Raw genomic sequence first — 57,671 nt, 5'->3', positions numbered from 1 at the left:
CGAAATTCAACAGGTCAGCTTCTTCGTCCGTGTCGGAGCCGTCCACTTCGTACACCGTGTATTCGTCCTCCGGCTTTAGTCTCAATGGCCGGTGGCGGAACAGGCTTTCCAAGCGGAAGGCGTTTTTCTTTTTATCAAATTCGGCTGTGTACTTGTAATTCGGGTGCTTTTTCAAGTCATACTTCGGGGACAGGAAGGGCGGGAGCCCCCTAAGCTGCAAGATACATTTATCCCCGGGCATGGTGGTGATCTCGCTGGTGGTCATCAGTTCCCGGCCAAGCCGCTGCATATTCTGGCTGTAACTTTCAGACTGTCCACGGCTTCGGCCCTCGGTCTGCATAGAGATGGTGGCCTTGCCCAGCCAGTTTTCCGAAATATCCTTTAGGGTGGAAGCCTCCCGGCCTCCGAGGAATACGATACTGTCCATGTTGCCCATGATGGTTTCGGAATGGTCTTTGTACAATGCCTTGCACTGGCTCATTGCCTGATAAAAAAGCGTCAGGCTGATCTCACGGGAGCGGATGACGGCCACGATCTTTTCCAGCCCCGGCACCTGCCCGGTGTTGGCAGCCTCGTCCCACAGCACCCGCACATGATAGGGCAGACGCCCGCCATAGGTGTTGTCAGCCCGTTCACACAGAAGGTTGAACATCTGCGAAAAAGCGAGGGCAACCAAAAAGTTGTAGGTGGTGTCCGTGTCGCTGATAAGAAAGAACAGCGCTGATTTTTCATCCCCCAGCTTATCCAGCTCCAGTTCGTCATAAGACATGATCTCCCGAAGTTGGGGAATATCAAAGGGAGCCAGTCTTGCACCGCAGGAAATCAAAATGCTTTTGGCTGTCTTGCCGCTGGCGAGCTTGTATTTCTTATACTGCCTCACGGCGAAGTGCTGGGGGCTGCGGTGTTCCAGCCCGTCAAACATATAGTCCACCGCGTTTTTGAAGGTTTCGTCATCCTCCCGGACTTCCATGCTGTTTATCATTTCCACCAGCGTATTCATGTTGCGTTCTTCCTCCGGCCCCTCAAAGACGATGTAGGACACAAGGGCGCAGTACAAGAGGGTTTCTGCTTTTGTCCAGAACTCGTCGCCCTCCTTGCCGTCGCCTTTGGTGTTGGTGATCAGAGCAGTAACGAATTTCAAAACATCGCTTTCTGTCTTGATATAGGCCAGCGGATTGTAGTGCATGGATTTTGAAAAGTCGATACTGTTGAACACCCGCACCCTGTATTTCTCCCGTTGCAGAAACCGCCCGCACTGGTCGAGAGTGCCGCCCTTCGGGTCTACCACCACATACGAGGAATGGGCTTGAAGGAGCTGCGGGGTCAGCCAGAACCTTGTCTTTCCCGAGCCAGACGAGCCGATGACACAGGCGTTTAGGTTCCGGGCATTGGCGGGTATCTTCGGACGGGTGTTCATGGTAAGGAACTCCGTCCCGGTCAGAATGACATTGTTCTGAAATTTAGGGTCAACAAATGGCTTTATATCTTCCTTTGTTCCAAAGCGGGCGGTGCCGTACTCCGCATCCCGCCGGAATTTTTTCGCCTGCCTGATCTTTGACTGTATCAGCAGATACATCCCAGCCGCACCGGCAAGGCCCACCAGCAGGTCAATACCTCCCAGCCCCGGCCAGTAGGTTTCAAAGGCTTTGGGGAAGGTATCAAGCATCCCCATGAGCTTTGTCCCGAAGTCTGTGCCGGGGGCGATCCGGTAGGCCGTCCCGATTTTGGAGAAAAACCAGAACACAAAGAGGTACGGCAGGTTTGGGAGCACATATTTTCTGATCTTGTCACTCAACGTCCGTCCTTCACCGCCTCTCTGGTCCGCTGCTTTTCCTTTGCCTGCGTCCTGATTTGCTCCGTGAATTTCCGAAGCTGACCGAGGATGGAAGCCTTGTCCTGCTCTTTGTTCAGCACCTTTGCGCTGTACTTCTGGAAGGCCGCCGTGATAGCGTCCGCCTGATTGGCTTTGAAAAACAGCAGGTAATGACCGGGGCTCACTTTATGGAAAGCGTAGTCCACATGGAACTCCTTCGCGATCCGGTCAAAATCCTTTGGAGCTCCCACATAGGGCATGGCACTTTTGCCGCCATAGTGGTTCATCAGCTTTTTCACGCTCTGGCGTCCCTGCGGGGTCAGCGCCTTCTGGTGGTGCTTTTGCAGCGCCCGAACCACCTTGCCAAGAGCGGCAGCCAGCACTTTTCCTGTGAGCTTCGTTGTCCTGATCGAAAGGGCAACCGTTTTTTGGTTTACTTCTTCCTGCATAAAACCTCCTTTCCGTCGGGGTTCCCGCTATCCGGGAGGCCCCCGTACAATCTCGGGGAACAGAAAACCTCGGGCCAATGTGGCCCGAGGCTTACCGCTCGGCATCTCTGCCGGACGGAGCTTTCTTTTCCGGCTCCGTCTGGACTTTTTCGTCCTGTTCCCGCATGGTCTGCAAGATAGAGGGCTTCTTTTGAAGCTGGGAGGGCTTTTCGCCGGACAGCGGCTTGATACATTCCAGACGGTCAGCCGCCCGGATGGCGTTGTCCGTGAGCTGCCTCTGCCATGCGCCCACGCTGGGAGCCCAACGAAAGCCGCTGCTTTTCAGCTCGGCCCGGGTGTCCGCGTCAGGCTTTCCGTCAAAGAACACCTGCAAGCGGTTGTCCTCCCGGTTCATTTCCACACGACCCCCATCGAACTCCCAGCCGGAAAATTCCTGCTGTGCCTGTTTGGAAAGCTGTTCGATACGGGCCTTTACCCGGCGGATCTCCGCATTGTTGTTGGTTAGCTGGTAACTTTCAAAGGGCCTCGGGTCGCTTCGCCAACTTGACGCCATGCTTGCTTTCAGCTTTTCAATCTGGTCCGGCGACAGCAGCGCACAGCCGTCCAGCTTGCCATGCTTGCGGTAATAGGCGTTGACCTCCTTCATAATGAGCTGGGAGCGTTCCAGCCCGTCCAGCTTCTTCTGGAGCTTTTCAATCGCTGCCGGGTCATCGGCGCTGATCCCGCCCATGCCGGTGCTGCGTATCTTATCCAGCAGCCCTTGAATATGCCGCCATTCCTCCATGTTGCTGTCCCGCGCCCGGTTCTGTTTTTCCTTCTTTCCCACCGGGAAATTGGAAGGCCCGGCGATCAGCACAGAGGGAACCCTCGCGTCAATGGCAAAGCCTTGGTTCATGTTTTCGGCCAGCTTGCGGGCGTAGGTGTCTAACAGATGGTCGATCTTCTCATGGTACATGGGGTCCACCCGGGATTTCTGCTTTTCCGCTATGGCGGCGGCCTTGTCCACCATTGCCCGGTATTCCGCCGTTGCGCTCCCTTCCTTGTAGTCGGAAAAGCTGTTCATTTCTTTTGCCCGGCGGGCGGCTCCTTCATTGATAGGGTAATAGTTGATGGTATGCACCTCCTTTATGCTTCGGGCCATGCTGGCCCGAAGTCTTACCGTTCTTCATGAGAAGGCCCCGCCTTGTCCTTTTTCGGAGCGGGTGGGGCTTCTTGAAACCGTTTGAGTGTAGCGAGAATGGAGTGGACAGGCTCGGCCTTTTCAGGATAGGCAAATATCCGGTGTTCCGGCGGAATGTCCTGCGGCCCGTGGTAATACTCCTTGAAGCCCTCCGGGACTGCCGACACATACCCACCGGGAGCGAATACGCCGCCCTCGTTGATACGCACATCCCGTCCGTAGGCTTCATAATCGAAGTAGTTCTGAATGTGCTCCGGTATCTCGATGGTCCCAAGCTCGTCGGCGTAAAGACGGCCCAGCCCTTCATCATCGGAAATATCCGGGTAAAAGCGGTAAAGGTCAAGGTTCTGCGTCAGGTTTATCAAATCCTTCACGCTCCTTGTGTGGTTTTCCAAGACAAGAGCGGCTTCAAAGGTTTCCAGTCCGCCCTTATCCCGTACTTCCAGCAGGGCGTGGCCCAGCTCGTTCAGCTCGTCGATGTTCTCACATTCGTAGAGATGATCATAGAGCCCCAGCACATCACTGTCAAAGCTGGTAAAGAACACTTCGCTGTACCGCTTCCCGTCTATCCCGATTTTGGCAAGGGCGGCCTGCAACTCCTGTGTCGTCATGGGGAAATGTACCGTTGTCCCTACCTCAATCCCCATTAAGGGGTATAGGGCTGTATTGGTTATATAGGCTTCAAACATGGACTCATTCCTCCTTTCCGGCCCGGTCAGCCAGCACCTCATAAATCCCGGCCATAATGTAATCGGCGCAAGGGAGGGCAATCGCGTTTCCCAGTGCCTTGTAGCGTTGCAGAGGCCGGATCTCCACGCCGTCCGCCCCGTACTTTGTCCAGCCCTCTGGCAGCCCCATCAGCCGTTCGCTTTCCGTTTCCGTCAGAAAACGGATACAGCCGCCCTTCGGGTCGCCCTCATACCAGAAGGCAAAGGGCGTTACATCACTGGCTAAAAGAGTGGGAAAAGGGTCAGTTGGTAATCCGAAGCTGTTTCGGAAGGCCGTTTCTTCCTGCCTTTTTGCCGCTCCCCGCATACGGAAGCACTGAAAGGGGTGGATGACTGGTATCTGCCGCCCTGTTTCAAAAGAAGCTGTTCGATCTCCTTCGGCGGCGGCCCACCCGCCCTCTCCGCAAGGCGGAGGAAGTGGGAGCATTGGACGGGGCTTAAATAGTATGTCTGCGGCACGTCTGCCTCCAAAATCCGCCACGACGAAAATCCGCTGCCTTCGTGCCAGCCTTCGGGAGCCTGCCCAATACTGGGCGTCCATGAGTCGCCAGCACACATCAGGCGTTCCCCCTCGCACCATTCCGGCGTTTCCCCATCTTCCCGAAGGAGGCATTGGAACTTCGGTGTCCGAGAAGGCGGATAAGACGGTTCTAAAGTCCATCCGGTCATTTGTAGAAAACGCTCCCATGACGTTTTCCCAAACAGCGATAGCTGGATATAGGTTATCAGTAGCATCCCTCATTTCCTGTATGATACGAAACGCCTGATAGAACAGGCTTGATTTTGCCCCGGCAAGGCCGGAGCGGTTGCCGATCAGAGAAAGGTTCTGACAGGGGGAACCGAAGGTAATTACATGAACCGGCGGGATTTTCCCGCCGTCCACCTTCGTAATATCCCCCAAATGCACCATGTCGGGAAAGTGCCTTTTGGTTATGGAGATGGGCGCTTTTTCAATCTCACTGGCCCATACCGGACGGATACCGCACCGGGAAGCAGCCAGAGGGAACACGCCAATCCCGTCGAAAAGGCTTCCCAGCTTAATGTCCGGCATGGCCCGGGGTGCCGTGTCCCTTCACGGCAAGCACCCCTTCCAGTGTGGTCGCCGCAATGCCCAGCCGCCCGGCAACCGCAATATCATTTTTTACATCCTCGTCCACAGCGCTGCCGCAGACAATCAGGGTGTGGGAGCGCCGCAGCATATCCCGGCGCATATCAATCCCAGCCTTGTGTTCCTCGGGAACGCTGTCATTCAAAAACAGCGGCAGATACAAGAGCGGGCAGATCGGGGAAAAGCCCGCCTCATAAGCAAGACGGCAGTAGTGGGCCGCCAGCTCCATATCAACATCCGGCTCGCCGCTCCATGCGGCGGTCAGGTACGCTAAAGGTCGTTTCATTGGTTGAGCCTCCATTTCTGTTTTGGTTTAGGGAAAAGCAAGGTATCGCCCAACCCCTCCGCCCCTTCCCCCGGGAAGGGGAACGGCTCTGGAGAATTTATATCCCCGTCGCTTGACCGGGAAAAAGCATAACCGGGAGAAATCCGTCAAGGGTGCCTCTGGCACCGCCTGCGGCGGCGCTGCCCTTGACTGATTTTCCCGGCTATGCTACGGAATAACTGGCGACGGGGAATAATTTATATCTCCAGAGCTTCGGGGCGCGGGGCAGAGCCCCGCAATCCTCGGGCCATGCTGACCCGAAGTTTGGGCTTACTTTTCCTGTTCGGTTTTCTTCTCCGGCTTTTCATGTTCCTTCTGCTGACCCTTCCAGTCGTCCAGCAGCTTGATGATCTGGTCCTTCATTTCCCTCGGCGTAGTTTCCTTGCCGAAATACTTGCTCAGTTCCGCACCTGTCAAAATCACTTTGTCTACCTCCTTTTTGTCCTCCATCATAATGCCGTCGATCACATCCCCGTTGAGCAGCTTCTTTTCGTCCAGCTCACGCATACGCTTTGCCTGCGCCTGTGAAGGCGAGGACTGCTGGCTGTCAATGGCGACGGCGATATAGTTCTGGTTCTTCTTGCCGATATAGGAAAGCTCCACCGCCGTAGTAAAGCCCAGCTTTTTTTCATCCATCAGCTTCATCAGGTCGGGAACCAGCTCATTGAGCCGGATATACCGCTGCACCTGCTTGACCGCCATCTTATTGCGCTCGGCTACAATTTCGTTGGAGCGTTTTCCTGCGTCCTTCGGGTCAATCTGGCCCGAAGTGCGGGAGCCCTGGTGCTTGATGGCCTCAAGCTGCATTTTCAAGGCTTTGGCCCGCTCACTGGGGAGGATTTCTTCACGCTGGTTGAGATTGTCCTCGACCATCTGCGTGATGGCTTCATCGTCCGTCAGATTGCGAACAATACAGGGCATATCCGCATATCCGGCAAGCTCGCTGGCCTTCTGGCGGCGGTGGCCGGACACGATCTCATAGCCGCCATCCTCACGGGGACGGACGATAGCAGGCTGGGTAACGCCCTTGTCCTTGACGCTGGACACCATAGCCCGCATTTCTTCATCGTCTCGGACTTCAAAGGGATGGTTCTTGAAGGCGTGGAGCTCGTTCAGCTTGATATAGACGATCTGCTCCTTGCCCCGGCGTGGTGCATCCTTCGGCTTCTCGGGTCCCTTCGGAGCGGAAGCGGCCTGTACCGTTGGAGCTGCTTTTTTCTCCGGTTCCTTTTTGACCGCCTTTTCCGGTTTCTGTGCGGGGGTTTTGGGCTTCGGGGCTGCGGTCTTGTCCTTATCTGCTTTCGGGGGACGGCCCCGGCGCTTTGGCTGTTCCGGCTCTTTGGGTTTTTCCTCCGCTTTCTTCGGAGCCTCCGGCTGCTTTTCCGGTTTTTCCGTTTTTGCCGGGTCAGGCTTTTCCACGCCGGGAGCTGCCGCCCGTTCCTCGGCTTTCTTTTCCTTCATAATTTCAGTGAAGTTATAGACGGAAACCTGCGGGTTCTTTACCTCCGGTTCCGTCTTTTTTTCCGGCTCCGGGGAAACGGAAACCTTCTCCGGCTCTTTTGGGGGAGTAGGCGGTGTTTCTTTGCCCGGTCCGGTATCCGTTACCGGCTGTTCCGGCGTTTTTGTGGTTTTATCATCTGCCATAAGCATTTACCTCCTGTTTTTTGGCATGAAAAAAGGGGCTCAACTTTTCAGTCAAGCCCCCATGGGAAGTTCCTCCTTTCTCCGCCATGATACAAAAATACCGCCCGTAGTCTCATTTGGGCGGTACTTTGTGTAAGATTGGCAGTCCATTATTAAGTTTTTTATTATGTTCCCTTTGTACACCGTTGCAACGGAATATTTTTACCTTGCGGTTCCGGTTTCCCTGCCTTAAAATACGTCCTTCCTGCTGTTCAATGTCAGTCGGTCATTTTTTGCGGACAGTTCATACATGCTATCCTTTTCTGTTCTCTGCTCCTGCGTTTGCTCTCGTTTGATTTCTCCCTCCGTATCTTCTTGGCACAAGCAGGACAATACCTTGATGCACCAGAGCCCGGGACATATTCAACGCCGCACACCGTACAATTTTTAGCGGGCATTGCTGCCCACCGTTTTGTAGGTATGATATGTAATTCATCGACAAAGCCGATGAATTTATAGTAAATCTTGATTTCCTGCTTCACTGTTCCGTCTGCCATCTTCTCACGCTCCGAAACAAGTATCTTGTCTATGAGTGCGTTTATAACTGTTGCATCCAGTTCTTTTAAGCCTTGATAATTTCGGATAAGGGCGAGGAAGTCACGGATTCCCCGTGATTTCTCGTAGCTTTCATTAAGAGTTTCCGTCACCTCTTTCAGCCTTGCTTCAATTTCAAGCTGCTCTTTCTGGTATTTCCCCGACATCATCTCAAAATTCCGCTCGGTAATACGCTCCATGACCTTATCCTCGTAGAGAGAGGAAAACAGCCTGTCCAGTTCCGCAAGGCGTTTGTTCAGCTTCTTACGTTCTTTCTCTAATGCTTTCGCCCTGCTCTGGTCTGTTTCCGTGAGCCGCTTTTCTATGGCCCTGACCGCCTTTTCATCATTCACTGCCATATCCGCAAAACAGTTGATGTCGGCAAGAACGGCATTGAATAAATCCCTTGCTTCTATATTGTGGGCACTACACTCGCTTCTTCCGTTTCTTGCATAATTATTACATGAATACTGTACACAGTCGATAATCTCTGGGCGTTTCCTCCTGTGTACGTTCATTGCCCGCAGAGCACATCCGCAGTCCACACACTTGATAACGCCTGCAAAAATATTTACAAATCCTCCCTTGTTCTGTGGAAGCCTACGACTTGTAATAAGCTGTTGGACAATATCAAATTCCTCCTGCGTGACTATTCCCTCATGGGTATTGGGTATCACTTCCCATTCTTCGGGCAGCTTAGAGGGGCGTTTCTTGCTTTTCATATTGGCGGCAATCCGTTTGTAGCCTACAAGATTTCCCGCATATATCGGGCTTCTTAAAATGCTCCTCACGCTGTTCCCACTCCAAATATAGCGTTTGTCCTCGTTCCCCTCAAAATGACGTTCAAAGCCTGTTTCGCCACGCTCCGCCGCATAAGCGGCAGGGCGTAGGATATGCTGTTTATTAAGATGTCTGCAAATTTTGGCAACTCCATTCCCTTTTAATGCAAGGTCGAATATCTCTTTTACAACATGTGCCACTTTATCATCTATCAGCAGATGGTTGTGGTCGGCAGGGTCTTTGATATAGCCATAAGGGGCGGTAGTTCCCATGAATTTCCCCTGTTGAAACCTCGCCCGATATGCCGATTTTATCTTAACAGATATGTCAGCGGCATACATTTCGTTTAAAATGTTGCGGAAAGGCGTGATGTCCATAGCAGATTTATTCAAGGTATCTACGCCGTCATTGACCGCTATATACCTCACGTTATGCTCTGGGAAGAAAACTTCCAGATATAACCCACAATCAAGATAGTTTCTCCCCAGACGGGATAAATCTTTCGTAATCACGCAGTTTATCAGACCGCTTTCAATGTCTTTTATCATATTCTGGAAACTTGGTCTTTGGAAATTTGTACCAGAATAACCATCGTCCACATACGTTTTTGCTATGTGCCATCCCTGCTTTTTCACATAATCCATGAGGATGGATTTCTGTGTCGCAATGCTCGCACTCTCGTTATCCGTACCATCGTCTTTAGATAAGCGGCAATAAATGCCGACTAAATAGATTTTCTTTTCTTCTTTGATTCCTGCCATACTGTAAAACCTCCGTATCTGTCCTATCTGTTTTCATGTCCCATTGCGTACATTCTAAGCGGACAGCCCCTCATTGTCGAAGGTGTCGCCCTCGGCAATCTTCTTCCGAATATCCTCGGAGATAATCGGGACAAACGCTTCTGTAACGGTCTGTGTGCCGACATATTCACGGCTGATTATCATCTGCACTGGTGCTTTTGGCACGATACGCTTTCTCTTTTTATCTGCTTTCTTATCCTCGCCCATACTTAAATCTTCCTTTCCAGACAGGGCAGGGAAGAGTTTGGAAATGTCCCCGCCCTGCCAATCAGATACCATTAATCCTCGCTGTTTAATTCTTTCTGTAATGCTTTAAGGAGTGCCGCCGCTTCATCAGCGTTCAGCGTGATTCCCTTGCCGCACTTTTCACGGTTCGGGGAAAAGCTGCGGATGTCATACTTCGGCTCTTTCCCATTCCATGAAATGAGATTGATTTCCTTTGTGTAGCCACTGTCGCCCGTAGACAATACTGCGATTTCCTTTACGATTTCATACTGGATTTCTCTCATTCTCCATACCTCAACTCTCTGTATTTACTTCCCGAAAAAAGAAGATTAGCGGCTGTCACGGTTGCGTTTCCTCTGCAACTCACGCTCCAAAAGTTTGATGATGGTTTCCTCCATCTGCTTCGGCGTTGTGTTCTTCGGAAAGTATTTTTTCAGCTTGCTTGTGTTGATTTTCAAGGTTTCTTTCTGGTTGCCCTTTTCCTCCGTCATAATCGCAAATATCGTATCCATGTCAAGCCGCCCGCTCTGGCTTAACTGTTTCATCCGCTGTGCCTGTGAGAGTGAGGGCGTTGCTTCTTCGCTCTCCATCGTGGCAAAGAGGTTTTCCTGCTCGTCTTTCTTCAAGAAGGACAGTTCCACCGCAGGCGTGAGGGCGATTTTCCCCTCGTCCACCATCTGCAAAATCGGCGGTATCAGTTCCGTCAGGCGGATAAAACGCTGCACGGTCATCCTGCCCACGCCGAAGCCCTGTGCCACCTTGTCGTCCGTCCGCAACTTCGTCACAACTTGTGACGAGGTTAAGTCTGTGCGGAAACCCTGCCGCTTCATGGCTTCGGATTTCATCTTGTAAGCAAACGCCCGCTCCGATGGCAGGATATTCTCACGCTGCAAATTGCTGTCTACAAGGGTGATGATGGCTCGGTCACGGTCTAAGGGCAGGACAAACGCAGGCACGGTATTTATCCCTGCAAGTTCAGAAGCACGGACACGCCGCTGTCCTGCAATCACTTCATAACCGTCCCCGTCCTCTTTCGGGCGTGTGATTATCGGCGTGACAATGCCAAATTCCTTGATGCTTTCCGCTAACTCTGACAGTGTTTCATCTTCTGCCACATGAAACGGATTGTCGGGGAACGGGTACAAGTCTTTGGTCTTTAACACCTTAAAATCCTGTTTCTTCATTCACATATCTACCTTTCTTTCGCTCTGCTTCTATGATTTTTCTGCAATTCTTCCAACACTTCGGGCGGTATTTTTGACAGCAGCCGCCCCATCTGCTCGTTGGTTCTCTGCAATTCAAATATCTTCTGATTCGCTTTCTGCACCTTTAGTTCCTGCTCGTACTTTTCATCACGCATACGCCCCGCATAGTCTGATTCCTGCCCAATTCTCTCTTTCAAACTGTCGATATACGCCTGCTGTTTCCCGATTTCCTTAGAGAATTTCTCCACGTCTGGCAGCCATGCAGAGAGTAAATCTAACGCTTTATCCCTTTTCTTCCCTGCGTTAAAGGCGTTGATGTCGGATAGGGCAGACACGATTTCTTCATACTGTTTATCAAGCCTGCCGCCTAATTTATAGAGCCATGTGGGGACGTGTTTCCGCTTGGTTTCCATTGAGGACTGCCCCCGTTCAAGCTGATTCCACCGTGAGGACATCCGCTCATGGTAGGCGGTCTGCCACTCGGATAATGATTTCTGGTTGCCTAAGATAGCTTTCGCTGACAGCTTATTGTCTGGCGTAATCGGCACAAAGCAGAGGTGCATATGGGGCGTTCTCTCGTCCATATGGACGACAGCGGAGAGGATATTCTGCTTTCCAACACGCTCCGAAATGAAGTCAAGAGCCGTCTGGAAATACGCTTTTTGTTCTTCGGGCGGTAACTGGTTCATAAATTCTGGTGAAGCTGTGATGAGCGTTTCCACCATCATCACGCTGTCTTTCCTTGTCCTGCACCCCGCTTCGGCTACCATGCGGTTAATCTCTTTCTTGTAGGTGTACTTTGGTGGTGCTATGAGATGGTAATTGTTTTTAGAGCGTTCCATATCTATATCTGGGTTGCTTTTGTAGGCTTCTTTCTTCCGCTCGTTGTGGCGTTCACAAGCCGCAACGCCGCCCGCTTTTCGTTTCTGGAAACGCAGGATTGCATAAGGCATAGGCGGATTCCTCCTTTCTTTCGGCGGGTGACCGTCCTTTGGGGTGACAGCGGTGACGGTGGTGACAGCAGTTTTGGGATACCCCCTGCCGACTGCCGCAACTGTCACCCTCACCCCCTGCATGACGGTCATGTCGATGATGACGGTGTTTTTGGGATACCCCCCTCGCAAGAGCCGTCACCGTCATGCCGCCATTCTTTTATCCGAAGCCGTAAGGCGTAGGATAGCAGGGCACAGCCCTGCCTTAAGGGAGTCCAGAGGGAACGTCTGGCACACGACTTTGCAGGGCAAAGTGTAGTGTGTTACACCCTGTAAACGCAGTCGGAAAAATCGGAATGATTTTTCTGACCGCAGGGGTGGTTTTACACGACCGAAAAGGGCGAGTAAATCTCACGCCTGCATTTTGCGTTTACGGGGTGTTCTCCCGTAGGGATGACAGCGGCAGGGTATCCTAAAATCACTGTCACCACCGTCACTGCTGTCACCCGCAGGGCAGAGCCGCCAGCTTTACATGGCTTTAAGCGTCAATGACAGTAACAGGGGGGTATCCTAATATCGCTGTCACCACCATCACCGCTGTCACCCGCCCTCCTTGCAAGGGCAATCCGCCTGCCGTCTTTCCTGCGGCTGTACTGGTAGCAGATACGGTTCTCGCTTAAAAATGTGGTGCGGTATTCATTCAGCCATTTCGTAATCACCGTGGGTATGGTTTCCGTTTCCCCCATAGCGGCTAACAGTTCCGTTGCCGTGCCTATCCATTCTTCCTTATCCCTCATAAAATCCACCAACCGAAAAAGGACATCTGGTATCGTTTCTTTCGCAAGCTGCTCCTGCGTTTTCCGCTCCACAAGCTCCCAACGGCAATCACGGAAACGCAGCGTGTATTCCTGATAAGGCGTGTCCCTGCCCGTCACATACAGCTTGGCGGTGTCAGACGCACGTTTCTCCTTTTCCAGAACAAAGGTAGCGTCCGCACTCCCCGTTAATCCTGTCGTCCCAGACACCTTGTTGAACACGTCGCTGTCATTCTGCTTTCGGATGTGGTGTACGACAATGACCGCCAGAGAGTGCCTGTCGGCAAAGTCTTTGATGAGGGAGATGTCCCCATAGTCGCTTGCATAGGCATTGTCTTTTGAAGCTGTACGGACTTTCTGCAAGGTATCAATGACAATGAGCCTGCTGTCTGGGTAATCTTTCAGATAATCTTCAAGCTGCACGATAAGACCGTCTGACAGCTTGCAGCTTGCCACGGCAAAGTGGAGCCGCCCGCTTGCTTCGTCCGTCAAACGAAATAACCTGTCCTGTATGCGGCAGAACGTGTCCTCAAGGCAGAGGTAAAGCACATCGCCCTCCATTGTCGGCATATCCCATAAAGGGATTCCCTGCGACACGCATAAGCATAGCTTCAGCATGAGCCAGCTTTTGCCTATCTTCTGTGAGCCGCAGAACAGCGATAAGCCTGTCGGGATAAGGCTGTCCACCACAAAGGATGGTTTCTCAAGCGGTTCATAAAGGAGCGTTTCGGCGTTGACTGTCTGTAACTTCTGCATGGCTTTCCTCCTTTCGGGCGGTGTCTTTGTTTTCGTTGCACATAGGCGTTGACCTCCTTAAAAATAGATTTACTCCCACGGAAAAAAGTGAGAGTATGTAATGCCGCCAATCCCACACAAATAAAAAACAGATTTCTTTTTCGGGCGGTGTCGGTCACGGTTGGAGATATTTCTTCAATTTCCGCCTTTACTTTCTCCTTTGCAATCGCAACAGATTTCTGTATTGCCGAAGCGGTGCAATGCTCCATAGCGGCGATTTGGTAAAAATTGAACTCATACTCGTAGTAGAGCAGGAAACGCCGCCTTTGTATCTCTGGAAGGCTCCCAACCGCCTTATAGAGCGTTTCATTCCGTTCTTCCTCAACCATGCGTTCATCAAGGCTCTTAGGCACACGCAACGCCCGTCTGTAAAGGGTTTCGTCCCATACCTCGTTAAACTCCCTGTGCCGCTCGTCCCATTAGAAAAGATTCCTGTTCCTGCGCTCCATCTGCCGAAACTCCATAAAGAACTGTTCCGACACTTCCAACTCGTGGGATTTGCCCTGCCCGTCCTTAAAGCTGATAAAATACCTTGTGCCGCTTTCCGTGGATTCCTCCCGAAGCGTGTATGCCTTAACCCTGTATGCCATCCTGTTGTCCTCCTGCAAAAAATGAGTGAGGGGATTTCCATCCCTCACCCAGTAGCCCGCAGGATGGCAGGCTGTTTTAGAAGCTATAAAATTTTCCGCAGCTTCTTCCGCAGATGGTCTAACCTCGCATAGATGGCACCAGTCGTCAAATGCACAAGCGGGGCAATCTCCTTTGTGGAATACCCCTGCATTTTCAGCAGGACGATTTTCAAGGTACGCCCGTCCACCGTGACTAATACTTGATAGAGATTTTCGCTCTCAATCTCTTCCAGTAACTCCGCAACCGTACCCACTTCCGCCTGCCGCTCCCTGCCTGCCATGTCCTCAAGATATTCCGCAACGTCATTCGTCCATCGGTAAAACCGCCTGTTGGAATTGAAGTCTGCCCTGTCCGCCATGCGTATCTGCTCAATGGTCGCTTCATCAACGCCGCACTCACGCAGCAGCTTTTCCTCCGCTTCTTTCCAGATACGCCATTTCCTGTCCTCCCGTCCGTGGTTGTATGCCATTCTTACTTCCTCCAATCAGAATTGATTGAGAGGGCAGAGAAAAGCCCCCTCATCTTCCCAAAGGAAAAAACAAGGGGGCTGAACGCCTTAAATTTTAATTTTCTATTATCTTTCTTAGTTTTATTAGGATTCTGGCTTTGCGTTTGTTTACAACGCTCTGGGTTATGCCCAACCTCGCCCCGACTTCACGCTCGGAAAGTCCGTCAAAAAAGATTGCCTGTATCAGCTCCTGTTCACTATCCGACAGCAAAGGCAGGGCGGCTTTCAGCCTGTCCACCATGACCGCATTGACAACGGTTTCTGCAATGTCCACCGCTTCATCAGTGATAAAGTCCAGAGGATTCCCCTCGCTGTCCGTAAATCCGTCGAGAGATAGCAGTCTATTCTTTGTATCTAATTTTTGCAGATAACGCCACCGTTCCTTGTCACGGTAGAAGTCTGTGTATTGCTCCCTCACGACTTCAAGCAGACAGCCTTGAATGGGGATAAACAGCTTGTCCATATAGGTCTGGTCGGATTCCCTGCAACGGCAGAACTCCGTGTAGGATAATTCCACATAGCCGCCACTTTCTCTGATATATACCTTTCTTGGTGCATATTTCACCATAAATACCTCCCATCTGAATTTTTGAAATGTAAAAAATCCAGATGGAGAGGCGGAGAACGACACCGCATATCAGAAACAGCCCTACGGCACTTTCCAACAAAAATCGACAAAAGAAAAACCGCAAAGGATCTGTGACCTTTACGGTTATAGGAAATAGTAATTCTATTGTATGGAGATTGTACTTCTACTTTCAAGGTGAGAAGTACCGTTGCACTGGCAGAAATTTTTTTAACTGGTTTCCTGCCGTTCTCTGATATGCTATGTATTGATAAATTTTGCTTCGTATGAGCAGATAGATAACTGCCCGAAAAAAGGACATAAAAAAATCCCTCCAAATTTAAAAACAAATTCAGAGGGTAATTTAGGGTATAACAAAATAACCCACCCGAATATCGTTTTTTTTATTTGGTGAGTTTGTTCTTTCAAATACGAAACAAAAAGAGCCGATGATTCGTGAATTGTTCCACAATTTCATCGGCTCTGCGTCTTAAGCGTCTGGCTCTTTGATGACAGTTATCTTCAAGTTGTCAACTTTAATCAATCTTTCTTGTCTGCATTTTGGACAATAAAGGGGATAATTCTCCAAAACAGTGTCCTTCCTAATTTTATTACGGGTTTTGCTCCCACAAACAGGACACAATATCCATTCGCATTTCATCATAATTAGTCTCTAATCCTTTCAAATCTCATTTTATATGACTTTTGCAAGCTGTTAAGCTAACTTGTGGAACATATGCCGAACCTTATCTATACGGCTATTCGGGCGGCGGGGTTGGCAAATAAATTTACCAATAGCTGGCTGGTATCCTTTTAACTCTGTCAAGCAGACTCCCTGCCCATTTGTGAAATAAGTTAAATCGTTCCTGTATTCTTGAATACATCTAGCAGGGATTTCTCCTTTCAGAATGACCTCGTCATTCTTTATCTGAGTACTTACAATATCTGCACAATACCTTGGAGCATCATGATACGCCCGTGAGAGATATTCCTGCGGTGCATAAATTTCAAAGTGGAGATATGGCTCTAATAGTTCTGTCCCTGCTTTTTTTAAAGCCTGCTCCAATACGATAGGGGAAAGCAGCCGAAAGTCTGCGGGGGTACTTACAGGACTATAATACAATCCATATTCAAAACAGATTTTACAGTCTGTCACTTTCCATCCATACAGCCCCTGCTCGCAGCCATAAAGAACCCCCTCCATAACCGCATTTTGGAACGATTGATTTAAATATCCAAGTGAAACTCTGCTTTCATACTGCACTCCGCTTCCAATAGGGAGCGGCTCTATGGACAACCCGACAGAAGCCCAGAAAGGATTTGGCGGGACTTCTATGTGGATGGTATATTCTGCTTTTCTAAGCGGTCTTTCCATATATATAACAGTAGGCTCTTTTATTTCTGCCTCCACATGATATTTTTCCTCAAGGATGGCACAAATGACTTCCATCTGCACATTCCCCAAAAAAGAAAGTATAATCTCATGCGTTGTAGTATCCACATAATATTTTAAAAGAGGGTCGCCATCTGAAATTTCTGTAAGTGCCCCAAGCAATATTTCCCGCTGTTCAGATTTCTTTACTGCAATCGTTGTTTGGAGCATAGGGAGAGGATTTTCAATAAATTTTCTCTGCGGCAACAGTATTTCGTTCCCCAAAATACTGTTTAGCTGCAAAACATCATTTGGTAAAATTACAATATCACCAGAGCAGGCTGTATCGGATGAATATAATTCACCGTTTGTCGGAACACACATCTCTGTGATTTTTATTTTCTCTTTTTCAGATATTCTAATAACATCCCTCAAATGCAATGTTCCGCTATATATACGCACATAAACAAAACGCCGCCTTTTCTCTGAATATTCAATCTTAAAAACCTGCCCGCATAGTTCAGATTGACCTTCAGGCGTTGATGAATAAAATTTACTGGCAATTACTTCTATAAGCTGCCGAATCCCCAGATTGTTTTTAGCGCTTCCGTGATAAACGGGAAATAACGTTCCGTTTTGGAATCTCCTGTTTTCTTCCTGTTCCAGTTCTGACATTTTAAACGGTTTCCCTGACATATATTTCTCTAATAGTTCATCGTTTCCCATAATTACCGCATCCCACTGTTCCATATCGTCATTGTCCGTTACATTTATATGGGGATGCTGCCCAACCTTTTGCTTCACTATAATTTCCGAAGAAAGCTTTGCTTTCATTTCCCGATATACCATTGGCAAATCAATCCCCTCTTGGTCAATTTTATTGATGAAAAAAATTGTCGGAATCTTCATTATCTGTAGTGCATGAAACAGTATACGGGTCTGTGCCTGTATGCCATCCTTTGCAGAAACTAATAATACTGCTCCGTCTAATACGGATAAAGAACGGTATACTTCCGCCAAAAAATCCATATGGCCTGGCGTATCTATAATGTTGACTTTTACATCCTCCCACTGAAAAGATGTCACTGCTGTCTGGATAGTGATTCCCCTTTGACGCTCCAAATTCATTGTATCTGTCCTTGTTGTGCCTTCATCTACGCTCCCTAGTTCTGCAATTGCACCACTGGTATACAATAAACTTTCCGTTAATGTTGTCTTTCCTGCGTCAACGTGAGCCAGAATGCCTAAGTTAATTATTTTCATGTGATTTTCCTCCTATCAACACCCAAAAAAGGGCATAAAAATACCCAGTGATAAATACTCCTATCACTGGGTAAATAACTCCAATAGCCCCAAAACACTTATATGTTTTCGGGCATATAAAATTACATGATAAAAGTATTCTTAAACTGGGTACAAAAAACTAAGCCCCATATTAAAAGTGAAACGGGACTGCTACTTTTTGTTCCCACTATCAAATTGACAGTTTATTTAAGAATACCTTGCCGCATATTTATTAACTCCTTGTATAATACTGAATCTAATTATATTCCTTAACCCTTTATTTGTCAAGCTGACAAACTAAAGCAGAAAAAGCGGCAGGATTTCCCCCTGCCACTAATCATCTGTTTATGCAAAAATAATTTCCTTTTCCACAATCTCCCTCGCACAAGCCCTTATGTTATTGAGGCATCCTGTCCATTCTAAGGCGTTTTCTGCCTTTAGCTGTTCCGTTATGCCCTGTGCCTGTTTCATACCCTCTATGAGCCTTTCAAAGCGTTCCTGTGCCTGTCTGTTGATGTCGGCAAGGTAGGCGTTTAGCCTGCCGCTTGTAAGAAGATTGGTGTATGTAACTTTACGGTACTGTTTTAGATAATCTAAATGCCGTTGCCCCCAGATGCCTATTGCCTGTTCTTCTTCGGCGGGTACAGTTAAGCACGGTATCAAATAATCCCCTTGCCTTTCGTATTTGCCGCCCAGTTCCTCAAATAATGATTTTGCCATTGTCTGTTACCTCCACATTCTTTTTTATTTTGAATGTCCGCAAAATCCGTCCTACATCGGATGGACGCCACGGTACATCAAGATGGTGCAACGCAATCAAACGATCCTGCACGTTTGTTCCAGCACCCATTTTAGAAGTAGATCCGATCAGAAAACGAACCTGTCCGCTACGGACTTTAGCAAATAATTCAGCTTTTTTCTGATCTGTATTGGCGTCATGAATAAATGCAATCTCATCTTCCGGCACACCCTTTTTCATAAGGAGAGACTTTAACTCATCATATACGCTAAAAGATTCATCCCTATTTTTCCTTGGCGTAGATAAATCACAAAAAATAAGCTGTGTAGATCTTTCTGAAGTGGTTTCTTCCCAGATATGATAAGATTTTTCGGCACACACTGCAACTTTTGAATTTTCATTCGCAGGTAGCATTTCGTTTATCAGACGCTGATCGAGAGCAAGTTTCCGGCCGTCGTTTGTTATCCTCAACATGTTGTCTTGATAAGGTGACACAAGCTGGTTTCTGACTGCTTCAGCGCGATTAGCAAGCGATGCAACCATTTCTTTCTGGTATTCGCTTGGTTTCAGAACTACATTTTCGTATTGAGCCTCCGGAACAGGAAGATTCAGCATATCTGCAGTTTTAATGTCGGCCGCTTCTTTGAATACTGAAATTAGCTCAGGAAGATTGAAAAAGCGAGAAAACCTTCTTTTTGTACGGTAACCAACCCCCTCTGGAGCTAACTCAATCGCTGTTTGTGTTTCACCAAATGATGCTGCCCAGGAATCAAATTGTGTCATTCCCAATCTTTTCAGTGTGCCGTACTGCAGATAACGCATATTTGTATACAGCTCTGTCATACTGTTGGAAATCGGCGTTCCGGTAGCAAAGGTGATACCTTTGCCGCCGGTTAGTTCATCCATATATTGGCATTTTGCAAACATGTCTGAGGACTTCTGGGCTTCTGTCTGCGGGATACCTGCCACATTGCGCATTTTGGTATACAAAAACAGATTCTTATAGTTATGGCTTTCATCCACAAACAGCCTGTCTATACCGAGTTCTTCAAAATTTACAACTTGATCTTTTCTGGTTTGGTCATAAAGCTTGGCAAGACGCGTTTCCAGACTCTTTTTGGTCTTTTCCATCTGTTTAATGGTAAAACGTTCGTCATTCTCTGCTTTTATTTCACGAAGTCCTTTTTCGATCTCATCAATCTGCTGTATGATTGTATTTTTTTGTCGTTCATCGGAAAGAGGTATTTTTTCAAACTGGCTATGTCCGATAATAACTGCATCATAATCTCCGGTAGCAATTCTGGAACAGAATTTTTGCCGGTTTGCCGGTTCAAAATCTTTTTTCCGGGCCGCAAGGATGTTTGCCCCCGGATATAACCGTAGGAAATCAGAAGCCCATTGTTCTACGAGGTGATTTGGGACAACAAATAATGATTTCTGGCATAAACCGAGTCTTTTGCTCTCCATCGCTGCAGCAATCATTTCAAATGTCTTTCCAGCACCAACACACTGGGCAAGTAATGTATTGTTGCCGTATAAAATATGGGCTATTGCATTTTTCTGGTGCGGCTTTAATTCAATATCTGGCGTCATGCCAGGAAATGTCAAATGAGAGCCTTCATATTCCCGTGGACGAACAGAATTGAATAGTTCGTTATACGTTTCTACAATCTTCTGTCTTCGTTCCGGATCACGGAATATCCAGTCTTTAAACGCTTCTTTTATGTTTTCCTGCTTTTGACTTGCAATAGTCGTTTCTTCCTTATTCAGTACCCTCCTTTCATCAAAGGTATCATAAATTTTTATGTCTTTCAAATTTAAGGTATCTTCCAGCAACTTATACGCAGTTACTCTTGTGGTTCCAAATGTGGTATTTGCAAAAGAGCGGGAAGTTTCAGCATTTTTTCCGGCAATGTTCCATGTACTTGTTATATTCGAAAAACTTGTTTTTACAGTACCAGGATCTAATAGATAATGTGGTGTTTGAAAGACTTCCCCCATGAAGTCATCTATATACTTCGGATCAATCCATGTGGCACCAATCCTGATCTCTATCTCTGAGGCATCGAGATTTTGGGGCTGTATCTGTTTAAGTGCCTGCACATTAATGCTAAACTCAGGTTTTGTTTCTGCGTAAGATGTTGCAATTTTGAGTTTTTCCCGGACATTACCGCTTAAATATTCATCTGCAGTCTCCCATTTTCCGGTGATTGGGTCTTCAAATATGACACCGCGAAGTTCTTCCACAATTTCTTTGGTATCTTTTCCGGAAAGTTCACTCATATACGGAAGATCAACAACAGCCTTTTCTGAAAGAGATACGGTCAATGCTTCACTGGCTGTGTCAACGCTTGTAACAACTTTCTCCTGCTTAATTGTACGCTTTTGGAATATAGCAGCCTTTTCCTTGAAATTTCCTTCTTCATCAAGGTTTTCTAATGAGCAAATCAGAGAATAACTGGAATCCTGATCAAATGCGATTCTGTTTGCACGCGAATTCAGTATACCGAATTTTGCTGTATATCCATCATACAACGCACTCAGTTCTTCCTGCTTTTGTTTAATGTCTGCATCGGAATACTCATTCAGCTGCAAATTAATTAACGCACGAGTACAATCCCGGATGCCGATCATTCCCTTGATCCGCTCTTTTGCTGTGGCCGAAACGTCAACAGGACGCATAACAGAATTTTCCCGGTAATAAATTTCCTTTCCAACAACCGTAAAGCTATAATTTTTGACGTTCGGATCTGCAGAAAGTAGCTCTTCTAAGTCCTCCGTAAGAATCTCTTCCGGATCAATCGCATCAAATTCTCCATTGATATTTTGCAGAGACTCCTGTAATTGTTCTTCAAACGGTTGCGAATCATCTGCTGTGCAGGTACTTTCCATTCCATAAGGACCGGATACCATTTCCATTTTTCCAACAATTTGTTCTGGATGTTCAACAAAATAATTGTTCATGGTAATGTCTGATCCATCTTTTCCAAGATAGACCCAATCCGGATCAGAAACAATCATATGATCCCGTTTTTTCAAAAACAAAATATCGGATGTTACTTCTGTTCCTGCATTCGATTTAAAGGCTTTATTTGGAAGCCTGACAGCACCAAGTAACTCGGCCCGTTGTGCCAGGTATTTCCGCACTTCCGGATTGGACTTGTCCAGTGTTCCTTTGCTTGTGATAAAGGCAACAATACCACCGGGACGTACTTTATCCAGTGTTTTTGCAAAGAAGTAATCATGGATCAGGAATTTGTTCCGATCGTATTTCTTATCTACCACCTTGTATTGTCCAAACGGAACATTTCCAATGGCAAGATCAAAAAAGTTATCTGGATATGTAGTTTTTTCAAAACCACATATCTGTATGTTGGCATGTGGATACAGCTGTTTGGCAATCCGTCCGGAAATACTGTCCAGTTCAACTCCATATAAGTTGCTTTCTTTCATGGAGTCCGGCATCATGCCCAAAAAGTTTCCAACTCCCATTGCCGGTTCCAGAACGTTTCCTTTGGAAAAACCCATTCGTTCCAAAGCACTGTAAATTTGCCGGATAATCACTGGACTGGTATAATGTGCGTTTAAAGTGCTTTCCCTGGCCATACGGTATTCATCCGGCGATAATGCAGCCTTTAATTGCTGATATTCTTCAGACCAGTTTGGTTTGCTTTCGTCAAAGGCATCCGCCAGTCCACCCCATCCAATATATTGACTGAGAACCTGCTGTTCTTCTGCTGTAGCGTATCTGTTTTCCGATTCGATCCGGTTAAGCAGCACAATGGCAGCAAGATTCCTTCTGAATTTCTCTTTTGGAGATCCTTCCCCCAAATGGTCATCACTGATCTGAAAATTGGAAGCTGCACTTTTATCCGGTGCAGCTTTACTTTCTTCTTGTTTTTCTTCGGTATCTGGCGTCGTTTCGTCTGGAATAGAATTTTCAATGTCTCTTCCATCTGCAGCAAGTTCATCGGCCCATGCCATGGCATCTTCCAAAGATTCAAAAGTTTCCAATGGCGGATAACCTTCTGCATCATAAATGGAATATACGGCATTTCCTTTGTTGATCCACAAAAAGACATCCGAAAAAAGCCTTGCGCTCCATTTTGTTGGATTTCCAAACGCATCATCTGCCTCATGTACCACCTGCCAGGATAACCGTTGCAGTTCTTCCCCATCAAGTTTGGCACCAACTTCCGCTTCATGTCGATCAATGTCTTCTTCAGCAAGAATGTCGATATAATAGTCCTCTACTTCAACTTTATCTGGCTTATGGTCAAATTCAAAGACTCGATTTTTACACTGAACATAATAAAAGTCCGGATCATCAACACAATTTCCGATCAGATATTTAACGTTTCCAGATTCCCACTGGTCAATCAGAATGCAGAGATGGCCATCCAGTGTAAGCTGTTCCTGTACTACCTGTTCTTTTTCATGCTGCAGTTTTTCATGCTGCAGGTTTCTGACTTGGTTTGTAAATCCATCCAAAATAGTTGGGTGGGTGTTTAAGATCAGTGTATTGCTCCATTCTCCTTCTGTAAGGATGGAACTCGCCCATTCTTTGTTTCTTAGAGAAAACCGACCTTCCTTCCATGCCTGCACAATGGTATTGGCCAAAACAAATTGTACACAGTCTATGCCGTATTTTTCTACAATTTCAGATACCGTATTTTGTGGAACGGAAAATCCATTGTATTTTTCGGCAATCTGTTTTTCGATCTCCTGTTTGCACTCTAACCGGATTCCGTTATTCAGCCGGGTAATTTCGGCTTCTTTTGCCTTTTTTTCCTGTTCTTTTTTATAATTCTTATACTCTTCTTTTTCCTGTGGTGAAAAGTATTTGTCTGCATAAATCAGCTCGCAGATTCTTTCTTCTACGACATTCCAATTTAAAAGGACTTTTGTATATGGATTTAAAAGGCTTCCTTTCTCCAGGAGAATACCTTTCGCATCATGTTCACTGTTGGAACTACTATTGCCAGGTAACGCACCGGATTGGCCACCAATCCCATATTCTTTTTTCAGAAAGTCTGCATTTTCTTTCTGGTTATGCAGGTCCATGAAATATTCGTAGATTCGAAATTTTCCATCTGCAAAACCACTTCCAATGCAAAGGGCATAGTCGATTTCGTCCTGTGTGATGAAATCTTCCTGTCTGACATCTACCGTATCATGAAGTGGAAAATGAATTCTCTCCCTGTCAAGATCCGCGATTTCGGATAATAGATATCCTGGAGATTTCACAGTTTTCGGCTTTAATTCTCCATAGGAAATCCGTGCATCGACATCTTCCAAAAAGCTTTCCAGCTGTTCTCTTCCTTCATGCGTAGAAAGAAGAGTTTCTATTTTTTCTATACTGTTAAGTTCTTCCGGTACATCATCTATCCAATCACGGAGAAAATAGCCGATCTGATAAGATACCCTCTCCATCTCTGTTTTGTCTACGAGTGCTGCCTCGTTCGCATCCATATACAAGCCATACGTAATCATGGCGTGAATGTACTTTTCGATTTGATCCCAGCTTAATGTTGTAACTACAGATTCCGCTGCCTGCATACCATAACCGGCAGTCATTCCGTTTTCATCAAACCATACAGATATTGGATGACCGTGTAATTCAAAACCTTTGCCGACCTGACTATATTCTTTTTTCAGGAAAGCAATTATTTCATCGGTACTTTTTCCTTCGGTATATTTGGCGTAAATCCGTTTCCGGCTATCTTTTTGCCCGCCACCACTTCGGATGATTACTTCAAGATCGGTTTCCGGCAAATAGAAAGCAGCGGGCATAGTATATTTTTTACTTGCTTCCGCTGCTGTAATTGATCCTCTCTGTTCCTCTGCTGATGGAAACAGACTTAATTGTGTGTATGATTCCTCTGGTTTTACAAAATTGGTCGGCTGTAAATCAGTTCTTTCAGTACGACTTCCTCCGCCCGGCTCTGGATGCTGTTCATCTTCTTCACCCAAAGCATCTGATCCTGTGCTTTGAGCTGTTCGTTTACTCCTTCTTTCTCCGCCATCTGGGATGTCAGGACTTCCATCCTCTCTCTTGCCTGTTCCTGAATCTCGAGAAGATGTGCTTTCAGCGTTCCTTCCAGAAACATTGCTGTTCTCGCCCCATCGTATCTCTCCCTCAGAAATTTGTCCCTCAGAAGTCCGTATTTCGTTACCATTCCCTCCGGTTCCGGATTTGCTTTCAGTTTCGGAATCAGATAATCTCCCATCTGTTCGTATTCCAGGTCCATTTTGTTTTCCTCCTTCAATATTATCTTTATCTTTGGAATTACCCTCTTGCAAACTTTCACGCTTTAAAGCATTATATCGCGGTTGTGGTGCATTTGCAAGTTCTTTTTTGGAGATTTCTTTTTCCTGTTCTTTCTCGCGAAGTTTATCATAAATGCGTACTGTTTTTCCGATTTCTGCAAGAACACCTCTGGCAGAATCATTAATTTTTGTTCCTAATACTGACAATGTTTTAATAGAAACAAACTGATTGATATAATCAAATGAAAATTCATGATCGGAAATTTCTATTTCACAAGCCGATAAAATTGTAAAAGAAACACTTTCCGATATAAGTTTTTTTAAGCAAAGAGCAAAGTCCTGTTCGCTCAGTTTATCAAATCCTATCCTATCCTGTAAATCCGGATAATCAATTTGAAGTTCTGTATAGGCATCCGCCGCGAGCTGATCTGAAATTTCAATAATTCTTTCTTCAAAGGGTTTTGTGCTGTCTGTACTGCCATATATTTGTTCGAGCCTATGCAGTACATCACTTTTATGTTCTTCCCGCAGTTTCCACGCCTTCGGATAACGTCCATTTGGCTTTACAGCATGAACATTCGAAACATCAAATACATATTTAAGCTTATGACCGTATGTTGCAGTATCATCCGGAAGTGCAATTCCTGAAGATCCTTTATTTACCCAGCAGTTCATACGTTTATTCCATATCTCGATGGAAGCACACGCTGTTGCATCCGGATTCTGTGCATAAATCAGAAGCTGTTCTTTAAACGGATATTTATAAATCCGTGCAGCGGAGGTCAGGAACTTCATCCAGGATTCCCGGTTCTGTGAAACCCTTTTAGCTGTTTTTTCTGCAAGATTCACTATGTATTCATATTTATCCATCTTATTTTCCTTCTACTATTGTGGCCGACAATACAATTGCGGCGAAAGATTTGATTGTGACATTGCCTGTTTACATACCCCTCTGGATTCATCTGCAGCATGAACCATTTCACCATTTCCAAGATATATGGCAACATGGGATATATTCCTGTATTTTCCGTTGGCCGAATAAGAATAAAAGATCAAGTCTCCCGGCTGCAGTTCACCATAGCTGACAGTCATTCCTTTGTTTACCAGGCATTCTGCTTCGCTTGCTGCATCCATTCCATTCAGATAAGTAATACCAGCTGCAGCATAACTCCGGTAAACCAGGGAAGAACAATCATACCATCCCGGATCATCTCTTCTGCTTTGGGAATAACCACTTCCTACAGCATTCAGAGCTGCCTGCACGGCAGCATTTCCGGACTCTCCGGCACCTATGCTTTTTTTCCAGGACCAGTCAATCCCACCGGCACCATTTTCGGATGGTGCATAAATGTCAAGCGTCCCATCAAGCTGCGCCAGGCAATCCGCTTTCTCATAGCTCCACCTGGATACGTTCGGTCTGCGGGCGATCATGGCATCATATGCCCTTTCAATAATTTCCCGGTCCGTTGATGCAGATGTTGTTCCATCAAAATATCTTTTCAGGCTTACAACATATTTTCCATCTCTGTTGCCAAAAGAAAGAACGCAGCCTTTCAAAGCATCAGACGCGTTTGTAAAATCAAAACCATAATATTCTGTCAGTGATGTAAGAAGTGGCTGCAGTGTTTGTGTATAGACGTATTCGCACTGGGCTGCCTCAAATGCAATCTTATGTTCTATGCAGATCGAATGCCATGCCCCGTAAAATCCGGCGTTATTTTTTAGTTCTGTGGTCATGCCAAGATATGGTTCAAACGGACCATATGTAGTTGGATCTTTTTCATAGCACCACCGAACAAACGGCCCAAGCTCATAACGATTGTCGAACTGAAATTCACCACATGCATTTCCGCCATCGCCACCAACCTGATCCGGGTTTCCGCCGGATTCATATTTTGCCGCCAGATAACAGGCTCCATCATAAGCGGAAGAAGCACTTTGACGTTCAGCCTTTACCCCAAGAAACAGAAGACTCAAAAGAAGAAAAAGCGAAATAATAGGAAGCAGCAATAAAACATTGGATGCTATAATTTTAATGATGCCTGCGGATATTTTCGCCGTATTAATGACTCCATGCCGAAGTAGCATCCGCTGTTGATAATCAGCCCTTTTTTTTATCTCTTCTTCGTTCCCGGATAACCGGAGGGATTGAACGGTTGTATGGAAGTTCTTTGTTCTCCGAAACCATTTTAAGGATGCTCTAATTTTTCCCTCTTTACGAGAACTTTCTTCATCCTTTTTTCTTTTGCGGTCATTAGAATCTTTTTCATTCTTTCCTGACTTTTCTGTATCACTTTCTTTCCGATTTTTCTTTTTGGCTTTCCGTTTTTTACTTCCGGAATCATCCTCTGAGTCCTCTTCCTCAGCATGATCCATTTCTTTATTCCATTCCTCTACCGCCTGGGACGGTTTTATTTCCTGCCTATCTTTATCTTCTGCCGGATTTTTTTCAGATGTTTTTTCTGTATGTTCCTTATTTTTTATTTCCTTCTTCTGATTGGACGTTTTCTCCTCATCTTCACCAAGAGTTTCCTTTTTCTCTTCTGTTGAAGATTCTTCTGAAATTTCACTATCTTCCGAAGTATTTTTACTCGTGATTTTTTCTTTTTTTCGATTCTTTTTTAATTTTGTCAGATATATAAGTGTTTTTGATTTTTTTAAATCATTCTGGGAATCCGGCTCATCATCTTCAACCTCTTTTTCTACATTCGCTGCTGTCATACCATGCAGCATGGATGCAGTATTCAAACTTTGATGCTGCTGTCTGAAAGTTTTACTCTGGTTGGATGATAATTCTTCCCCTTTAGAATCTTGTACTGTGGATGATTGTATCCTGCCAATCGTATATTTCCGGCTGAAATCCTTCTTTTTTTCTCTCTCATCCGTATTACTTTCTTCCTCTTCTTGTTGAAAAAGTGTCGGTTTTCCAGACAACGGATTTCCGTTTCGCTTCTCCTCTATTCCAATGCCCTGTGTGTTTTCTGTATCTTGCCGCCGCAGATATTTCCACATGGCCAGACGCATACTTTGTCTTTTTTCTTCTTTTATGTCATTATTTTCCGACATTTCCAGCTGTTCAGTATTCGGGATGGAAGCTCTCATCTTGGCTGCAGCATATTTTTTACCGTGATTTTCCTGAATCCGATTCTCTGATGCAGCCTCAATATTATCTTCCCGTTCTGAACCTGTACTTTTTAAAATAAAATGGGTTGTTTGTTGCTTCTCTTCTGCATGGGAACGTCCCGCTTCTGTTTGCACATATTTCTGTGTTGCCAGTCGTATACTTTTCAACTGCTGTTCCCGGGCAACTTGTCTGTCCGGTTTTTCTGGTATTTTATACGTCTCTGAAACAGGTGCATGGAACTGTGCAGCTTTCGCCTCATATTTTTCACTGGAGCCATTATATACAGGCTGTTCCGGTACATAATTTGATTCATTCTTATACCACAGGATTTCCGGTTGTACAGCAGCCTGTTCCGTATGTCCAGTGTTTTCCGGCAAGATACTTTGTGTATTTACTTGATTTTCCGGCTGCAAATATTTCTGCGTCGCCAGACGCATATTTTGCAGCTGTTGTTCCCGCGTAATATGGTTTCCTGTTATTTCCTGCGTTTCAGAGTGGCTCATAACAGATCGTATCTCTGACGCAGTATAGATTGCAGAAGTAGCACTGTGTACCGTCTTTTCCACAGATCCTGTTTTAACTTCCCGCTGTTTTGCCTGCCATGCAACTTCCGTGTGCTTGTCTTTTGGTGTCATGCGTTATCCTTCCTTTAGTTTTCCGGCATACGGTAACAACCTTGGATCTTTTCGATATATCCTTTTTTCACAAGAGATTCCAGTATCTCTTCTGCCTGTTTATTGGAAACACCGCATAAAATTCCGGCACCATAGCAATCCAGCCATTCATCACATTCGTCAGCTTCTTGTACTTTATGGTACATGAACAGCTCTTCTTCACTGATTGGCTCTTCTACTTCGCCATTTAAAAGCTCAACAGACTCTTTGTCTGGATCAGTGTCAAATGTTGACACCGAGTCTCTGTTTTCATCCGTGTCAATCTTTGACACGGATTCCAGATCATCTTCATGTTCATCTTGATCCGCTTCCTGGCTGTAAAATACGTTCCGATTTTCGGCAGCGGCTTCATGGAAGTTTGTACTGTAGAAATGATACAGCGGATTGTCCCGGCTAATCGTCGAATCACACTGCAAAATATGCCCGCCCCAGACAATCAAACTCTGGCCCGGTGTCGGATCAGAAAGCGCTTCAAACTCTTTCTGTGATAACTCCATAATCTGCAGCAATTCGTTCCGATCATCACCGGCCTGGTCAAGCAGCACCTTGAAATCGGAGTTTGATACAATCTCCATAATTTTCCGGTTGGCCGTTGCTGCTGAAACGTTCTGCAGACAGATCGTACAGATACCACCAAGTTTACGGTACGTCAGATACGCCTTTTCCAGCTCATTACAACTTGTCTCATGGCGGCAGACATATTGAGCCTCGTCAACGATAAAATGCGTTGCCCTTTGCTGTTCAACGTTGTAGGAAAAACGCTGCGTTAAAACATGCATGATTGTTATCATCAGCGGTTCCCACATCAATTCAGGGATATTTTTCATTCCAAATGCAACAAACCGGCTGCTGGTAGACAGTGTACTTTGTCCTTCCAATGTCAAAAAGCTATGCTTTGTATAAGCCTCCAGTGATCCATACAAATCACGCGCTTCCGGTTCCCGCTGTTTCTGGAAAATTGCTTCCAAATCAGAAAGCACCGGGGATATCGGTTTCTTTTTTGAAAACGTATTCTGATATAATTCCTCAACGCACCGGTAAATCAACGATTTATGGATACCGTTTGGACGTATACCGGTCATGATACTGTACAGAAATGCTTCCATATACTGCAGCTGGGAAAGGATATATTCTTCACGGCCCTTTGCATTCTTTTGCAGCAAAGATTCCGGAATCTCAAGAGGGTTCAGGCGCAGATCCGGATCAGAAAGATCAAAATACTGACCGCGGAATCTCTGGGTGATTCCCTTCATCTCATTCTGCGGATCAATCAGGAAAATATCATCTGTACTGTTAATCAATGTTTGTCCGATTTCCGTAATTTTCAGCAGCATGGACTTTCCAGAACCAGTGTGGCCAAAAATAACACCATTACTGTTTTTCAATGTCTTTCGGTTTCCAATGATCGGATTTCTGGTTTTTTTATTTATACCATACCATGTTCCGCCAGGCTGGATCAGATCCCAGGAATAGAATGGCTGGAATGCCAGATAAGAACTTGTCAGGACGGAACGCATATTATTTACACGCCTCGCTCCGATCGGAAGCAACGTATTCAGTGCCTGAATTTGCTGATCGTAGTAAGGAACAATCTGTATAGAATGTTTCCGGCAGCGGCGTCTGACTTCTGCCGTGTTTGCATCCAGTTCCTCTTTATTTGCTCCACGCACTGCCAACAGGATTCCTACATAGAAGCCATTTTCATCATCTTCCTCGATCTGATCCATATATTTTTTCAGATTGGCCTGCTTCTTTTTCTTTGCATAGGACGGCTCACTATAGAAGTTACCCATACTTGCATTGGCCTGTACTTCCTGCCCGATCGCATTTTCATTGTAGAAATTCGTGTTGCTGATTTTTCCACGTAACACTTCCCGTGGGATATATGCCGTATCTATGGTAAGGCAGGTATAAAACGGAAAATCTGTCAGTTCAAAAATCAACTTTTCTTCATTCAATCTGGTTGGCAGAACCGCAGCAAAAAGAATCCGCATACACTCTTCATCAAATTCCATGTAGCTTTTGTGATTCCGCACAGAATGTGGAAGGATTGAATTGCGAAAATCTCTTCCGGCCTGTACCATATCCTGAAACGGGAGAATAAAACTTTCCTCTCCATCATCTGTGAAAAAGTAATTTCTGATTTTCTGAAACCGCTGCACAGCGTTTAAAGGAACCAATTCCGAACCCATTGCATAAAAGATTGGAAGTGCTGTATGCTCGAATGTATCAAACCATCCTTCCGCTTCTTCTATTGACCGGCAATTTGCACTCACAGTCAAATAACGCTGTTTTCGAACGTTTTCCTGTCCCTTTTCAAGAGATTTTTTAATCATTTCGTTATTGTAGCGGGCCAGCTCTGGATACTCACTTTTATTTTCATCCTGCAACAGAGATTTCTGGAAATTTGTTACGTCCCGTGGTTCACACTGTATTGTGATCTTGAAATCTGTGTCCATGGAATTTAGAAATTTCCGTAGTTGAAACAGGATGCCGTCTTTTTGCTGCTTGTCCTGATCCACATAGTTTAAGTCTGAAAAAGAATACACACGATCAAATTTTCTCCGCTTTTTCCCTGCCCCGTTATTCGGTTCTATTTCAAATATTCCATTTTCGTGTACACCTGCAATATCCAGCATTTGTTGAATACTGGCCGGTGTCTGGTAAACTGGCTGTGTACATTTTTTATATCGGATAAATTCCTCATTCGAAAAAAATCCCATTCTGTTCCATCCTTTCCAAGTATATAAAAAAGTCGGGATTTTTCCCGATCATTATTTTTCTTTTTTCAAATAATTTTTTCTTGCCTGGTTATATTCGTCACTTTTCCAAACAAGTTTGGCTGTGGACTTTCTGTATTTTCTTGCCCGGTAAAACTCTATTGCAGAAAGCCCGCTACGTGACTTCCATACCTGACTGAAAATGATAGCTGCAGCAACAGCAGTTCCAATCAAAAATGATATATATAAGTTCCATCCAAGTATAAAATACAACAAGATAATGATAATACCACAGGAGACAGCAGAAACGGCCATCACACCTAACTCTCTTGCTGTAAGTCCTTTCCAGATGCTATCCTTATATGCACCAAAATCTTCATTCATGTTTACCATAAGCTATGTCCTTCCTACTATTAAAATCCAAATGCTCTTCGAACCATCGCATCCGTACCAGATACTGATCCCGTTATAATAAGGATACCAAGAATAGCTTGAAGTCCTTCCCATCCTTGTGATCCCAACATTCCGCCCAATATATCTTCTGATGCAGTAGGGAACAGCCCACCAGCATTTATTAAAATTGTTCCAAGTCGCATCATTAGCATGATTCCTGTCATTTCAAACAATGCACAAAGAAATGTACGGACCCAGCTTGATCCGGTATGTCCAATTTCATGTGGGCCTGCATAAGTGGAAAGTGCAAGTGGTGCAACAGCCATATAAAAAAACAATTTAAGGAAAACCCTATAAACCGTCCATAATGTAATAACTGCGCCACCCAGGCAGATAAACAAAAACACAAGGCCAAACAGATTTCCAAAAATAAGTCCGGATCCACTCATTTCCCAGTCATCCCCTACTCTTATAACCAGTGAAGCGGCATCTTCCGGAACAATAATCCCAAAAAATGCTTGTTCAATTTCAATCAAAAAAACGAGTATATTCGTGAGATTTAAAAAAACAACATCCACAAGTGCCAGCTTGATAAAAAACTGGATGCTTGCTTCCATGGTCATTCCGTGTTTAATATCCGTTGTTTCTTTGAAAAAATTAACCATAAAGAAAACACTTACAAGTGTCGCACCTAAAATCTGTAGTGCCAGGAAAATCCGGTATCCTTCATCCCAAAGTTCACCATCTGCCAAACTTTGTGGACTCGTTTGCAGCATATCAAACGCATATGCAATTAATGAATTCCAAACATTGCACCCAAGGGAAAAGAAACCACTTCCCGAAAAAACCGTTTTGAAAAAATCTAATATCTCATTTATCATATTTTCTCCATAAGAAAAAGGAGGATATTCCCTCCCTTTTCATTATCCCTTCAGAGCAGTTGTAATTACCGGAGCAACCAGCATAACTAACGCACCGCCAATCCCTTTTAAAGATCTTGTAATAGCACCTCCGCCTTCCTGTGCCTGCATGGAAGCTCCAAATTCAAATGCGTGCCATAATAAAATAACACCACCCACAGATTGTACCACAGCGCTGATCAGATTCCATAAAATTTCAAATTTCGCATTTATTGCGGTCGTTGCATCTGCAAAAACCATTGGCGCACCTACTCCCTGCAGGAACATCAAAAACGCAAAGCAAGCCGTATATTCCGTGACTTTTTTCAGTTTCTTTTTTACTTCGATTGGCTTTTTCATATCTTTTACCTCTTTTTGATCTAAAAATAGCCCGCACCAAATTTTGGTGCAGGCCTTATTTTCGTTTGTTCTTTCGTGTCAATCCTTCACACGACATTTTTTAATCGTCATCATCATCATGTTTGTGAAATCTTCCAATTAAAAATGCAATAACACATCCTACCATCGCTATAATCGGGATAATATACTGAATCGGCATTCTCTATTTTCCTCCTTTTTCTTCCTGTTTCAGAACCGGAAACTGGGGCAATCCAGTACACAATTCCAGTCCATTAAATTCTTGTTTTTCAATTATCTGCTGATAATCTACTGTCACAGTGACGAAATATACTTTTTGATTGTTGGCATCCCGGCCTTCCTCTGTATGAAGATGTCCCTGGACAAACACTGTCGTTCCTTTTTTTATTCTCTGAAATGTTATCATTGCCCGTTCTCCAAAGGCGACACAGTACATGTAATCGGAATAAGAACTTTTCGGTCGCTGCACGGCCAAGATGTACCGGCATGTTGGAACTGATCTCCCTCTCCTGTCTTTTTCATAGGAAAATTGTGGGACGCAGGTGCAAACACCCTGGATTTTAATCTGATTCATGTTTGCCCTCCTTATACCAGATTGCCAGTTGTATTTTCTCGACGGTAAGGCAGCCTCCGGTATCGCAGAACTTCCATCCGCAGTAAATCATCCCGCAGGGTTTCTGCATCCATGCCCTCAAATAAAATGTCAAGGGTTGTCTCAAAATCCCGGTAACGGCTGCGCTGGCTGTACGTAAGTGCCTTTTCAATCCTTTCCAGAATCGGACCATTTTCATAAAGTTCCTGCAATTCTAAAAGGGATTGCTGCAGTGTGTCTTTTCGCCGGAAATGTTCTATCATCCGGCTTTTAAATTCTGCCACATCAGCCGGGTTTAACACTTCCGGTTCCGTGTCAATGTTTGACACGGGAACTTCTTCTTTATCATTCGAAAGTTCTTCCGGCGCATTTTCCGTTTTTTCCTCTTCTATGACAGGTATATTCTTTTTTCGTTTTAAATCTGGAACATTTAAAACATTTTTCAGCTTTTTGGTATCAACCCCAAGCTTTTTTTCCAACGGCTCTTCTTGAGTTTCTTCCTTTTTCTGTTTTCGCTCTTGTATTAAACTGATTCCAGCTGTTGCTGCAAAACCAAACGCTGCGATCGCAAGCACCGCGGTCATCAAGTAATATGGATTTCCCAAAAATGACTTTATACTTTCCATGGCCGATCTCCTTTACTTGAAATTCCGTGATGCATCTACCGTAAGTTCTACCAGCTCCTCTGCCGAAATTCTTCTGTCATACCATCCGGTCAGAACTGCCGCTTTTTCGTATTCATCATAAGATGCCTTATATTCCGGCATTTCTGCGTTCATCTGGTAGATGACTTCTTTTAAGTTCTTGGTTTCGCGGCGTGGAACACTGATTTCATAGCATGGAAGGGAATCAAAGCGGAAATGATAATTCTTTTCGCCACATACCGCATCTACAATAATTCCATCCGTATTATGGCGGGTTGTCACATTTTCGAACTCTGGCAGTGTCAGCAAGTAATTCTGCAGTTCTTCTGCACTTAAATCGTGGCTTTCCGGCTGATTACTGTTTTCTTCCAGCTGTCTCTGTAATTCTTCCTTGTCTTTTGCCTGATCATCCAGATCTCTCTGCAAAGATTTTACCTGCTTATTTAGTTCAATGACTTTTCCTTGGAGTTCTCCATTCCGTTTTCGCAACTTTTCTTCTACTTCCGGATCAGTGCTGCTATCCTCTGCTTTTAACTGCAGGTTCGCAAGTTCAGCTTCCTTTGCATCAAAATCTTTCTGTAATTTTTCCATCTGTTCCGTTTTGGAATCACGTTCTTTCTCTGCCATGGAAAGACGGCTCTGCAATGTTTCAATTTTCGCCTGCAGTTCTGTTTCCTTATCCGTTGGAAGTGACATATCCGGATACAGTTTTAAATTTTCCTGCATCATCTTGAGGTTATCCCTCTCTGCCTGCAGCTCAATACTTAAGTTCTGTGCCTGCAGCTTTTCCATTTGCAGTTCCTGCTGTTTCTTAAGCAGCTCATTTTCCTGTTCCTGCTTTGCTTTCGCCAGGGATTCTTTTGTTTCCTGTTCCCAGGTTTTTAAAGCAGTTTCCTGTTTTTCCATGTCCTCTACTTTAGCTGCAAGAGCATCCTGGATCTGGTCCAGTTCTTTTTCCCGGTTATCCAGATCTGTTGCTTTCTGTTCCTGGCTATTTTTCTGCTTTTCCAATGCATTTGCAAGAGACTGCAGCTGCTTGGAACGGTCATCGAACAGCTTTTCACGTTTTTTATATTGCTCTTCTCGTTCCTGATACAGCTGATTCATTTTTTGGGCCATACTTAATGTATTTTCATCCATGACGTATCCTTTCTTCGGGCGCTTAGCCCAATATCTTTCTTACTCTTTTTTCGTATTGCAGTAAGAAACATCAATACACTCCAACTGCCGATAAAAAAAACGGCAAAAAAACAGATATGATTCCTATCTGCCGTATCCACCGGATCAGCCTTTAAAATCATACCTTCTGTATCTGTGTCAATGTTTGACACCTGTTTTGTGGTTTCCATATCGGTGTCAACGTTTGACACCGCTTGTGGCTTTTCCGTACTCGTGTCAACGTTTGACACCGCTTGTGGCTTTTCCGTACTCGTGTCAACGTTTGACACCGCTTTGGGATTTTCCGTATCCGTGTCAACGTTTGACACCGCCTGGTGGTTTTCCGTACCCGTGTCAATGTTTGACACCGTTTTGCTGCTTTTCTGTCCCGTGTCAATGTTTGACACGGATTTTTCAGCCCGTTTTCCATTCCATAAGGAAACTCCGGTTCCGCAGAGCAGCAGGCAAGCCAAAATCATACAAATTCTGGCTCTTACTTTTGCTTTAAGACGCTTCCTTTTCCGCATTCGCGACCTCTTTCTGGGCAACCGTAACGGCGTGTATAACCAATCTGTAAGGACTGGAGCCATCACCTACGCAGGTGGATAAAGTAAAAACTTTCTCCTTTCCGGTCGGGGCAATATTACAGTCATATTCCGCATTCTGTACGGTTTCTGCAATCCATTGTTTCCATTCCTCGCTGTCACCTTTATATCCCAGTGTAAAAACATCACTGTCATACCGGGTGCTGTATACGCTGTATATCGCACAGGTATAAGTAGTTTCCGGTGTATAAACATATACATAAGGATAAGTGTTCCGGAAGTCCTTATCATGGTACTTTTTCAGGCTTCCAAACATTTTCCCGGATGCCATGTTATGCCCATATAAAATAATGTGGCTTTCTTCGAAATCTGTTCCGGCAGTTGCAAAAATGGAACCAAGAATATTGCTTTCTCCTGTTACGGTATGGTTCAGGTAATAACTGTTGTCCTCTCCTAAAGCAACCGGATAATCAATGGGTGTTCCGGGAACTGTGATCCATGCCAAAATCTCAGGATTGATCTGCTGTAAATTCTGAAAATCAACTATTCTTTCCATATTCGGATCTGTTTCCTCTTCCGGTTCATCTGTAGTTGATTCTGTGTTTTCTTCATCTGTTGTATCCGGGTTTTGGATATAGCCACTGATAAGGTTCTGCTGTTCCCGGTCGGTTTGTGCTTCCTGCAAAATCCGTGGAAGATAAGACGCACCCAGCAGACATAAAATTGCCAGCAGGACACACCCAGCAGCTTTTCGCATTTTCACGCCTCCCTGTTCTTTAATGAAATACCCGTGTCAAACATTGACACGGGTATAAATCCGGTTTTGCTGGCTACTTTAACGGAATGATATTCTTAACAGAAGTATCATGCGTTGTAGTTCCCCAGTCATCTTTCTGGTTTTCAAATGTGATGGATGTACCGGTTGGTTTTGCCTTTAAGTTTGCATGTACGGAGAAAATTTTATCCGGAGCAACGCCCTTCGTCGGTTCCTGTAATTTTGAAATCGTTACATTCTCTGTTCCGGTAACGTTCACCAGATGATACCGCAGCACATCCTGTTCTGTTACTGTGTAGTCCTCTCCTACCGGGATTTTGTTCCAGGTGACAGAAAGTTCTACATATCCCTGTCCATCGGTATGTGAATTTACGTAATTTTCCGTGAACTCTACATAATTCTGGAAGGTACGGTCTTTTCCATTAATATCTTTTCCTTTTACGGTGAAGATAAAGGTTGGGTTTCCATGCGCCCAGGTAATATCGCTTGCTTTAATTTTCTTTACTATGGTAAGGTCTGCATAGCGCATATCCTTCATGGTGATGGTCTGCGTATCTGCTTTGCTTTCCAGCGTAAAGGTAATTGGATCAGCAAGTTTATAATGATCCGGGGCCTGATCCTCACGTAAAGTATACTGGCCCGGTTTCAGTTTTTCGATTCGGTGCGGTGTGCTTCCGGATGTCCAGCTTTCTACCAGACGGCCATTGCTATCCAGAAGAGAAAGTTTCGCTCCGGAAATATTTTCTCCGGTACCGGAATCTACTTTTGCAAGATCCAGTTTTGTATAATCATTTTCTACTGTGATTGTCAGGTTTGACTGTCCATTGACTTTTCCGCTGGATACTGTGAAATCTTTCACCGCATTATCCAGTACGTATCCATCTTTGGTTGCAGTTTCCTGGTAATGCCAGGTTCCATCCTTCACACCATCAATCGTGATCCGTCCATTGTTATCTGTTTTCTGCGTTTTATCATAGCTCTTGTCATCATTCCAGATATGGAACGTAACGCCTTCCATGACTGTACCATCGTTTTTGCTTACTTTCTGCAGTACAATCGCATTTTTCTGGTTCTGTACGGCCACATTGACGCTGGTATGACTATCATCCAGTGTAACCGCATGTTCTGTAGTATCCAGGACGTATCCATCCGGGGCTGTTATTTCTTTGACAATGTACTGACCAAGTTCCAGCTGTTTGCTGGCTGCTGATCCATTGCCATCTGTAGTTACGGTATCAACTACTGTATCAGCAGCAACCAGGGTTGTACCTCCGGCTGTCTTAATATCCTTTGCAGCTTTGATTTCAAATACCGCACCGGAAAGTTTTTTATTATTCTCACCGGTTTTTGTGATTGTGATCTGACCGGTTTTTCTGGCATTTGTCGCATCCAGTGTTAAAGTAACAACACCTTCTTTTTCTGCTGTAAACTCATGTTCCCAAGTTCCGGTATATCCTGCAGGATTTTTTGTTTCCACTACTTTGAAACTACGATTCTCTGTATCCGTTTCTTTAAGATTCAGTGCCATATATTCTTTATACTGATCGTTCCATGTTGCCTTTGTATATGTAACCCATTGGCCACCTTGCATCTTATAAACAGTGAACTCTGCACCTTTCAAAGCTTCTCCTGTTGTTTCATCTTTCTTTTTGATAACAAGATCTACATTTCTAGTCTGTCCCATAACCATTTCTGATGTATAACCAAACTCAGAAGTATTCCATACGTGCCAATCTGTTGCCTCGGTCCGGCTTGATCCTTTCCATCCATTAAATATGGCATCCTTACCAGTAAATGTAAAGTCTTTTGGATATGATTGCACTGTGGTAAGTCCCTTACCTGGACCGTCCACATTTTGTATGGTTCCTCCATTATAAAAGACCATAGTCTGAGAATCGCCTTCATATGTGTAAGTAACCCATCCTTCCGGGTTATCCGGTGAAGTACCATCATCTGCATTTGAACCCTTTTTTGCTGACCAGATTGCATCCGTTCTTGCATCATAGATTAGACGATCATCAGCTTCCTTCGTGACATAAATGCCATCGACTTTTCCATCAATATAAAATCCCTGGGAATAGTCCAGATCAGATAAAGTGAAATGTCCCTTAACCTTAAGTGGATTTCCATTTTCATCGTAATATGAAAATCTTACCTTAATCCATTTCAAGCCTTTAATATCAATGACAGGAGTTGCACCGCCTTTTGTATTGTCTACAGAAACAACAACATTGTCTACATCTTCATATCCCGGATACCCGCTGATATTAGTATTCTGCCAGTCCAAAAACCAGATCCGCATGGTAACAGGTAAACCATTAGCATTGCCTACATTGGTATACTCTGCATACATCTTTCCTTTTAATCTTTCATACGGAATAAAAGAACGGGTATTTCCATTATCACCTATATCTGATAATGGCCACCATTTCGAACACACCTGTGCATATTTTTCACCATTAACGCAAAACTGATTATCCCATTTCGTACCATCTGTACTACCGAATGAAACCTTTGTGTTTGCTCCAATGACTGGCGTAAAATTGTAGGTTCCGTCAATCGTGCTGTTTGTATCTACCTTTTTTCCAATGCCAGAATCAACCACAGATGGTAACCCATCCATGCCTGCGCTGACAGCAAAAACATTTTCCGGGAAAGAAATTCCAGTTACCATCAAGGCTGCCATAAGCAGCCCTGACAGTGCCTTTTTCCATCGTTTCACAGTTTTTTCCTCCTCTCTTTCTTCTCTTTACGGGACAGTTTCACGGTTCCAAGAGCCGTTACCGCCGCAATTCCAAGAGGAACAAAAACGTATGGATCTGCAATACCGGTTTTTGGTGCCGTAGTCTGCGAAATGGCAGGGGACGGTTCGTTTTTGCCCGGTTCTTCAGCACCCTGTACACGGAAAATCCAGTTTACCATGCTTTCCCGTTTTGCATATGCATTTTTCAGTTCTGCCGGTAACTGCAGCGTAAACTGTACCCGCGAATTTTTCCCTGTTTCCAGTGTTCCAAGACTGATTTCCTGATTCAGGGATGCAGCCTGCAAATCACCGTTATACAGGGTTTTTCCGTTTTGCGTGATCGTCAATTTAAACTGTTTTAAAAGGTCAAGTTCTTCATCCGTTAAATTTCCAGGCGTTTCCGTATGGAAGAAAAATTCGGCACTGGTTGCTGTCGTATTGGAAAGCTGAAAACTATCACTGATCGTATCGCCAGGCATTGCCGTCTGTAAATTTCTAAAGAAATCTTCCGGCGCAGCCACCAGCTTTCTGGCAGCCCCTTCATAAGTGACGGACATAGCGGTATACTGTTTTGTCACTTCTGTGATGCTGTTATCCGTCTCATGTACGCACTGTTCAATTTCCGTATCGCCCCATGGGGATTCCGAATTAAAATCCGGTGTAAAGTTTGCTGCCTGCACCGCTTCTGCGGTCACAGTAAGTCCAAGAACCCTGTCCTGTGCTTTTGATGTCCACGCTGCAGGAATCGTTACGTTCTGGAAAAAGTCTGCGGATTCTCCGTTTTTCAACGGCTGCGTATAGTAATAATACTCACCCTGTTTTACCCATTCATCGGAAATTCCATCCAGTTCTTCATCACTCAGAACATACTCCGCAGGCGTTTCCTTATCCTGATCCACCGAAGGTGTTTCTGTAGGTTCAGGCGTTATTTCCGGTTTTTCTGGCTCTTCCGGTGCTGGTGTTACTTCCGTTTCGGCATTTTCTGTCGTTTCCTGTGCTGTCTCTTCTGTTGCTTCCGGCGTTTCATTCGGGTCTGCATCCGTTTTGGAATCTTCCTCTGGCTTTTCCGTGTCAACGTTTGACACGGAATCCGATGCCTCTCCGGAATAAGTGGTTTTCACCCGGATGTAGCAGGTTTCCGCATAATTCGTGATACGAGGAATCTTTGAAATGCTCTGGGATGGAAGCACAATTCCATCTGCAGGTCCTTCGTAAACTTTTTCCGTATCACCATCTTTTTCGTATTCCTGGATTCCAATGTTTACATCACCGGTGCTGATGTGGTTTGTAACGGTAACGCTGTCCTGATAGTAAGCATATGATCCACTGATGGTACTTACTGCCGTGACCAGAATTCCGGCTGCTATTGCAATTTTCCTTTTCATTACTGGCCACCTCCTCCAAACCGTTTCCATGCTTCCTGATAAGAAGTGTATTCTTTCTGACCATCTGTTGTCTGAACGGATTCCTCATAGACTGTTACTTCCAGGTTATCCTGCTCATATTCATCTGCAACAGTAACCCCTGTAAACAGATAAGTTGTTGTTCCTCCAACCGGAACAGCTTTTTTGTAGTAATAATAGCCATCATTTCCCTTAGCCCAGTTTGTGGTATCAAGTCCCGTAAACTCTTTCACAGGCTCACTGCATGTGATATATGCCCGGACATAACAAGGTACATCTCCTGTATTTTTTGCCCTGACTTTTTTTACTACTGATCCGCTGGATGGAACCGGTGTCGGTGTCGGAAAATCCTCATCCGGAATAATGGTGTTATTTCCAGTCCTGATAATGTTTACTACTTCATCATGGTCCGTCTGGTAAGCAGAAGATCCCGATATTGCGGTGGCTGCTGCAAGAAAACCGCAGCAGCACATTCCGGCAATTGACAGCATTCGTTTTTTCTTTTTTTTCATGCTGTTTTCCCTTCTTTTTCAGAACAGTCCGGATGGCTTTCCGGACTGTTATTTAAAGTATTCTTATGATAAAGTGTTGTTTCCATCCTGTTCCGGCTCAACCTGAACATCATCTGGGGTATTTGTTTTGTTTTCATCCGATGTTGCATTTCCGTTTCCATCAACGGTTGTAACCCCATTATTTCCGCTTTCGTCAGACTGCGGAGTCGTGATCTGTCCTGCCTGGCCCTGGTTCTGCAGTTCATATTTTTTCCATGCGGAAGCTGCTTTCTGTGGAATCGTGGTTCCTTCTCCGGTGTTGAGTTCCTGGATTGCATAGTAATGTACCGGCACATTCAGATCTTTTCCATCCAGCTGTCCCTCTACAATATTGGCAGCTGTCAGGCTTGTAAAGATCGGATCTGTTGTTTTTCCCGGTGCAAGTATTTCGTTATAGCTGTAGGTGTAAACCATATTATCTCCTACACGCTTGTTGTACATCAGAGTCCATTTCTTAGAAACATTGTTCATGGAGAACAGCTCTGTATCTTTTGCAACGCCTCCATTCAAACGGTTACCTGCAGCATTAACAGTAATCACCTTTGCAATCGGGATAGAAACATCCAGATATACATAAGCATCATTTTTTCCAACATTTTCGATCTGCGGGTCTTTTTTGATCACCTGGGTCGGAACGATATTGTTGGTTTTTCCATCATTATCCGGTGTGTAGTTCGGCTCATGGCCAACGATGTCTACTTTACCTACAGAAAATTTGTTGGTTACAGAATCATGATCTGTCAGATATGCCATGGATGATCCAACGGCCAGTGCGCCGCATAGTGCTGCTGCTGTAAAAAATGCTGCTACTTTTTTCTTTGTCATAATCGTAATTCTCCTTTTTTTCTTTTTGTTTTTTTTACCTGTTCCCGTTCCTTTGGTTCAGGTCTTTTCTCCGGAAAACAGAAAACCAGAAGCATGAACAGCGCCAGAAAACCTACGGTAAGAAACATGTGATTTTTCGCCCACATAAATCCGTATCCAAGATGTGGAATGCAGAACAGGTATGTTCCACGTATATTTTCTGCCGGAATGGTTCCGGAATCCGGATCTGTGTTTGCATCCCCTTTTGTCTGGTATCCCTCTTCTGTTTTTGACAGAATCCGGTGAGTCACCAGATCCCCGTGCCTCTCAAACGTAGCAATATTTCCTGGACGTACATCCCTCTTCGATGAATCCACAACTGCCACTGATCCTGTGGGAATCACAGGTTCCATAGAACCTGACAGAATCACATAACCCCTTAAATCACGGCACTGATAACAGGTAATACCAAGCACCATACAAACCAGAATCCATAGGAATGCGTGTATTACTTTTGTTTTCATTTTTCCTCTCTCTCCTTTTTTACTTTTTGTTGCCACTTCTTCCGGGCAACGGCGTCACCCCCTAAAAATGGGCATAAAAAATGCACCAGCCCATGAAAACCATGTTCTGATGCATGAAAGCCCATATTCCTTTTTTTCGTGTCAATCATTGACACGAGCAATTGAAAGATTTTTTTGTCCTACCTGCTGTCCCTTCTGTTTTCCTTCTTTTGCAAGTATAACATAGCATACCTTTTGATGACGTGCAAGGGTACATTTTTTCAGAAAAGGGTACATTTCTTTGAAAAAGGGTACATTTTCATCTAAAAAGGGTACATTTTCTCGAAAAATTTTATAAAAAAATTAGCGAATCTGAAATATCGTTTCAAAAACGCTGCCTTGGCTTCTTATTTTCTACAGATCATATGTATTAATGCCTATGGCAATCATAGCTCCACACACTACAATCCTGTTTATTATTTTTTTCGTAGTATTCATTTTTTCACCTTTCTTTCGAAAAAGGGATGCGCAAAGTTCTGCGCATCCCCCATGCTGCTTGACTTTTTCCGTCTGGCAGCTTATAATCAAATCAGAAGCAATCAAGGATATACCAGTGTCGGTGGTTGCCTTTCTGAAATAATCTAAATTATTACAAAGAGCAACAAGAGACATAGGCTATCCCCTATTTGCGGTAGGGAATAGCCTTCTTTCTACTTGCGATGGTTATCTATGTGGGACAATGCCTCTAAGACAACCAATAAAAGCGTCAACACTTCCATTGTATTCATTGGCATTACCCCCTTTCTGTTTCCAGAAAAGACAACCACCTGACTATCCCTATCACGTTCTGACCTGATTAGATTCAGTATAACATACCATCGACTATTTTACTACCTCTTCGACATACAAATCCCCTCTCGTAATTCGTCTACGAGAGGGGATTCTTTTTTTATCGGATAAAGTAGTTTGTGATCAAATTATAATCGTTCTCTGTCATACCAAGGACTTCGCCCATTCCCATATCTTGATTCTCCCAAGTAGCTGGAAAGTCAAGATCCTGATTTGCAAATGAGAATACAGCTGAGAAATTCACAATTTTTCTTCCGTTATACTCCTGCGGTTGTCCATACATTACAGCGATTGCTCCATATGCATTATAATCATCCATCTGGTTTGCTTTATGACCTGGAGAGGACATCCAAAGGTTGAAGATCTGGCGGGCAAGATCATCGGAATCTGTATATGACAGACCACCGCCGCAGCCGTTCTGTCTGCCACCATGCAGGGCCAGATTATCAGAAGTTCCGTATCCTAGCTGTGTGATTGATCTCATGATGTGGTATCCGGCAGCGGCAACGCTTCTCGGATAACAATGTTTTTCATCCCAAATCATAGCTGCATGTCCTTCTTTGACACGTTCTTCATTTACCAGGTCGAAAATCTTTCTGGAAACTTCCTGATCGTAGACGGTCATTCCAAGAGCCTCTTCGTTGGTGTATGGGATATTAATTTTTACTTCTACGTATCTTCCAACAACACCTCCGTCTGGCTTAGATCCCATTGCATCAGCTGAGATAATAACTTTTCGCATACCATTTTTTTTATGAACGGTTACAAGTCCATTTTCATCTACGCTTGCTACTTCTGGATCATCCGAAGTCCATTTTACCGCTTTGTTGGTTGCATTTTCCGGATATACGGTTGCGGCCAGCTGCAGTGTCTGTCCAACTTCAGTTAATTCCAGATTACTGTTCGGTGTAATTGTTACGCTTGTTGCATAAACGGTTTCTGCTGGTGTCTCTGTTGGCTTCGGTGTCTCTGTCGGCTTTGGCGTTTCCGTCGGTTTTGGTGTCTCCGTTGGTTTTGGTGTCTCCGTTGGTTTTGGTGTCTCCGTTGGTTTTGGCGTTTCTGTCGGTTTCGGTGTTTCTGTCGGTTTTGCTGCTGGTTTTGTTGTAAGCGCACCGTCTTTTCCGTAGTAATTTCCGTTTACCGTCTGATCCGTTACCATCTTACAGTCTGATCGGAAATAATATGTCTTTCCGGAAATTTTCATCTGCATATCCTTGCAGGCTCCGCCCCAGCTCCGGATATAGTATTTTGCTCCGTTTTCTTCTTTCCAGCATCCGGAAAGCATAACTCCGTTTCCGTCCACAAAATACAGGTTATCTTTGTATGTAAAGCTTGTGTTCACTGCCATGGTGCTGTCTGCCTGGAACCAGTACCATTTTCCTCCGGTTTTCAGCCACTCATTCTGATAGGCTGCACCGTTATCATGCAGGTAATATTTTTTTCCGTTCCAGGTCTGCCAGCAGTTTTTATAAGCTCCGCCCCAGCTGCAGAAGAAATAGGTTTTTCCCCCGTCCGTGAAAGATTCATTTGCTTTCATGGTTCCGTCTGCGTTCAGATAGTAACGGTTATTGTCCCAGGTCTGCCAACCCGTTGCAATTTTTCCATCTTTTGCCAGTTTCCACTGTCCATCCATCACGATCCACTGCATGTTGGTTACTTCTGCAGCACTATTGAAGGTATACGAACGTCCATTGATTTTTGCAGACCGGCTCTTATAAGCTCCTCCCCAGCTGCAGAGATAACGGATTTTTCCGGTATCATCCAGTTTCCACTCATTGGAGCGCATACTTCCATCACTATTCATGTAGTATTTATTTCCATCCCAGGTCTGCCAGCCGGTTGCAATTTTTCCGTCTTTCACCAGATACCATTTTCCGCCTTTTACAACCCACTGGGAACCCTGTACCTTACTGTCTGCACCGAAAGTATAACTTCTGCCGTTGATTCTTGCCTTGCAGTTCAGGTAAGCTCCACCCCAGCTGCGGAAGTAGTAAACCGATCCATCCGTATCAATCATCCACTCATTTGCTTTCATGGTTCCGTCTGCATTCAGATAATATTTTTTTCCGTCCCAGGTCTGCCAGCCGGTCTGTTTTACACCGTCTTTGTAAAAATACCAGATTCCGGACTCCTGTGTCCATCCGGTTTTTCCAGCTGCCTGTACTGTCTGGGCAGAAACTACTGGGAACATATTTGTTGCGGCCGGTGTGCCTACTGCCAGGCTCAGGCCAAGAAGTACCATTGCGATTCTTTTTCTCATATTTTTTTCCTCCGTCCGTGTCAAACATTGACACCGATTTTTCTGTTTGAATTCCGTGTCAATGTTTGACACGGGATTCCTTGTTTTATTATTTCACTTTTTATTCTGGAATTTCTTCCAGAAGTTCCCCGGTATAATCTTCCCGTTTTCCAAGTTTTACGGCATCGTCCAGTTCGGACTGTTCCATGCATACACTTCCGATCGGGTGGATTCCTGGATCACAAAGAACCAGATACAGGTTTCCCTGGTAATCTTCCGCTACATCACCATCCTGCCGGTAGCCAATAAACTCATGCTCAATCGGTATTTCTTCCGGATGCTCCAGATAGAATGGATCAAGCTCTCCCCAGTCCAGTGTGGAAAAATTGAAGTCCGGAAAACGTTCTGCTATTACTTTTTCTGCATTTTTTCGAAGCTCTTTCATGTCCATATGGTTTCTCCCCCTTTTTTATTTCTTTGGATCATATTATCATATTACCTTTCCAATTCCGTAATTACAAGAGTCTTTTGCTATTTTTCATATTGCATTTTTATTACATTCTAATCACCCCTCTGTTTTATTTGCATTTGTTGTTATTGTAATATGGCTTCCGCTGCTGAATGCGGCTTCCATAGATGCCTTTAATGCGTTCAGGATTTCATCTGCACTTTTTGTTCCCCCGTAGAAGCCCGTATTGGCCGTTTCCTGCGATTTTTCTGCATCGTACCGTAAAATGATCGTAAGTCCTGTTCCAGCCGTTGCAGCGTCCGAAAACGAGCTTGAAAGGGTTGTCTTGGATGTACAGGAAACGGTAAGTGTTCCACTCAGGAACTTACAGCCGGAAAACAGGTTCCCGCTATCCGTACAGGAAGATGGGATTTCACCGGTTATGGATTCCAGTGCGGTACATCCGAAAAAACTGCTGTTCATTTTCTGTGCAGACGATGGGATATGTACTTCTTTCAGGTTGACGCAGCCATTGCAGATATTCGAAAGTTCTTTCGCACTGTCCGGAATCTGGACAGATGCCAGAGCCATACAGCCGTAATACATGGAATCCATGTTCTCCAACTGCATACAGGCTGTTGTATCGGCTCCATCGATCAGTGCCGTATCACCGTAAAATGCTTTTTTTGCCTGTTTTATATTTCCTGGAAGTTCCATGGCCTTTTCCAGTGCGATACACCCTTCTGCGCAGGATGTAATATCTTCCAGCCGGACCGCACCAGACATATCCGGCATACTGGTCATCGCCGTAGCATTCTTGAATGTTTCCACCATGCTTCTCACTGTATCCGGGATGCGGCACAATGTTTCCAGGTATTCGTCATTTCCTGTAAACCAGTAGTCCATGCTTTCCACTTCTGCCTCCGGATCAATCCAGGTCAGCCGTTTAACAGAATATTTCTTCCATGGCGCAGAATCTGATTTGAAATTCCGGACGCTTCCTTTTCCGGATATTTCTAGATCCCCGTTGGAATACAGGATAGCCTCCACATCATCTGGATTTTCTCTGCCGATTTTATACCTAACACTTTCATCACGGTCAATAAGCACTGTTATCTCTGCCTTGATATCCGGATATGCCTTGGAGGAAACCTCTACGGTAACACTGTGGCCATGTGCCGGCACTTTAGCCGATGACACGCTGTATGTATCTGCATCCAGAAGCTGTTTCTTTTTCCCGGATATTCCGTATACGCGGAAATTTTTTTCTGAAATCCTACTTCCGGCAGCATAGCTTTTCTCTGCAGCTTCCACCTTGATCGTTTCCGGTTTTTCCGGTGCAGCTTCTTTTCGAAATTTTGGCAGTACCAAAAATACGACTCCAACAAGAATCAGCAAAATAACAGCAATCAACGCTATGATCCACAAGCTGCTTTTCTTTTTCTGCCTTTTTTCGCTGGCTGTTTTTTTGATACGGCCATTTTTACTCTTTTTTCTTTTCCGTATTGTGCAGGCACTTCAGGATATAACAGATGTGATCTTTATCCAGCTTCAGGAACATGCTTTTTACAATCGGAACAGGACGTTCCTTTCCTCCAATCCGAATTGTTCCTGCATCCGGCGGCAGCATTAGGGTTTCTACAATCAGATCGATCAGTTCATCCACTTCCTGCTTGTTATAGATCGGCGGGTAGTTCTCGTAATCAATATTTTTCCGAATCAGTTCCCGGTAGGCAGATATCCGATCCATCATATCCATCCCATCTCTTTTTGTTCCCCGCTTTATATTATGATGTTAGGGTCAAAACCATAAATAACTTTGTCCTCTATTTCTATAGCACCTTGAAAAATTCATATTTTGTAGTATAATACCGGATTTCTTCGGATATACGCTGGTATTCCCTTCCTTGATTTTATACAAGTACCGGATTTTGAGCGTAATGTCCTAAACCCTTCACATAGTTGAAGAGTTTTCTGAAATTCAATGCTGCTATCTTGGAACCGAAAAAGAACTTGCCCCGCTGTTTCCCACGAGGTATCTTTTCCAAGTGGTAATTCTTGCGTATATTCGATGGAACAGTTTCCACTCCATTACGCAGCCTTGTATAATTTTTGAATTCTTTGCTATTCATGTTCCGTTGGATTTTCGCACGTTCATGCGCTGCTTTGGATGTTACTATTTTTGCAACCTTCTTAAAGATCTTCGGCTTGCATTGATCCTGCTACGGACAGTTGGCACACTGCTCATGCAGAGAGGAAACGGCACACTGATTGCTTGGTTTCATATAAGAACAGCTTTTCGGTGCATGGCCGGCTGGACATCGGAGGACTTTTGTTCCCTCTTCGTTGAATTCAAAATCAGCAAGGATATCCGGAGCCGGTTTCTCCGTCAGACTTGTGGTAATCAGTTCTACGTTTTTATGAGCTGCAAGTTGTGTGTTTTCTGTTCCACTATATGCTCCATCCGTGACTATAACAGTCCGTTCTTCCTGGTTATCCATCTGCGCAAGGTGCTCCTGGATAAACTGACTGTCACTATGGTTGTTTTGCTCATACTGGTACTCTGTTACAACAGAACCATTGGCTCCAACGGATTCTTCAAGATTAGCAGCATATCCTCGATGCTCTTTTCCTGCTTTATTCCGGAATGTCGCTTCAGGGTCAGAAGGATTCTGCAGCATGGTTGATTTCATGCCGCCGTCTTCTTTCGTGCGGAGTCTTCGGTTTTCATTTTCAACAATGGTCTGTTCTGACAGGCATCTGACAAACAGATCATACTCTGTTGAATCATTGTAATCAGACTCACACAGAGCAAGAAGTTTATCCGCATCCGTTAAGAGTTGCTTCATGCGCTCATCTGCATCGGTACTGCGCTGACGATAAATCACTCTGTTAAAATCGTTAGGATCGATATAATGTTTTAAATCGTCAGACAGAACGGAACCATTGATTTTATTCACATACATCGCCAGCTTTACAATGCAGGTGTATATCAGTTCCATTCGGCTGAGCCTGCGGACGTTGGATTCGATCATCACGGAATCCATACGTCTGACTTTACCGCTGATTCCCATCAGTTTTGCAATGGAAGCACTTAAATCTTTCACACAATCATGGTAAAGATCCTTGTTGTGAAGTGTTTCATAATCATAGCGCCTCTTGCGGAAACGGCTTAAGGTCTTGTCACTCAAAGGCTGTTCTTCAAAACTTGTTGTGTGCAGTGCGTACTGAATTCGAAAATCCAGCATAAGATTTTCGACCATCTCGTCATCGGAATAATCAAAAAGCTCTTTGATAATGAGCGCACCAACAATCACGTTGACCGGAGTATTCGGTCTGGATGCCTTATCGCTGTATAAGGCAGAAAAACGCTTTTCATCAATGGCAGGAAATATTTCATCGGCAAAGACTTTTGCCCAGGATTTTTCCAATGCTTTTTGTTCTCTGGCAGTTAATCCAGAAAAACTATCTGTAAATGACATTTGCTGGTAAGTATTTTCTTTGAATGACATAGAGATTGCCTTCTTTCCTACTAAGATATCTCTATTATACAGCAAGTAAACCATTTAGGCTTGTATTTACTACAAAATATATGAACTTTTCAAGGTACTATAGAGGGGCTTTTGACCCCAACATCATAGTTTTAAAATAATATAAAGCAAACGGATAAAAATATTTTCTCCGTCATAAACTTCAAAAAGAGAGGGAAAAACTTATGATTTTTTATTTTACCGGAACTGGTAATTCGCTTTGGGCTGCAAAAGAAATTGGAAAAGAGCTGAATCAGCCTGTTGAGAATATTATAAAACAGAAAACAGAAAGCAATTTTTTCTGCAAAGACGATATAATCGGTTTTGTCTTTCCTACCTACATGAGCGATCTGCCATGGATTGTAAAAGAATTTTTATTGAAGTTAACGGTCAATCCTGACTGCTATACTTTTGTCGTCATGACTTCTAACAATGGAAAAAGCGGAAATTCTTTTGTCAGCCTAAGTCAGGCACTTTCCCGCAGCGGTGCAAACCTGTCGGCTGTCTTTGATCTGCAGATGCCAGGCAACTGTTTAATCAGCTCAGAGCAGGAAAATCTGGAACGACTGAAAAAAGCACCGGAACGGTTAAAATCTATCATATCTTTTATAAAAGAACGAAAAACAAACTTTACATCTGACGGAAGTCTGCCAAAAGAAGATTTTGTTACTGCATCGTATTTTTATGGAGGACATTCTTGTGCAGCCTGTTATGCCTGTCTTCACTGGTGTCCCAAGAATGCTACCCTGCTTAAAGTTCCATTTTTGAAACATCGTCCGCAGTATCATCATCCAGATGTAACGCTGGCGGAAATCAAAGAATAAGTCTGTAAACGGCGCCCCGGTCCTGCATTCAGATGATCTGCAGGGCCGGGGCGCTTTGCAATTTATGTGCGTGTAAGATGTTGGCTTTTTATTTTCGCTCCGTCTCGCATACGATGATATGTTTGCTCTTCTCATACCCGGGAACTTTCCGGTCCGTGATAAAAATCGGTTTTTCGAAGTCTGCGAAGGTGACGGAGCTGATGCTGTTAAATTTGCTTGCGTCGCAGAGGACGTAGCACTGGCGGCACTGTTCCATGGCGGTCTTTTTGGTGACGGCCTCGTTGACGTCCGGGGTTGTGCAGCCGCTTCTTCGGGTTACGCCATTTGTTCCGAAAAAGCCTTTGGTGAAATGATACTCCTGGATCGTGCGGATTGCCTGGTTTCCGACGACGGCTTCTGTGGAGCTTTTGAGCTCGCCGCCTACCAGAATGACCTTAAACCCACGTGATGCCAGCCGCTGTGCGTGGGCAACGGCGTTTGTCACGAAAACGGCGGAGGTTGCCCGGATGAAATCGATCATATGCGCCGTTGTCGTTCCCGCGTCGAGAAAGACGAAATCGTCCGGCTCGATGAGGGATGCCGCATATTCTGCGATTTTCCGTTTGGCATCGCAGTTCAGCTCATTTTTCTGTGCAACGGTGTACTCGTGTGCCGTCACCTTCTGGCCGGCTTCCACGGCGCCGCCGAATACCTTTTCCAGCTTGCCCTCCTTGTCGAGCGCTGTGATATCGCGGCGTACCGTGGACTCCGATGTATCGAGAAGATCCCGGACTTCCGTCACGGTGATGCTTCCCTTTTCTTTTAACAGTTTCAAAATTATCTCATGTCTCTGCTGTGTTAACATTTCTTTCCTGCCTTATATTCTGCCACGTTTGTTTCCAGAATGATCTTGCGGAGCGGAAGGATGCTTCCCGGAGAAACGGAAAGTTCATCTACGCCCATCGCAAGGAACTCTTTTGTCAGCTCCTGGTCAGCGCCGAGTTCGCCGCAGATACCGGCCCAGATGCCGGCTTTGTGTGCATTCTCCACAACCATCTGAATCATGCGCAGGATCGCCGGGTGATGCGGATCAAAGAACGGATCCAGCTTTGTGTTCTGGCGGTCGATCGCGAGGGTGTACTGACTGAGGTCGTTCGTTCCGATACTGAAGAAATCAACCTCTTTTGCCAGCTCATCGCTGATGATGGCAGCCGCCGGGGTCTCGATCATGATACCCTGCTCTGGATTTCCGTACTCAATGCCCTGCTCAGCGAGAGAAGCTTTTACTTCCTCCACAATCGCTTTGATCTGGCTAACCTCGCCGACACTTGTGATCATTGGATACATAATGGCAATTTTTCCATATGCGCTTGCGCGGAACAGCGCGCGAAGCTGTGTCTTGAAGATCTCCGGCCGCGTCAGGCAGATGCGGATCGCACGGCAGCCAAGTGCCGGATTCTCCTCTTTTTCCATCTCGAAATAATCGCACTGTTTATCGGCACCGATATCGAGGGTACGGATGATGACGCGTTTTCCCGCCATCGTCTCTGCTGCCTGTTTGTAGATACGGAACTGCTCCTCCTCTGTTGGATAGTGATCCTGCTCAAGATAGATAAACTCGCTTCGGAACAGGCCGATGCCGCCCGCGTCGTTCTGCATGACAGCCGCAAGGTCTTTGATGTTTCCAATATTAGCATACAGCAGAATTTTCTGTCCGTCCAGTGTAATATTTTCTTTTCCCTTTAAGGTGAGGAGCAGTTTTTTCTTTTCCTCCTCCTCGGTGCGACGCTTCTGCATGGCAGCAAGAGTCTCCTTGTCCGGATCAACATAGATGGTTCCATCGGATCCGTCCACGATGCCGAGCTTTCCGTCTACGCTCTCATCCAGCGGAAGCGGTGTTCCGACCAGTGCCGGAATCGCCATGGTTCTTGCAAGGATAGCGGTGTGGGAATTTAAAGAACCGTGTACGGTAACAAAAGAAAGAACTTTGTCCTTATCCATCTGTACCGTCTCAGACGGCGCAAGGTCATCTGCCACGATGATCGCCGGTTCGTCGTTTAAGGATGCGTCGGTGTCGTCTCCGTTTAAGATGGAGATCAGACGCTCGGAAATATCCTTTACGTCTGCCGCGCGCTCTCTCATGTAATCATCGTCCATGGCAGAAAACATCTGCGCAAAGTTGTCGCCTGTCGTTGCAACGGCATACTCAGCGTTGACGCCCTGGCTCTTGATAATATTCTCGACGGACTCGTTGTAGCCGTCGTCCTCCATCATCATCTGATGTACCTCGAAGATCGCTGCATTGGCCTCGCCAACCTCTTTGCATGCTTTTTCATACAGAACGCCAAGCTGTGCGATTCCTTTTGCCTTTGCTTCCTCAAACCGTGCCATCTCCGCATCCGGATTTTCTACTTTCACACGTTTTACCTGACGCTCATTCTTTTTGTATACGCGGATCTTTCCGATCGCAATGCCGGAAAATACGCTTTTTCCCTGATAAATCTGCATAAGTTTTCTCCACCTTTGTTCTCGATATCCGAATTTTCTGTCCAGACAGCCGGAGCGTGTTTAAAAAAGATTTCTTAGTTTCAGAAAGTTTTTCAAACACGCTCCTGCCGATTACTATATTGTAATTCTCCAGAGCCCCATCTCAATTCCGCTTACGCTCCATTTCGATGTGGCTTCTCGCCATATGGAATTCCAGAAAAAAGCACTCATTCATGCAAGCATGATTCGCACTTTTTTCTTCCATTCCGCATGGCTCTGTAGAATTACAAGTTCTCTTTCATGAAATTGCTGATTGCTTCGTATGCAGCATCTTCATCTGCTCCATCGAAGGTCAGGGTAACTTCTTCGCCCTGTTTTACAGCCAGTCCCATGATGCCGAAGATGGCTTTGCAGTTCATGGCTTTTCCGTCTTTTGCGATCTTGATATCACAGGAAAATTCTTTGACTGCTTTTACCAGCATTCCTGCCGGACGAGCGTGGATTCCTTCTGGATCTGTTACAACATACTTAAATTCTTTCATGATTTTTTCCTCCCATAGGATCTTTGATATTTTTATTTTACTTTGTTTTCTGCCTTTTTTCTACTCTTTTATGCAACTTTTTTCTTTAAAACTCCAAGCAGAACTGCGGATACCACTGTTCCGATGACAACTGCCACCAGATAAAGCAGCGCATTTCCCATAACCGGTACAACGAAGATGCCGCCGTGCGGTGCCATTAAGGTACAGCCAAATGCCATGGAGAGCGCACCTGCGAGGCCAGAGCCGATGATGCAGGCCGGAAGAACGTGGATCGGGTCTGCTGCTGCGAATGGAATCGCACCCTCGGTGATGAAGGCGAGTCCCATGATGAAGTTGGTCGGACCGGATTCTCTTTCTTCTTTTGTAAATTTATCTTTGAACAGCAGGGTTGCAAGTGCAATCGCACACGGAGGAACCATACCGCCGATCATAACGGATGCCATAATGTCGTAGTTTCCTGCTGCGATGGCTGCTGTTCCGAATACGTAAGCTGCTTTGTTGAACGGGCCGCCCATGTCGATGGCCATCATGCCGCCGAGGATCATGCCAAGGATCAGCTTGCTGGATCCGCCCATGGAAGCAAGACCATTGTTCAGTACCGTGTTGACGGTTCCCATGATCGGCTCTACAATGAAGAGCATCAGAAGTCCCATCGCAAGGATGCCGACTACCGGGTAAATCAGAACCGGCGCAATCTTTTCGAGTGCTTCCGGAAGTTTCTCACATGCTTTGCGGAGGCCAAGGATAATGTAGCCTGCTGCAAAACCGGCAACGAGTGCTCCAAGGAAACCGGAGGTTCCGCTCGATGCCATCATACCGCCGACAAAACCAAGGGCAAGTGCCGGCCGGTCGCCGATTGCCATGGCGATGTAGCCTGCAAGAACCGGGAGCATGAAGCCGAATGCCACGCCGCCGATCTGTTTGAACATCGCTGCAGCCGGGGTAATCGTACCGAAGTTTGATCTGGCTGCGGCATCAAGGGAGTTCATATCAACAAGAAGTCCGTCGATCAGGAATGCGATTGCGATCAGAATACCGCCGCCGACAACGAACGGAAGCATATGGGAAACACCATTCATCAGCTGGGTGTACAGCTGGTGGCCGATACCGCCGCTGTTCTTCTTCGTGCTTGCTGCGGCTGTCTGCGCATTGCCGCTCTTGTAAACCGGTGCGTTTCCGGACATCGCAAGCTCGATCAGCTCATCTGCTTTGCTGATACCGTCGGATACCTGGCGCTGAATGACTTTCTTTCCGTCGAAACGATCCATCGGAACCTGTGCGTCGGCTGCAACGATGATGCAGTCCGCATCGGCGATTTCCTGTGCAGTCAGCACGTTTTTCGCTCCGCCGGAGCCTCGTGTCTCGACTTTTACGAAGCATCCTTTTGCTTTCGCTGCTTTCTCGATTCCCTCGGCTGCCATGTAAGTGTGGGCAATACCGGTCGGGCAGGAAGTAACGGCGAGAATCTTCACCTGATTTTCTTTTGCTTCCACCGGCTCTGCAAGACGCTCATCTACGCTCTTTTTCTCTTCATCGGCGCGGTCGATAATGGCAAGGAACTCTTCCGGTGTCCTTGCGTTTCGAAGGCTCTTGGTGAACTCTTCATCCATCAGCATCATGGAAAGTTTACTTAAGACATCGAGGTGAACGTTGTCTTTCGTGTTCGGCGCTGCGATGAGGAACAGCAGGGTGACCGGCTCTCCATCGAGAGAATCAAAATCAACGCCGTTCGGGATAACCATGGCTGCAAGGCCCGGTTTGTTTACTGCATCACATTTTCCGTGCGGAATCGCAATTCCCTCTCCGATTCCTGTGGTGCTCTCTTCTTCTCTTGCGTAAACCTGTGCGCGGTACGCATCTTCGTCTGTGATCTTTCCGCTTTTGACCATCAGCGCTACGGCTGCGTCAAGCGTTTCCTGTTTGCTTTTCGGTGCGGCATCCAGCGCAATACTGCGGATGTCCAGCAAATCTGTGATTCTCATGAGACGTCCTCCCTTTTATTTTGTAATCTGTTCGTAGACAGATGCAATTTCCTCCCGGGTTGCAAGGTTTTCAGAAAAAGCACTTGCACTTCCCGCTGCGATTCCCATATGGAACGCATGGAGGTAATCTTCTTTTTCCATGTAGCCTGCCATGAATCCGGCTACCATCGAATCGCCTGCGCCGACGCCGTTGATGAGCTTTCCTTTCGGGGCCGGAGCTTCAAAGACCTCACCGGATGCGGCAACGAGAACGGCTCCTTCGCCTGCCATGGAAACCAGAACGTTCTGTGCGCCCTTTTCCTGCAGCTGTTTTGCATACGGAACAACTGACTCTCTTGTCTTTAATTCCACACTGAAAATCTCACCGAGCTCGTGATTGTTCGGTTTGATGAGGAACGGGTGGTACGGCAGAACCTTCATCAGCAGATCACGGGTCGCGTCTACGACGATGCGGACGCCCTTGCCGTCGAGCATTTCCATAATTTTCTGATAGGCATCATCTGCCATGGATGACGGGATGCTGCCTGCGAGGAAGAGAACGTCGCCCTCGCCGAGTGCGGAAAGCTGTTTCATCAGCTCTTCCACTTTTTTCTCCGGGATTTCGGGTCCCTGTCCGTTGATCTCAGTTCCGTCAATGCTCTTTAATTTGACGTTGATGCGGGAATATCCTTCTTCCAGCCAGATGCAGCCGTTTTTAATTCCCATCTGGTCGAGACGGCCGGCGATTTCTTTTCCGGTAAAGCCTGCCAAAAATCCGAGCGCTGTGCTCTCAATTCCAAGGTTTCCAAGTACGGTCGATACGTTGATTCCTTTTCCGCCCGGAAGCATCAGCTCGGAGCTTGTGCGGTTGGTAAGGCCGAGCTTGAAGTCTTCCACCGATACAATGTAGTCCAGAGACGGATTGAATGTCACTGTGTAAATCATATTTCCCTCCTGCTTTATTTTGATCGTGTTTGCTTTGATGAGCTTATTATATCGTCATATTCGCTCAAAATCAATCATTAATATTTCATGAATTTTACCTTCTCTTTTTGTCGCATTTGCATAAGTTTAGAGTTTTATGACGGATTCCCCCGTTTTATCGCCCTGTTTTGACCGAGTTTGACTGATCGTCATCTTTTCTTCCTTGTCACGCATCGATCACTTTATTCTCTCCATTTCGGTCATTTTTTATCAGACACTTTCTTTCTGTTCTCATTTTTGTACTTTACTTTTTCCGGATTTGGTACTAAAGTGAAAAGAAATCAAAAAAAGAATTTCCAGAAGAGGTGATTTTATTTGAAACGATACTATATTCTTCACTATTTTGATCCCGCCAATGTGGGCAGTTTTCTGCTTGTCTCACTGCTCGGCCTGATTCTGGTGCTTGCCCTTGTGCTTCTGATTGCAAAATTGCAGATTCAGCGGCAGCTAAAAGAGGAGACAGAGGAAAAAGCGAAAAAAATACGCCGGAAGAAACACCAGCGCAGGCAGTATCAGGTTGTGGAAAGCTTTTATGAGCTGGTTTTCTCCGGCACTTCGATTCTTCTCTTCCTCTCCCTCTATTACATTATCGATGAGCGTCTGCCGCAGATTTCGATGTACTGGGAGAAATATCAGGATGTAGTGCTTCTTGTCTTTATCGTGCTCTCCGTCTTTCTGACGAGCTGGCTCGATGTGGTTCTGGTAAAGCTCACGCACCTTGACCCGGAGCAGAAGGCGTCGGTGCGGCTGATTTCGGTCTTCTATATTGTACTGATTCTTCTGTACATCCGCTTTATCTACGAGGACACGAATTATGACGGGCTGATTCTCTATTTCCTGACGCTGACGGTCGGCCGCTTCCTGTATTTCGACTTTACGGTCAAGAGTTTTCTTGAAACGATGCGGGGCGTGTTGGAAAATCTACCGCTTCTTGTCATCATGAGCGCCTACTCCGGTTTCGTGTGCTGGTATGGGTTCCATGTCGGCTTTCTGCTGAAATCAAATGGTGTCATTTTGAGCACCTTTCTTGCCCATCTGTTTATGGACTGCTCGATCTTTCTGCTCCACAAAACAGGAATTTTAAAGCATGTGATACGAAAAATTTAAAACCGGCATTTTTTTACCAACCATATATCAAAAGCTCTGCAGATCAGAATTTTGCATTTTCTGTTCTGCAGAGCT

At 45.4% G+C, this 57,671-nt stretch carries 45 protein-coding genes and 3 pseudogenes (1 of these 48 only partly in view); 2 read left to right on the top strand and 46 right to left on the bottom strand.

Going from position 1 to position 57,671, the window contains the following annotated elements; all coding sequences use genetic code 11:
• The 41 genes and pseudogenes from PGS38_RS01840 to PGS38_RS01635 form a co-directional block, all read right to left on the bottom strand.
• Positions 1–1,795 carry the 5' portion of a VirD4-like conjugal transfer protein, CD1115 family gene (locus PGS38_RS01840; RefSeq protein ID WP_270475805.1) on the bottom strand. It extends 29 nt beyond the left edge of the window, so only the first 1,795 of its 1,824 coding nucleotides appear in the window; its start codon is at positions 1,793–1,795; its stop codon lies beyond the left edge, outside the window.
• Positions 1,792–2,262 (bottom strand): PcfB family protein, encoded by a 471-nt coding sequence (locus PGS38_RS01835; RefSeq protein ID WP_025543433.1) that lies wholly within the window; start codon positions 2,260–2,262, stop codon positions 1,792–1,794. The genes PGS38_RS01840 and PGS38_RS01835 overlap by 4 nt, the downstream gene beginning before the upstream one ends.
• Positions 2,263–2,353: 91 nt before the next feature.
• Positions 2,354–3,403 (bottom strand): hypothetical protein, encoded by a 1,050-nt coding sequence (locus tag PGS38_RS01830; protein WP_050005642.1) that lies wholly within the window; start codon positions 3,401–3,403, stop codon positions 2,354–2,356.
• Between the two features lie 14 nt (positions 3,404–3,417).
• Complete coding sequence (locus PGS38_RS01825) at positions 3,418–4,131, bottom strand: antirestriction protein ArdA (RefSeq protein ID WP_270475804.1); 714 nt, start codon at positions 4,129–4,131, stop codon at positions 3,418–3,420.
• Positions 4,132–4,135: 4 nt separating this feature from the next.
• Complete coding sequence (locus PGS38_RS01820) at positions 4,136–5,221, bottom strand: DNA cytosine methyltransferase (RefSeq protein ID WP_118653060.1); 1,086 nt, start codon at positions 5,219–5,221, stop codon at positions 4,136–4,138.
• A complete protein-coding gene (locus PGS38_RS01815) occupies positions 5,208–5,564 on the bottom strand; it encodes a DUF7768 domain-containing protein (RefSeq protein WP_003500157.1) in 357 nt (118 codons plus the stop codon). The genes PGS38_RS01820 and PGS38_RS01815 overlap by 14 nt, the downstream gene beginning before the upstream one ends.
• A 309-nt stretch (positions 5,565–5,873) precedes the next feature.
• Positions 5,874–7,247 (bottom strand): ParB/RepB/Spo0J family partition protein, encoded by a 1,374-nt coding sequence (locus tag PGS38_RS01810; protein ID WP_330670609.1) that lies wholly within the window; start codon positions 7,245–7,247, stop codon positions 5,874–5,876.
• A 257-nt stretch (positions 7,248–7,504) separates the two neighbouring features.
• The gene (locus PGS38_RS01805; protein WP_119188450.1) at positions 7,505–9,361 is read right to left on the bottom strand and encodes a recombinase family protein; all 1,857 of its coding nucleotides are present in this window, start codon (positions 9,359–9,361) and stop codon (positions 7,505–7,507) included.
• A gap of 54 nt (positions 9,362–9,415) precedes the next feature.
• The gene (locus tag PGS38_RS01800; protein WP_001820669.1) at positions 9,416–9,607 is read right to left on the bottom strand and encodes a hypothetical protein; all 192 of its coding nucleotides are present in this window, start codon (positions 9,605–9,607) and stop codon (positions 9,416–9,418) included.
• Between the two features lie 71 nt (positions 9,608–9,678).
• Entirely contained in the window at positions 9,679–9,909 is a 231-nt protein-coding gene (locus tag PGS38_RS01795; RefSeq protein WP_001206986.1) for a YdbC family protein, read from the bottom strand.
• Positions 9,910–9,954: 45 nt separating this feature from the next.
• On the bottom strand, positions 9,955–10,809 hold the full coding sequence (locus PGS38_RS01790) for a ParB/RepB/Spo0J family partition protein (RefSeq protein WP_000743700.1): 855 nt from the start codon (positions 10,807–10,809) through the stop codon (positions 9,955–9,957).
• A gap of 8 nt (positions 10,810–10,817) precedes the next feature.
• Positions 10,818–11,783: a MobV family relaxase gene (gene mobV, locus PGS38_RS01785; RefSeq protein ID WP_001820668.1), complete on the bottom strand. Its 966-nt coding sequence runs from the start codon at positions 11,781–11,783 to the stop codon at positions 10,818–10,820.
• Between the two features lie 517 nt (positions 11,784–12,300).
• Positions 12,301–13,333, bottom strand: a pseudogene (locus tag PGS38_RS01780) (AAA family ATPase).
• Between the two features lie 154 nt (positions 13,334–13,487).
• Positions 13,488–13,962, bottom strand: a pseudogene (locus PGS38_RS01775) (RNA polymerase sigma factor).
• 83 nt (positions 13,963–14,045) lie between these two features.
• Positions 14,046–14,471 carry an RNA polymerase sigma factor gene (locus tag PGS38_RS01770; protein ID WP_000323895.1) on the bottom strand — a complete coding sequence of 142 codons (426 nt, stop codon included), beginning with the start codon at positions 14,469–14,471 and terminating at the stop codon, positions 14,046–14,048.
• Between the two features lie 94 nt (positions 14,472–14,565).
• The gene (locus PGS38_RS01765; protein ID WP_105116765.1) at positions 14,566–15,075 is read right to left on the bottom strand and encodes a sigma-70 family RNA polymerase sigma factor; all 510 of its coding nucleotides are present in this window, start codon (positions 15,073–15,075) and stop codon (positions 14,566–14,568) included.
• A gap of 490 nt (positions 15,076–15,565) precedes the next feature.
• Complete coding sequence (locus PGS38_RS01760; protein ID WP_004614788.1) at positions 15,566–15,736, bottom strand: cysteine-rich KTR domain-containing protein; 171 nt, start codon at positions 15,734–15,736, stop codon at positions 15,566–15,568.
• 54 nt (positions 15,737–15,790) lie between these two features.
• Positions 15,791–17,710, bottom strand: coding sequence for a tetracycline resistance ribosomal protection protein Tet(O) (gene tet(O) / locus PGS38_RS01755; protein WP_000691758.1), 1,920 nt, complete (start codon positions 17,708–17,710; stop codon positions 15,791–15,793).
• Between the two features lie 366 nt (positions 17,711–18,076).
• Positions 18,077–18,451 carry a TnpV protein gene (locus PGS38_RS01750; RefSeq protein WP_001129922.1) on the bottom strand — a complete coding sequence of 125 codons (375 nt, stop codon included), beginning with the start codon at positions 18,449–18,451 and terminating at the stop codon, positions 18,077–18,079.
• The gene (locus PGS38_RS01745; protein WP_118594783.1) at positions 18,432–25,610 is read right to left on the bottom strand and encodes a DUF3849 domain-containing protein; all 7,179 of its coding nucleotides are present in this window, start codon (positions 25,608–25,610) and stop codon (positions 18,432–18,434) included. Before PGS38_RS01745 ends, PGS38_RS01750 begins: the two co-directional genes overlap by 20 nt.
• 15 nt (positions 25,611–25,625) lie before the next feature.
• Positions 25,626–28,499 (bottom strand): C40 family peptidase, encoded by a 2,874-nt coding sequence (locus PGS38_RS01735; RefSeq protein ID WP_118594782.1) that lies wholly within the window; start codon positions 28,497–28,499, stop codon positions 25,626–25,628.
• Between the two features lie 14 nt (positions 28,500–28,513).
• Complete coding sequence (locus PGS38_RS01730; RefSeq protein WP_118594781.1) at positions 28,514–31,261, bottom strand: VirB4-like conjugal transfer ATPase, CD1110 family; 2,748 nt, start codon at positions 31,259–31,261, stop codon at positions 28,514–28,516.
• Positions 31,262–31,312: 51 nt separating this feature from the next.
• On the bottom strand, positions 31,313–31,651 hold the full coding sequence (locus tag PGS38_RS01725) for a PrgI family mobile element protein (RefSeq protein ID WP_117805197.1): 339 nt from the start codon (positions 31,649–31,651) through the stop codon (positions 31,313–31,315).
• A 20-nt stretch (positions 31,652–31,671) separates the two neighbouring features.
• Positions 31,672–32,532 carry a hypothetical protein gene (locus PGS38_RS01720; RefSeq protein WP_118594780.1) on the bottom strand — a complete coding sequence of 287 codons (861 nt, stop codon included), beginning with the start codon at positions 32,530–32,532 and terminating at the stop codon, positions 31,672–31,674.
• Between the two features lie 42 nt (positions 32,533–32,574).
• Complete coding sequence (locus PGS38_RS01715) at positions 32,575–32,910, bottom strand: hypothetical protein (protein ID WP_118594779.1); 336 nt, start codon at positions 32,908–32,910, stop codon at positions 32,575–32,577.
• Between the two features lie 202 nt (positions 32,911–33,112).
• Entirely contained in the window at positions 33,113–33,502 is a 390-nt protein-coding gene (locus PGS38_RS01710; RefSeq protein ID WP_118594778.1) for a single-stranded DNA-binding protein, read from the bottom strand.
• Between the two features lie 11 nt (positions 33,503–33,513).
• A complete protein-coding gene (locus PGS38_RS01705) occupies positions 33,514–34,146 on the bottom strand; it encodes a hypothetical protein (protein ID WP_118594777.1) in 633 nt (210 codons plus the stop codon).
• A gap of 12 nt (positions 34,147–34,158) precedes the next feature.
• Complete coding sequence (locus PGS38_RS01700; RefSeq protein ID WP_118594776.1) at positions 34,159–35,304, bottom strand: coiled-coil domain-containing protein; 1,146 nt, start codon at positions 35,302–35,304, stop codon at positions 34,159–34,161.
• Positions 35,286–35,690: a hypothetical protein gene (locus PGS38_RS01695; RefSeq protein ID WP_147342488.1), complete on the bottom strand. Its 405-nt coding sequence runs from the start codon at positions 35,688–35,690 to the stop codon at positions 35,286–35,288. Before PGS38_RS01695 ends, PGS38_RS01700 begins: the two co-directional genes overlap by 19 nt.
• 136 nt (positions 35,691–35,826) lie before the next feature.
• Positions 35,827–36,624, bottom strand: a complete 798-nt coding sequence (gene srtB, locus PGS38_RS01690) for a class B sortase (protein ID WP_117805203.1) — start codon at positions 36,622–36,624, stop codon at positions 35,827–35,829.
• A gap of 73 nt (positions 36,625–36,697) precedes the next feature.
• The gene (locus PGS38_RS01685) at positions 36,698–39,364 is read right to left on the bottom strand and encodes a SpaA isopeptide-forming pilin-related protein (protein ID WP_118594775.1); all 2,667 of its coding nucleotides are present in this window, start codon (positions 39,362–39,364) and stop codon (positions 36,698–36,700) included.
• Positions 39,361–40,770, bottom strand: a complete 1,410-nt coding sequence (locus tag PGS38_RS01680; RefSeq protein ID WP_118594774.1) for a hypothetical protein — start codon at positions 40,768–40,770, stop codon at positions 39,361–39,363. Before PGS38_RS01680 ends, PGS38_RS01685 begins: the two co-directional genes overlap by 4 nt.
• Positions 40,770–41,300 carry a hypothetical protein gene (locus PGS38_RS01675; protein WP_118594773.1) on the bottom strand — a complete coding sequence of 177 codons (531 nt, stop codon included), beginning with the start codon at positions 41,298–41,300 and terminating at the stop codon, positions 40,770–40,772. Before PGS38_RS01675 ends, PGS38_RS01680 begins: the two co-directional genes overlap by 1 nt.
• 63 nt (positions 41,301–41,363) lie before the next feature.
• Positions 41,364–42,164: a TasA family protein gene (locus tag PGS38_RS01670; RefSeq protein WP_118594772.1), complete on the bottom strand. Its 801-nt coding sequence runs from the start codon at positions 42,162–42,164 to the stop codon at positions 41,364–41,366.
• Entirely contained in the window at positions 42,161–42,667 is a 507-nt protein-coding gene (locus tag PGS38_RS01665) for a signal peptidase I (protein ID WP_118594771.1), read from the bottom strand. Before PGS38_RS01665 ends, PGS38_RS01670 begins: the two co-directional genes overlap by 4 nt.
• A gap of 928 nt (positions 42,668–43,595) precedes the next feature.
• Positions 43,596–45,755 (bottom strand): Ig-like domain-containing protein, encoded by a 2,160-nt coding sequence (locus PGS38_RS01660; protein ID WP_270475795.1) that lies wholly within the window; start codon positions 45,753–45,755, stop codon positions 43,596–43,598.
• Between the two features lie 100 nt (positions 45,756–45,855).
• Positions 45,856–46,185: a hypothetical protein gene (locus PGS38_RS01655; RefSeq protein ID WP_118594768.1), complete on the bottom strand. Its 330-nt coding sequence runs from the start codon at positions 46,183–46,185 to the stop codon at positions 45,856–45,858.
• A 114-nt stretch (positions 46,186–46,299) separates the two neighbouring features.
• On the bottom strand, positions 46,300–47,553 hold the full coding sequence (locus tag PGS38_RS01650; protein ID WP_147398235.1) for a leucine-rich repeat protein: 1,254 nt from the start codon (positions 47,551–47,553) through the stop codon (positions 46,300–46,302).
• 112 nt (positions 47,554–47,665) lie between these two features.
• On the bottom strand, positions 47,666–47,968 hold the full coding sequence (locus PGS38_RS01645; protein WP_305764419.1) for a DUF6017 domain-containing protein: 303 nt from the start codon (positions 47,966–47,968) through the stop codon (positions 47,666–47,668).
• A 127-nt stretch (positions 47,969–48,095) separates the two neighbouring features.
• A pseudogene (locus PGS38_RS17615) lies at positions 48,096–48,392 on the bottom strand (transposase); the annotation flags it as partial.
• Between the two features lie 12 nt (positions 48,393–48,404).
• Positions 48,405–49,694 (bottom strand): transposase, encoded by a 1,290-nt coding sequence (locus tag PGS38_RS01635; RefSeq protein WP_243037963.1) that lies wholly within the window; start codon positions 49,692–49,694, stop codon positions 48,405–48,407.
• Positions 49,695–49,897: 203 nt separating this feature from the next.
• Here PGS38_RS01635 and PGS38_RS01630 point away from each other — a divergent pair, with 203 nt between their 5' ends.
• The gene (locus PGS38_RS01630; protein WP_118594765.1) at positions 49,898–50,536 is read left to right on the top strand and encodes an EFR1 family ferrodoxin; all 639 of its coding nucleotides are present in this window, start codon (positions 49,898–49,900) and stop codon (positions 50,534–50,536) included.
• A gap of 88 nt (positions 50,537–50,624) precedes the next feature.
• Here PGS38_RS01630 and PGS38_RS01625 read toward each other — a convergent pair whose 3' ends face one another.
• The 5 genes from PGS38_RS01625 to pfkB form a co-directional block, all read right to left on the bottom strand.
• Positions 50,625–51,380 (bottom strand): DeoR/GlpR family DNA-binding transcription regulator, encoded by a 756-nt coding sequence (locus PGS38_RS01625; RefSeq protein ID WP_118594764.1) that lies wholly within the window; start codon positions 51,378–51,380, stop codon positions 50,625–50,627.
• Positions 51,374–53,023, bottom strand: a complete 1,650-nt coding sequence (ptsP, locus tag PGS38_RS01620; RefSeq protein ID WP_118594763.1) for a phosphoenolpyruvate--protein phosphotransferase — start codon at positions 53,021–53,023, stop codon at positions 51,374–51,376. Before ptsP ends, PGS38_RS01625 begins: the two co-directional genes overlap by 7 nt.
• 263 nt (positions 53,024–53,286) lie before the next feature.
• Positions 53,287–53,544, bottom strand: coding sequence for an HPr family phosphocarrier protein (locus PGS38_RS01615; protein WP_022463097.1), 258 nt, complete (start codon positions 53,542–53,544; stop codon positions 53,287–53,289).
• Positions 53,545–53,612: 68 nt separating this feature from the next.
• Positions 53,613–55,526 (bottom strand): PTS fructose transporter subunit IIABC, encoded by a 1,914-nt coding sequence (locus PGS38_RS01610; RefSeq protein WP_055226349.1) that lies wholly within the window; start codon positions 55,524–55,526, stop codon positions 53,613–53,615.
• Positions 55,527–55,541: 15 nt separating this feature from the next.
• A complete protein-coding gene (pfkB, locus tag PGS38_RS01605) occupies positions 55,542–56,450 on the bottom strand; it encodes a 1-phosphofructokinase (protein WP_117804080.1) in 909 nt (302 codons plus the stop codon).
• Positions 56,451–56,804: 354 nt separating this feature from the next.
• Between pfkB and PGS38_RS01600 the strand changes: the two genes are divergently transcribed.
• Entirely contained in the window at positions 56,805–57,596 is a 792-nt protein-coding gene (locus PGS38_RS01600; protein WP_022463094.1) for a hypothetical protein, read from the top strand.
• The last annotated feature ends 75 nt before the right edge of the window (positions 57,597–57,671 follow it).

The organism is Fusicatenibacter saccharivorans (assembly GCF_027667425.1).
Taxonomy (GTDB): domain Bacteria; phylum Bacillota; class Clostridia; order Lachnospirales; family Lachnospiraceae; genus Fusicatenibacter; species Fusicatenibacter saccharivorans.
This window is presented reverse-complemented; position numbering and strand designations above follow the sequence as displayed.

What these genes read in the sequence shown, in the direction of transcription:
- PGS38_RS01835 (WP_025543433.1), bottom strand. Translation starts at nt 2,262, where the DNA reads ATGCAGGAAGAAGTAAACCAAAAAACGGTTGCCCTTTCGATCAGGACA.
- PGS38_RS01830 (WP_050005642.1), bottom strand. Translation starts at nt 3,403, where the DNA reads ATGGCCCGAAGCATAAAGGAGGTGCATACCATCAACTATTACCCTATC.
- PGS38_RS01825 (WP_270475804.1), bottom strand. Translation starts at nt 4,131, where the DNA reads ATGTTTGAAGCCTATATAACCAATACAGCCCTATACCCCTTAATGGGG.
- PGS38_RS01820 (WP_118653060.1), bottom strand. Translation starts at nt 5,221, where the DNA reads ATGCCGGACATTAAGCTGGGAAGCCTTTTCGACGGGATTGGCGTGTTC.
- PGS38_RS01815 (WP_003500157.1), bottom strand. Translation starts at nt 5,564, where the DNA reads ATGAAACGACCTTTAGCGTACCTGACCGCCGCATGGAGCGGCGAGCCG.
- PGS38_RS01810 (WP_330670609.1), bottom strand. Translation starts at nt 7,247, where the DNA reads ATGGCAGATGATAAAACCACAAAAACGCCGGAACAGCCGGTAACGGAT.
- PGS38_RS01805 (WP_119188450.1), bottom strand. Translation starts at nt 9,361, where the DNA reads ATGGCAGGAATCAAAGAAGAAAAGAAAATCTATTTAGTCGGCATTTAT.
- PGS38_RS01800 (WP_001820669.1), bottom strand. Translation starts at nt 9,607, where the DNA reads ATGGGCGAGGATAAGAAAGCAGATAAAAAGAGAAAGCGTATCGTGCCA.
- PGS38_RS01795 (WP_001206986.1), bottom strand. Translation starts at nt 9,909, where the DNA reads ATGAGAGAAATCCAGTATGAAATCGTAAAGGAAATCGCAGTATTGTCT.
- PGS38_RS01790 (WP_000743700.1), bottom strand. Translation starts at nt 10,809, where the DNA reads ATGAAGAAACAGGATTTTAAGGTGTTAAAGACCAAAGACTTGTACCCG.
- mobV (WP_001820668.1), bottom strand. Translation starts at nt 11,783, where the DNA reads ATGCCTTATGCAATCCTGCGTTTCCAGAAACGAAAAGCGGGCGGCGTT.
- PGS38_RS01770 (WP_000323895.1), bottom strand. Translation starts at nt 14,471, where the DNA reads ATGGCATACAACCACGGACGGGAGGACAGGAAATGGCGTATCTGGAAA.
- PGS38_RS01760 (WP_004614788.1), bottom strand. Translation starts at nt 15,736, where the DNA reads ATGAAATGCGAATGGATATTGTGTCCTGTTTGTGGGAGCAAAACCCGT.
- PGS38_RS01750 (WP_001129922.1), bottom strand. Translation starts at nt 18,451, where the DNA reads ATGGCAAAATCATTATTTGAGGAACTGGGCGGCAAATACGAAAGGCAA.
- PGS38_RS01745 (WP_118594783.1), bottom strand. Translation starts at nt 25,610, where the DNA reads ATGGATAAATATGAATACATAGTGAATCTTGCAGAAAAAACAGCTAAA.
- PGS38_RS01735 (WP_118594782.1), bottom strand. Translation starts at nt 28,499, where the DNA reads ATGACACCAAAAGACAAGCACACGGAAGTTGCATGGCAGGCAAAACAG.
- PGS38_RS01730 (WP_118594781.1), bottom strand. Translation starts at nt 31,261, where the DNA reads ATGGGATTTTTTTCGAATGAGGAATTTATCCGATATAAAAAATGTACA.
- PGS38_RS01725 (WP_117805197.1), bottom strand. Translation starts at nt 31,651, where the DNA reads ATGGTAAACATGAATGAAGATTTTGGTGCATATAAGGATAGCATCTGG.
- PGS38_RS01720 (WP_118594780.1), bottom strand. Translation starts at nt 32,532, where the DNA reads ATGATAAATGAGATATTAGATTTTTTCAAAACGGTTTTTTCGGGAAGT.
- PGS38_RS01715 (WP_118594779.1), bottom strand. Translation starts at nt 32,910, where the DNA reads ATGAAAAAGCCAATCGAAGTAAAAAAGAAACTGAAAAAAGTCACGGAA.
- PGS38_RS01710 (WP_118594778.1), bottom strand. Translation starts at nt 33,502, where the DNA reads ATGAATCAGATTAAAATCCAGGGTGTTTGCACCTGCGTCCCACAATTT.
- PGS38_RS01705 (WP_118594777.1), bottom strand. Translation starts at nt 34,146, where the DNA reads ATGGAAAGTATAAAGTCATTTTTGGGAAATCCATATTACTTGATGACC.
- PGS38_RS01700 (WP_118594776.1), bottom strand. Translation starts at nt 35,304, where the DNA reads ATGGATGAAAATACATTAAGTATGGCCCAAAAAATGAATCAGCTGTAT.
- srtB (WP_117805203.1), bottom strand. Translation starts at nt 36,624, where the DNA reads ATGCGAAAAGCTGCTGGGTGTGTCCTGCTGGCAATTTTATGTCTGCTG.
- PGS38_RS01680 (WP_118594774.1), bottom strand. Translation starts at nt 40,770, where the DNA reads ATGAAAAGGAAAATTGCAATAGCAGCCGGAATTCTGGTCACGGCAGTA.
- PGS38_RS01675 (WP_118594773.1), bottom strand. Translation starts at nt 41,300, where the DNA reads ATGAAAAAAAAGAAAAAACGAATGCTGTCAATTGCCGGAATGTGCTGC.
- PGS38_RS01670 (WP_118594772.1), bottom strand. Translation starts at nt 42,164, where the DNA reads ATGACAAAGAAAAAAGTAGCAGCATTTTTTACAGCAGCAGCACTATGC.
- PGS38_RS01665 (WP_118594771.1), bottom strand. Translation starts at nt 42,667, where the DNA reads ATGAAAACAAAAGTAATACACGCATTCCTATGGATTCTGGTTTGTATG.
- PGS38_RS01660 (WP_270475795.1), bottom strand. Translation starts at nt 45,755, where the DNA reads ATGAGAAAAAGAATCGCAATGGTACTTCTTGGCCTGAGCCTGGCAGTA.
- PGS38_RS01655 (WP_118594768.1), bottom strand. Translation starts at nt 46,185, where the DNA reads ATGGACATGAAAGAGCTTCGAAAAAATGCAGAAAAAGTAATAGCAGAA.
- PGS38_RS01635 (WP_243037963.1), bottom strand. Translation starts at nt 49,694, where the DNA reads ATGTCATTCAAAGAAAATACTTACCAGCAAATGTCATTTACAGATAGT.
- PGS38_RS01630 (WP_118594765.1), top strand. Translation starts at nt 49,898, where the DNA reads ATGATTTTTTATTTTACCGGAACTGGTAATTCGCTTTGGGCTGCAAAA.
- PGS38_RS01625 (WP_118594764.1), bottom strand. Translation starts at nt 51,380, where the DNA reads ATGTTAACACAGCAGAGACATGAGATAATTTTGAAACTGTTAAAAGAA.
- ptsP (WP_118594763.1), bottom strand. Translation starts at nt 53,023, where the DNA reads ATGCAGATTTATCAGGGAAAAAGCGTATTTTCCGGCATTGCGATCGGA.
- PGS38_RS01615 (WP_022463097.1), bottom strand. Translation starts at nt 53,544, where the DNA reads ATGAAAGAATTTAAGTATGTTGTAACAGATCCAGAAGGAATCCACGCT.
- PGS38_RS01610 (WP_055226349.1), bottom strand. Translation starts at nt 55,526, where the DNA reads ATGAGAATCACAGATTTGCTGGACATCCGCAGTATTGCGCTGGATGCC.
- pfkB (WP_117804080.1), bottom strand. Translation starts at nt 56,450, where the DNA reads ATGATTTACACAGTGACATTCAATCCGTCTCTGGACTACATTGTATCG.